Here is a 57,671-nt window from a genome sequence, read left to right as displayed (position 1 = left end):
CGAGTATCCTCAACAGTAGCCTGAATTACAGCCAGAGGCGTTCGCAATTCATGAGCGGCATCGGAGGTGAATTGTTGCATCTGGCGATAGGACTGATAAATTGGTCGCATCGCTAATCCAGATAACCACCAACTCGCTCCTCCCACTAGCAGCATGACCAAGGGTAAGCCTAAAAAGAGCAACAATCGCAAAGTGCTCAGATAAGCATCCCATTCTTTGAGCGATCGCCCAATTTGCATATAACCCCAAGGCAAACCGCTGTTTGTTCTTAGTAATAGAGAAATTTGATAAAAGCGATCGCCATTAGAAAGATGCAGAATTTGCCAAAACTCATTTGGTGCAAAGTTTTCTAATACATCCGGCTGCTCTCCAACCTTCCCTAATATTTCCCCAGATTGGCCTAAAAAGCGGAGATAATATCCCTCCTGCTGAAACACCCTAGCAGTATGTCGCGCCCCGTCATTGCCTGAAGAGTAACAGTTTTCATTCCACAGACACAAACCTGGCAAAATAGTTTTCAAGCTGGATGAAATCTGTCCCGGTTGTTGTAATTGTGGTTCGATAGTGTCATGCAGCGTTCCGGCTAAGGACTGTAGTTTTTGCTGAAGAATGTATCGCTGCGTGTGAAACACAACCTGATAGACTGCAACACCGCATATACCTAACAACAACCCAATGACGATCGCATACCAGCCCGCAAGTTGCCTGCGGGTGCGGTTAAATAGTTTGTTGGAGTGCATATTACTTGTTCAAGCGATACCCGAATCCATGAACCGTTTCAATCATCCCGTCACAGCCATAATCTGCCAGCTTGCGGCGCAACAGACGAATTCTAGCAGCAACTACATTGCTCATCGGGTCAGTATCGACATCCCAAAGCCGAGTCAAAAGTCGATCGCGCGTGAGGATTTGGTTCGGATGCTGCATGAAATATTCCAGTAACCGAAACTCATTAGCCGTCAGAGGAATCACCCTTAGCTGTCCTTCGTCATCGGTAGTACAGATGATGGATTTAGTATAGTCAAGCAGCAATCGCCCCGCCTCAAGTTGGGCAGGATTGAAATATGGCGACTGTTCTGGCGACAAACTCCGTCCCCGTCGCTGGAGAGCCCGCAACCGAGCTAACAACTCCGCTTTCACAAATGGTTTCATCAGATAGTCATCAGCCCCAGCATCCAGCCCAGCTACCATATCCTCCGTGCGATCTTTTGCCGTCAACATCAAAACGGGTAAAGGATTATTCTGCCGGCGCAAACGTTGGCACAGTTCCAGCCCAGAAGTTCCCGGTAGCAACCAGTCAAAAATCGCCACCGTGTACTCCGTCCATTGGTCTTCCAGATAGTTCCAAGCAGTTGTGCCATCTTGCACCCAATCCACCAGGTACTTTTCTCGGCTCAAGGTGCGTTGCACAATAGCACCCAAATCGGGTTCGTCTTCCGCCAGCAGAATTCTCATTTTATTGCAACCTCGTCCTCTTTCGTTGGTGTCTGCTCAATGCCATAGTTTCTCAACCCGGTTGCTTCCATAATCCGTTTAGGCATCAGAAACTTCCCAAATCGAGCATACAATGCAGGTAGAACCAGTAGGGTGAGAGCAGTTGAGGTAAAGAGTCCGCCTAGGACAACGATCGCCAAAGGCTGCAACAATTCCTTACCAGCCCCACCGCTTAAGACCAGGGGAACCATCCCCAATGCCGAGGTGAGTGCTGTCATCAGAATCGCCAGCAACCGTTCCATCGAGCCTTCCACAATGACTTTGGGAAGCGGCATTCCTTGCGCCATTTTGGTGTTGTAGTTGTCTACGAGCAGCAATCCATTGCGCGTCGCCACGCCAAACAGCGTCACAAAGCCCACCATTGACGGAACTGAGATAACGCCGCCCGTCAGCAGGACTGAGATAACACCCCCTACCAGTGCCAATGGTAAGTTAATCATCACCATCAGCATGGCAGGAACGGATTTCACAGTGAAGTACATCAATACTGCGATCGCCACCACCGCTAATATTCCGAAAATTAGGAAGTTTTGAGCAGCGCGTTGTTCCGACTCATATTGTCCGCCGTACTGAATATAGTAGTCTTGGGGCAGTTGCACTGATTGCTTAACCTTGGCGCGAATGTCATCGACGACCGAACCAACATCGCGTCCCTGTACGTTGGCTGACACTACAATTAAACGCGAGACATTTTCTCGGTTAATCGTGTTTGGTCCATTGCCAAACTCAACCTTTGCCACTTGCGAAAGCGGGATGATTTGACCTGTTGGGGCATTAACTTGGAGGTTGCGAATCGTGTTGAGATTGCGACGGGCTGATTCGTTGACCCAAACCAACACATCGACCAACTGTTGACCATCGGGCACTTGAGCAACCACGCGACCATTCAGGGCTGTTTCCGTGAAATCGGACAATTGGGCGATCGTCAATCCGTAGCGAGCGGCTGCATCTCGGTTAAATTGAATTTGTACTTGACGGATCGGTATTTGGGGCTCAAGCTGAAGGTCTACCAATCCCTTCACGTCTTTCATTGTCGTTTCGATTTGTTCTCCAATGCGGCGTAGTTCTTGTAAATCGTTGCCGAATACTTTAATGGCGATCGCACTCCTGACCCCCGACAACACTTCATCCATCCTGTGACTGATAAATCCACCGACATTGGTGGCAACTCCCGGAAACTGACCCAATGCCTCCCGCAAGGCTTCAATCGAGGCAGGACGGTTTTGCATCGCAGCTTCACTCAGTTCCACGTCCAAGTGTGCCAAGTTCACCGATGCGGCATCCGGGTCGCCCGGAGCACGCCCTGCCCGGAGTTGTACTGATTCAAATCGGGGGTCATCCTTAAGGGCGGTTTGAATCGCTAAGCCAACGCGATTGGTTGCTTCGAGTGAGGAACCCGGATAAAGGGCGATCGCATTCATTAGCGATCGTTCCTGGAACGTAGGCAGAAAATCCCGTCCTAACGTCGGCACAATCAACATTGCCGCCACCATTGAGGCTGTGGCCAATCCTAAAATTAAGGTAGAGCGACGCATCGCCATTCGCAGCAACGGATCGTAAAGTTGTTTAGACCACCGGGCTAGGAAGGGTTCTGTCGTCTGCATCCGGCTGTGGGGCAGCAGAATGGCACACAATGCAGGGGAGATTACTAGGGATTCCAGGCTGGAGATGATGACCACCACCAGATAGGCAATACCCATTGGGGTGAAGATCCGCCCCTCTACCCCAGAGAGTGTGAAAATCGGTGAAAAGACGATAATCCCAATTAACGTCGCTCCAATCAGCGACTCGCGCACCTCCTGAGAACCCTCAAAAATAATCTCTAGTGGTGGCTGGGGATTGGGCGAGAGGCGATTTTCCCGTAAGCGGCGATCGGTATTTTCGCAGTAGACGATCGCATCATCCACTGCTGTCCCGATCGCCACTACCAATCCGCCGAGGGTCATGGTGTTGAGTTCCAGCCCAATCCAGGAACACACTAACAGCGAGAACAGTAGCGTGAGAAAGAAATCCAGCAAACAGATGGTGAGGGTGCGCCAGTTCATCAGAAAGGGAATCAGAATGGCTGCGACAATCAAACTGCCTTCGATCAAGGCCGATCGCACATTACCAACCGAGGCATCAATGTAGGCATCTTGCCGGAAAGTGACATTCGCCTTCACATCCTTGGGTAAGCCCGGTTTAATTTCCTCCATCGCCTCGATGATGGCTTGCGTGACGGTGGGACTATCCACCAAAGGTTGCTTGTTGACCATCACGACCACAGCCCGTTTAGTATTCCAACTGGCATCGCCTCGCTGGAGTGCAGCCCCAATCTTCACCTCTGCCACATCCTGCAGTAGAATCGCTTTTCCTTCCTGCACCTTGACGACCGCTTTTTGCAAATCTTCGATGGTCTGAATTTGTCCCTGTCCCTGAATCACTAATTCGCGATCGGGGTCAATCAACAATCCACCTGCGGTTTTGGCATTTGCCTCGTTTGCCGCCTTGACGACTTCCTGAAGGGAAACCTTCAACGCTTGGAGTTTTTCAGGATTCGCAATCACCTGAAACTGCTGCAAATCTCCGCCGTAAACCAGCACTTGCGATACGCCTGGAACTGCTAACAAGCGATTGTTGACTTTGCCATCCACCAAACGTCGCACTTCCATGATCGATGTAGTGTCAGACGTGAACGCATATTGAATCACCGTTCCGATGGGGGGAGCTAGGGGCGATATCTGCGGGGTACCAACCCCTTCCGGTAGTCGGTCTTGCACGTCCTGCAATCGCTCTGCCACGAGTTGACGAGCTTGATAGGGGTCAGTACCCCACTTAAACACTACCCGCAATACAGAAATTCCTACGGCTGAGGAGGTACGAACGACTTCAACTCCTGGTGTTCCGTTGACCGCACTTTCTAGCGGTAACGTCACCAATGATTCCACCGCTTCCGGCGCAAGACCGGGGGCTTCTGTCTGTACTTCTACTTGAGGGGGCGCAAAATTCGGCAAGACATCGAGGGGCATTCGACTTACAGTATGTGTACTCCAGATGGTTAGGGCGATCGCCCCGAACACCACTAACCATCGTTGAGCAATAGACCATTTGGGGATGACGTTTAACATAAAAATGAAATTGGGATAGCAGGAGGCAAGCTTTTAGGAGACGGAGTAAAAAGATTTACTCCGTCGCGATCGACAGTTACCAAAAATCTTGGTTTTTGAATGTCTACTGATCCTTGCCTTTTAACCCAAAGACGGCGAATCCACCCACGAGTAAAACTCCTGCGCCTGCTACCCACATCAAAGGTGACGATCCTTGAGCAGGCTGCGCTTCTGCTTGCGATGTAGTGGGCAATGCTTGCGTTTCTGCTTGCGATGTAGCGGGTGATGCCTGCGTTTCTACTTGCGATGTAGCGGGTGATGCCTGCGTTTCTGGCTGCGGTTTACCTCGCAATGCCTCCGAGTACAAAAGCGTTGCCCCCTGGATCACAATCTGATTTCCCGGAACTAAATTGCCTTCTTTAATTTCCACCACATCTCCAGAGTCGCTACCAATCTGAACTGAGATTGGTTTGTAGGTTGTTCCTTCCTGGATGTAGACGAGCTTTTGCCCATTGGCATCAATCAAACTGGTGCTGGGAACTTTGACAATACCTCCATCGGTTGTAGCGGCAATTGCCTCTGTCTTAATTCCCAATGCGGTTGCTTTACTGGCATCGACCTCGATCGGCTGCATAATCTTCGCCGCATCCCCACCTGCAAACTCGCTGTTATGCCCAACGTGCGCCAGCACCGGAGCCGAAGCCGTGCACAACATTAATCCCAAAACAAAACTAGACCCGTAACGGACGATCGATAACAAACTTGAATTTAAATATTTCGATAGCATGGAAATTTCCTCCTCACATTTAGCGAACGAGTGTGATGAAAACAGCCACTCCTCTCAAGAGCAATCTATTCCTTACTTCAGAGTTGTGAACCTTCTCCCGCTAGGATGTCAGGGGGAAATAAAAATTTGATGAAAATTTGAGGCGAAGTCTAAAATTAGATACCTCTAAGCTGTTGCGGCCTTTAAATTGTATGTCAAAAAAAATCAAAGTCTTGTGGGGAGTAGGGTTGGGCGTCCCGCACGCCCTGAATATACAATTCAAATGCGCGACAGCTTATACCATTGCTCACTAACATGAGGTGAAAAGAGGGCATAGGAAGCGCCCACACCTCACTTCTTTGAGAAATGCTCTATTCCCCAAAGATTACAGCCACATTATTCCGAAATAAATCTAACAGCAACCGCCGCCGTTATAATGCCAAGTCGAATCAGTAATTAACACCTTATCCGGCATCAATCCCCCCAACTTCCCAGCAGTTTTATCGCAGACAGCCGCCGGAACTCCCCGCTGCAAAACGTGGCCTGCCCCGTCATCAAACAGCTCTTCAGACCCCGTATAAATCGCCGTCTTGCCAGTGAAAATGCAAGCTCCGTCATCCGGTACATCCACTTTGAAAGACACCGAATCCAGGCTTTCTAACAGCAAATCCGCATCCAATTGATAATTGTGTTTGTCCAGCAATCGGTAAGGACGGCGCGCCCGCACTTCGACTTGCCCAAAACCAACGTCTACAAGGTGTTGAACGTATTCTGCGTAGGTCAGAGCGCCCGACAAACACAAGGCCCGCAAGCGTTCGTCTTGCTTCAAATGCTGCGGAATTGGCCGAGTTGCGATCGGATCGCTCATCAACAATCTGCCACCCGGTTTTAACACTCGATAAGTCTCTTTTAATGCTTTAGCTAAATCCGCAGGTTCAAAAATATTAAACAAGCAATTTTGTGCGACAACATCTACAGAAGCATCCGGCACTGGCAACGCAAAAGCATCGCCTTCTATAATTTCTACAAAACTAGCATCAAACCAATCATTTTCGTGGGCGGCAATTTGTAAGTTTCGTGCAGCCGCATCTCGCATTGCTGGAACCGGATCGACGGCAATAACCGCTCCTTTGTGTCTAGAAAAATATGCAAATTGTAGTGCTTCCAAGCCGCCGCCGACGCCTACATAAAGCACGAAGGGATTGCCTACAAGTTCGGCGGCGTGAACGGTTGTGCCGCAGCCGTAATTCATTTCTTGCATTTGTTCGGGAATTTTTAATCCTGGCAATTGCAAGGGACTGCTTTGGACGCAGCAAAGTCCGATTTGGGGTGTTTCGGCAACATCGCTGTAGAATTTGGCTGCTGTTTCGAGGTAGGTCATTTTTTACTGTCCTTTAATTTTTAACCGCAGATGGAACACGGGCGGGACGCCGATGCCACGAAGCCCAGAAAGTTTTTGTTAGGTGGCAAATTCGACTTTTTGTTCGGATTTTGGCGGATTTTCTGGTTGGGAAACTGTTGTTTCGGGAGAGGCTAATTCGCTGGTTGGCTGGCTAGGAGTTTCAGCGGCCACTGGTGGCGTTGGCGGTACAAGATTGGGAGACTGTTCTGGTATCGCGGGAGCAACTACTTTTGGTACTGGAGCTTTTCCTGTTATTTCTGGCAGGGTTGGTGGCTCTGAAGGATTAACAGGTTGGGGTTCTTGACGCAGGAAGTTGCGGAACCGATTGTAGTATCCTTTATATTCCTGTTTTTTTGTTTGGGGAGATGCTGTTGGGATCGGTTCTATTATTTTAACGGGTGCAACAACTTTGGGGGTTTCTAACTGGGGAGTTGCTGTCGGTGTCGGTTCTATTACTGGAATTGGTTCTACAATTTTAGGGGTTTCTAACGGTGGAGTTGCTGTCGGTGTCGGTTCTATTACTGGAATTGGTTCTACAATTTTCGGCGCTTCGAGTTGGGGGGTTGCTGTCGGTGTCGGTTCTATTACTTGAATTGGTTCTACAATTTTCGGGGCTTCGAGTTGGGGGGTTGCTGTCGGTGTCGGTTCTATTACTTGAATGGGAGCAACTTCGGGAGCGACTGTTGGCTCTAAACTCGGTTGGGTAACAGGAGTTTCTGGAACCGCTGGTGAGGGTTGGACAACTGGTGTTTTTTCTAATGCAGGTGTCGGTGTCGGTTCGGGGGTTGGGGTTGGTGTGGGAGCGGGGGCTTGGTAGGTGCGATCGACTATAGCGCGAGTTTCTGCTGTTGTTAGTTCGCCCCGCACTAATTTTGAAAGAGGATCTTGACCGAGCGGTTGGAAATTTATCAGTCTGACTGTATTATTAAAGGCGTTTTTGACGATATTTCCCCGTTCGTCAATTAATTCTAGCTGTACCCAGTTTTTCCCTGGTTTGAATCCTTTAAGATATATAGGTTGCCACTGGTCGATCGCAAAGCTTTGACCGTTGACTGTGGCTCGAATTTTCCAATCGAGTATTTCATCTTGGGAATTTTCTTGCGCCACTTCGTGCGGGGGGGCATTTGTCAAGTAAAAGTCGAGCAGGATGGGCTCTGCCCCGTAGCTGCCTTGGGGACTGTTGTACGTTAATAGGGGCAATGTTCGATCGGGATTATTATCGTCTGTTTTGGTAAAAACGTGAAAGGTGGTTTGAGCCACGGCACCTTGGTTTTTAAAGCTTTCTTCCCAAGGGCGAGCGGCGAACACCTGCAGGGTATGGGTTCCGGGTTCTAAGTCGGAGAGCGTTAAAGGTTGCTTGATATCGTAAACTGCTGCATAAGGTTGGTTGTCTAATAAAACTTGCAGATGTGGGCCCAAACCCAAGTTTGCCTCTTTGAAAATGGGCAAGTCCTTAACTTGGAACTCAACAGACACATTTATATCTTGAAGCACTTCGTCAGGTTTTGGATTCAAAATACTAATTTGAGGCTGGTAGATTTCTAGAGCCTGACGCAGTTGTTGAATGGCTTCTGGGGGAGAAACCTCTGAGATTCTGTTTACTGGGGCGGTAGCTGAGCCGCTCTTGTTCCCTGATTTTGGCAATTCGGGATGACCCGCGCCACAACTTGCTAAACCCACAATTAATACTGCTACTGCGAACAATGCCAGCAGCCTGCCCGCAACCGTTCTGTGCCAATTGATCCCAATCACGCAACATACTCCTAGAAGCCTTCTCATAGGGAACTATAGCCCAAAAATGAATTTAGTATTGGGGAATTGTCGGCTTTGGAATTCCCAAGCCGCGTAGGAACCCGGATTGAGGCAGCAGCGGGCAACCCATGCTCTCCCACTCTTAATTGCTGCAGCCTTTTTCCAAAACATATATCTACAAATGAGTATTCCTAAATTACCTTATCTTTGAGTTTTGTAAAGTTAATGGCAGTACCCCTTGACTTTTTCGAGGGACTGTGGGATTTAAAGGCGTTATTACATCAAGAATTGAGCGTTTTTTAAGTATTGTTAACAAGCGATTAATACTCCTCTAGCAAGCTTATAATTCATAAAACTCCCTCAAAAGGAGCAGCCGGATCAAGTCTGAATCAAGGAGGCGATCGGCGACTCCAGATAGCGAGAAGAGTTAGCAGTACCCAGTCACATTGTTAGCGACACTGGGAAACTGGCTTCTTCACAGAAGCAAAATGCTTGGGGAGACGATGCAACTGCGTCTAGCTCTGCAAAGAGTAAAGTGCAGTGAAGTGTCGGCTTTTTCGAGAATCCCCCGCCTAATCAAGCGTGGGGAGTGTCCGGTACAGTGTTCAGTTCTCGTTCCTTGTCTTACCGAGAGGAGAGTCTTCATGACCATTAGTCCTCCAGAGCGAGAGGTAAAAGCTAGGGTAGTAGTCGATAAAAATCCGGTTCCAACTTCTTTCGAGAAGTGGTCAAAACCCGGTCATTTTGATCGCACTCTAGCTAAGGGGCCAAAAACCACCACTTGGATTTGGAACCTCCACGCTAACGCTCACGACTTTGACAGTCATACAAGTGACTTAGAAGACGTTTCGCGCAAAATCTTTAGCGCTCACTTCGGCCACTTGGCAGTAATCTTCGTATGGTTGAGTGGCGCATATTTCCACGGCGCTAAATTTTCCAATTACGAAGCTTGGCTGACAAATCCTACAGCCATCAAGCCCAGCGCTCAAGTGGTCTGGCCGATTTTTGGTCAAGAAATTTTAAATGCAGATGTAGGCGGCGGCTTTCACGGGATTCAGATCACCTCTGGTCTATTCCAATTGTGGCGCGCCAACGGCATCACTAACTCATACCAGCTATATTGCACTGCGATCGGCGCCCTGGTAATGGCAGCTTTGATGCTGTTTGCCGGTTGGTTCCACTATCACGTCCGCGCTCCGAAACTGGAATGGTTCCAGAACGTGGAATCGATGATGAACCACCACTTGGCAGTTTTGTTAGGCTGCGGGTGCTTGGGCTTCGCAGGACAACAAATTCACGTTGCTCTGCCGATCAATGCTTGCATGGACGCGATCGATGCAGGTTCACCGCTGACAGTCGGCGGCAAGCTGATCAAAACAGTTGCTGACATCCCTCTGCCGCACGAGTGGATTTTGACACCGGGCTTGATGGCTGACATCTACCCGAGTTTCGCTAAAGGTTTAACCCCCTTCTTCACCCTCAACTGGGGCGCATACACAGACTTCCTGACCTTCAAAGGCGGTCTGAACCCGACCACAGGCGGTTTGTGGCTGACTGATACAGCACACCACCACTTAGCTTTGGCAGTGCTGTTCATCGTTGCTGGTCATATGTACCGCACGAACTGGGGCATCGGCCACAGCATGAAAGAAATCCTAGAGAACCACAAAGGCCCCTTCACTGGTGAAGGTCACAAAGGTCTCTACGAAATCCTGACTAATTCTTGGCACGCGCAACTGTCGATTAACTTGGCACTGATGGGCTCTCTGAGCATCATCGTCGCCCAACACATGTACGCGATGCCTCCGTATCCGTACATCGCGACGGACTACCCGACTCAGTTGTCCATCTTCACCCACCACATGTGGATTGGCGGATTCCTGATTGTTGGAGCAGCCGCTCACGGAGCAATCTTCATGGTTCGGGATTACGATCCCGCTGGAAATGTCAACAACTTGTTGGATCGCGTGATCCGTCATAGAGATGCGATCATTTCCCACCTGAACTGGGTTTGTATATTCTTGGGCTTCCACAGCTTCGGTCTGTACGTTCACAACGACACGATGCGCGCTTTCGGTCGTCCTCAAGATTTGTTCTCGGATACCGGGATTCAGTTGCGTCCGATATTTGCCCAGTGGGTGCAAAACATCCACGCTTTGGCTCCGGGCACAACAGCGCCTAATGCTACGGAAATCGTTAGCCACGCTTTTGGCGGCGGTGCAGTAGTAGTCGCCGGCAAAGTAGCGATGATGCCGATCGAGTTGGGTACGGCGGATTTCATGATCCACCACATCCACGCTTTCACCATTCACGTTACAGTCCTGATTCTTTTGAAAGGCGTGTTGTTTGCACGCAGTTCTCGCTTGGTTCCTGACAAAGGCAACTTGGGCTTCCGGTTCCCTTGCGACGGCCCCGGCCGTGGCGGTACCTGCCAAGTTTCTGGTTGGGATCACGTGTTCCTAGGCTTGTTCTGGATGTACAACTGCATCTCGATCGTGATTTTCCACTTTAGCTGGAAAATGCAGTCGGACGTGTGGGGAACAGTATCGCCAGACGGCACAATTTCTCACATTACCGGTGGCAACTTCGCACAAAGTGCGATCACGATTAACGGCTGGCTGCGGGACTTCCTTTGGGCGCAAGCTTCTCAGGTGATTCAGTCCTACGGTTCGGCACTGTCGGCCTACGGTCTGATGTTCCTAGCTGGACACTTCGTATTCGCCTTCAGCTTGATGTTCCTGTTCAGCGGCCGCGGCTACTGGCAAGAACTGATTGAGTCGATTGTTTGGGCTCACAACAAGCTCAAGGTAGCTCCGTCGATTCAGCCTCGCGCTCTGAGCATTATTCAGGGTCGGGCTGTGGGTGTAGCTCACTACCTCCTAGGAGGAATTGTCACTACGTGGGCATTTTTCCTAGCGCGAATCATTTCGGTAGGGTAAACTACCCCTAGGTTTTGGATTCTCGATTTGGGAGGAATCTCAAATCGAGAATCCAAACTCCGAACCGAATCCCTTCAATTTTGTTCAGGATTCAGGATTAATCAAGGCTTATGGCAACGAAATTTCCAAAATTTAGCCAAGACCTTGCCCAAGACCCGACCACACGGCGGATCTGGTACGGGATTGCCACAGCACACGACTTTGAAAGCCACGATGGCATGACCGAAGAAAATCTTTACCAAAAGATTTTTGCTTCTCACTTCGGCCACCTAGCAATCATTTTCTTGTGGACTTCGGGCAGCCTGTTCCACGTAGCATGGCAAGGTAACTTTGAACAGTGGATTAAAGACCCTCTAAACGTCCGCCCGATCGCTCACGCGATTTGGGACCCGCAATTCGGCGCTCCTGCAGTAGAAGCTTTCACTCAAGGGGGCGCTTCTAACCCGGTGGATATCTCTTACTCCGGTGTCTACCATTGGTGGTTCACCCAAGGGATTCGGACAAACGCCGACCTGTATCAAGGAGCTATCTTCTTGCTACTACTGGCCGCTGTATTCCTGTTCGCAGGTTGGTTGCACCTCCAACCCAAGTACCGCCCCAGCTTGTCTTGGTTCAAAAATGCTGAATCTCGCCTCAACCACCACTTGGCTGGTTTGTTCGGTGTCAGCTCTTTGGCTTGGACTGGTCACATGGTTCACGTTGCTATCCCCGAATCTCGCGGACAGCACGTAGGTTGGGACAACTTCCTGTCTACCCCGCCTCACCCGGCTGGTTTGGCTCCGTTCTTCAGTGGTAACTGGGGCGTATACGCCGAGAATCCAGATGCAGCGAACCATGTCTTCGGTACTTCCGAAGGCGCTGGAACCGCAATTCTGACTTTCTTGGGTGGCTTCCACCCTCAAACAGAATCCCTGTGGCTGACAGACATTGCTCACCACCACTTGGCGATCGCAGTTCTGTTTATCGTTGCCGGTCATATGTACCGGACTAACTTCGGTATCGGTCACAGCATCAAAGAGATGTTGGATTCTAAGGCTGGTTTGGTCGGCGGCAAGAGTGAAGGACAGTTCAACTTGCCTCACCAAGGCTTGTATGAAACCTACAACAACTCGCTGCACTTCCAACTGGCATTTCACCTCGCTGCTTTGGGCGTAATTACCTCCTTGGTAGCACAGCATATGTACGCGATGCCTCCCTACGCTTTTATAGGTAAGGACTTCACGACTCAGGCTGCGCTTTACACCCACCACCAGTACATCGCTGGATTCATCATGGTCGGCGCTTTCGCCCACGGAGCTATCTTCTTGGTGCGGGACTACGATCCTGAAGCAAACAAAGGCAACGTGCTCGATCGCGTGTTGCAGCACAAAGAAGCGATTATCTCTCACTTGAGCTGGGTGTCGCTGTTCTTGGGCTTCCACACTCTCGGCTTGTACGTTCACAATGACGTTGTAGTCGCTTTCGGAACTCCTGAAAAGCAAATCTTGATTGAACCAGTGTTCGCACAGTTCATCCAAGCTGCTCACGGCAAAGCTCTCTACGGCATGGACGTGCTGTTGTCTAACCCCGACAGCATTGCTTCTACCGCTTGGCCCAACTACGGCAACGTATGGCTCCCAGGCTGGTTGGATGCGATTAACAGCGGTACTAATTCTCTGTTCTTGGCGATCGGACCTGGCGATTTCTTGGTTCACCACGCGATCGCACTAGGCTTGCACACCACCACCTTGATCTTGGTCAAGGGCGCTCTGGATGCACGCGGTTCTAAGCTGATGCCGGACAAAAAAGACTTCGGTTATGCTTTCCCTTGCGACGGCCCCGGCCGTGGCGGTACTTGCGACATCTCTGCTTGGGACGCCATGTACCTGTCTGTATTCTGGATGTTGAACACCCTAGCTTGGGTAACGTTCTACTGGCACTGGAAGCACCTGGGCATCTGGCAAGGTAACGTGGCTCAGTTCAATGAGTCTTCTACCTACCTGATGGGCTGGTTCCGCGATTACCTCTGGCTGTATTCTTCTCAGTTGATCAACGGTTACAACCCGTATGGTACTAACAACTTGTCAGTCTGGGCTTGGATGTTCTTATTCGGACACCTTGTTTGGGCAACTGGTTTCATGTTCCTGATCTCTTGGAGAGGTTACTGGCAAGAGTTGATCGAGACTTTGGTTTGGGCTCACGAGCGCACTCCTTTGGCTAACTTGGTTCGCTGGAAAGACAAGCCTGTTGCTTTGTCGATCGTCCAAGGTCGTTTGGTTGGCTTAGTTCACTTTACTGTGGGCAACGTCCTCACTTACGCGGCCTTTGTAATTGCCTCGACAGCCGGGAAATTCGGGTAACTCTGAACTCTGGTTTCTAGGTAATTAAATGAAATCCCCTGCCTTCTGGCGGGGGATTTTTTTTATATGTTGGTTGAGGATGCAGAGTGAAGAATATTTTTTTATAGCGAAGTTACACCAGGAAAAAATAGCCACTATTAACAAATCCTTACTCTCGCTTTTACACATTGCTGCTGCGGATTTCTCAATCACAGCCAACAGCTTTTTCTGCTATGCTGAATTTAGTAGCTCAAAGGATTGAGAAAGCACAAGTTGACGGCGATGCGAAGTCACGATCCGGGAAGCCAAAAGAGATTTTTACCTGCCATGAGTGAAACACCCAAACTCGCTGATCGTGAAGTAATCCAAAAGAGTATGAGAAATATTCTAGGTGTCTGTCAACGGCTTGAGGCTCTAAACTCTCAGTAGAGATGAACTAATGGCTATGGTAGAAGCTGATATTCGCAACAGTCCGATTAATGTTCATCGGCGAGAGAATGCGAAGCGATTGGCTGAGTCTGTTAAGCAGGAATAAAAGTTCAATTTTATGAAACCTGTTCTGAATAAAGGGCAACTGACAACCTGGAAAGACGATCGGGGGTTTGGCTTCATTAAACCGGATGATGGCAGTAAAGAAGTTTTCTTGCATATCAGTGCGCTGAAGGAAGCAAGTCGTCGCCCAAAAGTCGGAGATACGATTTTGTACGATCCAGTTGCTGAAACAGAGGGGAAAGTACGTGCCACTAGAGCATCAACTCAAGGTGTTGCACCTGGACATCAGCCAAAAAAGCAGAAACCACAGAAACGCGGTGTACTCAAAACAGTTTTTGGTATTGGGATTCTGGCTGTCATTGTGCTTTTTACAATCCAGTTGAGTCGTAGTCATTCTTTCTCTCCAATTACATCGATCGCAAAACCAGGATGTACTATCAAAGGCAACATCTCGATCGATACAGGCAATAAGGTTTATCACCTTCCAAGCATGGAAGATTACGAATCAACAGTTATCGATCCAGCTAGGGGTGAGAGATGGTTTTGCACAGAGTCAGAGGCGATCACAAATGGTTGGCGTAAAGCACCGAGGTAGCCACAGCATCTCAACAACCGCGCTGCACCAGAACCTATAGCCGAATGAAGAATCAATGCCAAAAGTTAAGAGAATAGGCGAGTTTAAAATCTGTTGTCTTACTTGATGATGAAATTAATGGCCATCTAGATAATCTGAATAAACCTCTTTCTCATGTTTGCTTCATTGTGAAATTCTTGCACAGTGATTAGCCGTAAAGCTGAACTGTTGACCTGGTTTTTCTCATCCCCTCAAATCTCGCCCTTCACCTGCATCTGATGCACCTTATCAGCCAACTCTTGCAGGCGCTTTTCGTCCAACTCGTCGATCGCCAGCATCCCGACATAGATAATTTCCTTCAGCGTTAGCCGGGTTGCTAGCGCCTTTTTCTGCACAAGTTCCTTAATTATGGGGCTAACCCCAATGGCGGTACTGGCTCTAGTCACAAAGGTAACGGGAGATTAACAACTTTGACTAAATCTTAGCACCTTAAAGCTGAGCTTTTATCTGCGATGCAAAATGCTTAAGCGCGTCTTTACAAGATGAAACACTAGGGTTTATAGTGGAAACGTGGAAAGGCCGATCGACCTTTTCCCCTCAAATCTCGCCATTGACCTGCATCTGATGCACCTTGTCAGCCAATTCTTGGCGGCTTTCCTTATCGAGTGCATCAATTGCCAGCATTCCCAAGTACACGACTTCCTTCTGAGTTAGTCGGGTCGCTTGGGCTTGTTTTTGAATGACTTCCTTAATCACGGAACTGACCGCGATCGCCGTATTAGTTTTTGCCACGAATAATAATCAACGATTAATAACTTTCCTTGATGTTACCATCCTCAATCCAATTAACTACAATAATGTTTGACTAACTACAGTTAATCATGCTATAGTGTAAAAAATACAAAAAAGCGATCGCCCCCGGTCTAGACAACTTAAGGGCGATCGACCTATTCCTCCAAAACCTCAACCAAATCCTCAATCATCACATCAAAAGTCCGAGCTAACTTCCGCAGGCAAGTAAAGTCAACCATTGCCATTTCAGGACGACGAGCATAGCTTCTGACAGTGCTATAAATTACCCCGGAACGATCGGATACTTCCTTAAGCGTCCAGCCCTTCTCCGCCGCTAGTTCCCTAATTTTTAGCCTGACTAAACCCATGCTTGACAGTTGATGCAATTGCGTCGTACAATTTTATATGTAAAGAGCGATCGCCCCCCGGCCTGGAAAACTAAAGGGCGATCGTCTGTAAAACCTAATCTGGACAGATTATTTCTTTCTATCAAAAAGTGCATTTGCCATATCCAGAAGTCTACTAACCATATCCAGAGGTGTACTAGCCATGATATCAGAAACTCCGGCAAAATCGCGAACGATCGCAGAATCGAGAATAATTCACAAATCGCCAATCCTGCATCCGCTGGCGAGATTCGTTACCGAAGAAACAGTTGCAATCCTGTTCAATATCTCAGCAGAGGAGATTTACCGCATAGAATGCTGTCGCTACATGGTTTACGTTCACGCTAAAGGAATCAGCCGCTTTGTTAGCTACGCCGATTTTCCTCCTATTTTACAAGTACAGCCGATCGCACTTCAAGATTTTGGCAGATGGTACAAACGCTGGAAAAGCAAGCAAGCACCAGCATTTTGGACGAAATTCTACACGTACAAGTTCAAAAAAGCTGTTTCAGTTGACAGCTTGCTAGAGTGGGGCCAATTGGTGGCTACTATTAAATCGGTCATTTCTGGGGCCGCGCTGCAACAGCTACGAGATGTCTATGCCCAAGAAAAAGATTTGATGGAGAAATTTTAAAGTGCGATCGCCCCGACGAGCAACTGCGAGAATGGACAAAGGAAAAATTAAAATAAATGGCTAAGTGAGAAAATGGAGGTAGAAAATGGACAATCACCATGCCTAGAAAAATTCGCGAGTTAAAAGCTCAGATTACCCGTGAGGGCTTTATTTATTTGCCAAAACGCGGAAAAGGCAGCCATGAGAGATGGCAGCATCCTTTGATTGGGAAGACATTAACAATTCCAGGCAAAGACGGAGATGATGTGCCACGCTATTTAGAGAAGCAGTTGGCAATATTGTTAGCCGAACTCGACGAGTTAAAGGAGGAAGATTCATGAATCGATACAGTATGATCGTCCAATGGTCTGACGAGGATCAACTTTTCCTCGTGACGATTCCAGAGTTTGCCGAGCGCGTGGTCATGCCCTGTACCCACGGCCAAACCCGCGAAGAAGCCATCCGACATGGCGAAGAAGTGCTCGAAATGTATCTAGAAGCTTGGCAGGAAGAAGGTGAACCCATCCCCGCACCTAGCATTCTTCAAATCGCCTAGAAAACCTCATCTTCGATTCCCAGCCACCATTCCCCCAGATTCATTAAATCTTTGTGAAGGTCAGTAAGTTCTGTCATATACTCTTCAGCAGAAATCTCCGAGCGCCTTTCTTGCAATTTTTTCAGCCGCAGTTGCACCAACAGCCAAGGTTTGGAAATCCCGTCCTTTGCTTCGATATATTTGGCTAGATCTTTGCTGTCCATAGTTATTGGGGAAGGGGCATAGGGTATCGGGCATCGGGCATTGGATATTGGACAATTTTACATTTTAGATTTTAGATCAATTGGTAATTTTAATCTAAAATCGGATGGGGCCTAGTAATCGGTAATCATTAAGCTGTCACGCATTTAAACCACTAACGAGGCTTGTAGGGTGCGTCAAGAGTGAACACTTACGCGAAGGATGCGGGAAACACTTCTGTACTGACGCACCCTACTATCGTCTTTTAAATGCCGAACAGCTTAGGAGTTTTTGCAATAACAAATTCCCGATGCCCGATGCCCCATTCCCAATGCGCGATGACTACCTATAATCCGAAGTCTGAATATTCTTGAGCTTCGCAGCATATTTCATACCGTATTCCGGGCGACAGAAGCGATCAAGCTGAGCCTCAAAGAATGCCCTATTTGCCTTCAAATGCTTCGGATTGGGGTCATCCAAAGGATACAAAAGAGCCGTCCGCAACGCTTGAAACACTGCCGAAGTAACGCAGTACATCGATCGCTGAAAGGTCACTCCAATTTGATTGAGAATATCATCTTCGCCGCGACAGCGCTGTTTGTAGAAATCCATCAAATAAGGCGGCAGGAAATGCAGCATATCTTGTGCTAGCAAAGTCGGCGGAATCCCCGCCGTACCTACCGGGAATTTGTCTGCATACAAAACTCCGTAGTGGAAGTCTTTTTGGTCGTCAGGAACTTCCTTAGCTTGAGCATTGTAAGATTTGGTTCCTCGGAACGGTGAAGTGCGATAAAATACAGCTTCCACGTAAGGTAACGCTGCTTCATAAAGCCAAGTGAAACCCTTAGATTTGGGGATGATTTCGTAGGTTTCGCCGTCGATTTGAACGTGGTGGTAAATCGGGCGTCCGGCGATCGCAAATATGCCATTTACTAGGAAATCCATCGCCTGCGGGACTGTCGTAATTTTCCCTTCGTCGTACAAGTCGGAAACCTCAAAAAACACCGGAGCCATGACTTCCCAGAATAAACCGAGATTGCTGTAATAAGACATTTGGCGGCACTGTTCTAAAAACATTTCGGGAAATGCTTTGTGAAGTGCCAGCATGAACGGGTCTTTTTTGAAGTAAGCTTTAATGGCCCGATCGGCATTAGCCTTATATTCGTCACTGTCCAAATAAGGATCGAATTGATTGGTAGGCACGTACAAGCCCCGGTGCCAAAGCATTGACCTCATGCACTCTTCGGCAAATTCCATGTTAATGCGATCGTGCCACAAATGGTGAAACAGCCGCGGGAGTTTACCAGTTTCACCCTTCTCCATGAACTCCAAGAGTTCCGGGTGAACGCTGCCAGTCCCGCGCCAAATCCGCAAATCTGCACCGTCACCTGCATAGTGATTTTGTAAATCTAAATACTCTTGGGGTAAAAAGTATTTAAAGAAAGGAAGCGGGTGTAAAAATACCCGTTCGGCGATGTAAAGCAAGTCCCGCCAGTAAAAGTCCATCGGCACCGCGTAAGCTTTCCAAATAGCGATGATTTGCATCAGATTTTCCGGCGTATCTGGAATCATCGCACCGCCAGCTTCTAGCCTGTGAATTACTTCGGCAAATTCGTGTTTGGAAGGAGGTAGTTTAGTTGCTGGTTTATTAGGGGTTTGTACCATTGTTTCTTCCTTTGATGGAGTGAATCTAAATATTTTGAATTATTGCAAAAAGCTGCGATTCTTTAACTGGTTTTCCGGCTCTGCTTGGGAACCGATATCCAGGCCGGCGAGCCGGAAAATTGGAGGCAGAGCCTCTGGATCTGCGTTTCCAGGCTCTGCCTGGAAACGAGTAGATGCTTAGTCTGCAGAGGCGGACTTCGTTTGTGTAGACGCGATTTCCATATCCGAGTGCTCTACGGGATAGCTAATAGCAACTTGGGTATTTCTGTCCGCCGGCAGAGTAGCCACGATCGCATTTGTAGTAGATTCGCTCCACTTGAGCAGCCAAGCAGGTTGAATTCCCAACACAAAAATGATGCCCGCCAAAACCAGCGCCGGCATATTTTCAGCAAACGTAACTGGAGGGTAGTAAGCCGTGGCATTGTCCAACTTCCCAAAACAGGTGCGGTTGAGCAGAATCACAAAGTAAACTGCTGTTAAACCCGATGCTAAAATGCAGAGTAAAGTTGGAATTGGAAAGATAGAGAAACTGCCTTGAAACACTAAAAATTCTGCAATAAAACCCACCAAACCCGGAATGCCGGCGCTTGCCATGCCGCCCAAAACTAACAGAGAACTGGCAGTGGGTAAACCCCGCATCGGGTTCATCAAACCGTTGAGTACGTCCAAATCCCGCGTGCCAACTTTGGTTTCGATGATGCCTACCAAATAAAATAGCAAAGCTAAAATTAAGCCGTGGCTTACCATTTGCCCGACTGCACCGATTAATGCCAACTTCGTACCCGCGGCGCAGGCAACGAGGATGTAGCCCATATGCCCGATCGAACTATAGGCTACCATGCGCTTGATGTCTTTTTGGGCGATCGCGCTCAAAGCACCGTACATCACGCTCACCGTCCCAATAATCGCTAAAACGGGAGCTATAATCGACCAAGTTTCGGGAAACATTTGCAAGCCGAACCGTACTAAACCGTAAGTTCCCAACTTCGCCAGAATCCCTCCCAGCAAAATTGCTGTTGCTGGCGAAGCTTCGACGTAAGCATCCGGTAGCCAAGTGTGCAGCGGCACCAAGGGAATTTTAATTCCCAACCCAATTAGCAAAATTGTTAGCAGGATTAACTGCACATTTCTCGGCAATTCTTGAGTGGTAATTGCACTGTAATCGAAATTTAAAGAACCGCTCAGCCAAGCCACACCCAAAAATGCTGCTAGCACTAAAAGTCCCGAAACTGCCGTGTAGATCAAAAACTTCATGGCAGCGTATTCCCGCTGCTTTCCGCCCCAAATCGCAATCAACAGGTAAAAAGGAATTAATTCTACTTCGTAAAACAGTACAAACAGCAGCAAATTTTGAGACATCAAAGCTCCGGCAATACCAGCATTGATTAGCAAAATCAAAGCGTAGTAAAGCTGGGGGCGCTCCATCTTTTCGCCAGTGCCGTAAATGACTAATAGCGTCAGCAAAGCACTTAAAACCAGCAGAGGCAAGGACAAGCCGTCAATGCCCAAGTTGTAGCTCAAACCTAATTGTGGAATCCAAGGTAAATATTCTTGAAATTGCAGTCCCGAATTTGCTGGATCGAATTGAGTCAACAGCCAGATATTCAAAATGAAAATAGCTGCCGCAAAAGCCGAGGCTATTGAACGCAGACGCATCCCATTGATATTTCCGGGCAGGAACCCGACTACCGCAGCGCCCAAGGCGGGCAACCAGAGCAAGGCACTAAGCATAATGTGTGAAGAGTGAAGAGTAATATCAATTCCGGTTGCACCGGAATAATTGTTGACGGTTGACGGTTGACAGTTAACTCGAATTTACTATTCCGATGCTAACTTATTTGATATTAACTCTCAATTTAGCACGCTTTTATGATTTGATAACTTGAGAGTTTAAATGTTACTTTTTCCTCAATTATCAATTCCAAATTGCCTCAAGACTCAACCAAAATATTGACGGCGCCCGTGTCTAAATCGTAATATCCACCCACAACTTTCAGTTTATTCTCCGCAATTAACTGAGAGATAACTGGAGAGGCTTTCAACTTGTTAGCTTGCAGCACAACATTGGCTTTTGAGGCATTTTCTAGCTTGTCGCCTGCTTGGCTTTTCGAGCTTTCTACAGCCGGCTTAATGGCGTCGAGCAAACTGCCAATTTGACCAGGAACTTGAGCCCCTTTGATGGTTGCGTCTACCGCACCGCACCTTTTATGCCCGATTACCACCAGCACTTTTGCTCCCAGTACCAGCGTGCCAAATTCCAGGCTGCCAATTTCTTCTGGGGTAGCAACATTTCCGGCCACGCGACAGACAAATAAATCTCCCAATCCCTGATCGAAAATAATCTCCGAAGGAAAGCGGGAATCTGCACAGCCGAGAATAGCAGCAAAGGGTTTTTGAGATTTGGCAACTTCGACGAGGCGGGGTAAGTCTTGGTTGGGACTTTGGCGTTTTCTTTCAACAAACCGCTTGTTCCCGTCCATTAACTTTTGCAGAGCTCCATCGGGAGTCAAGTCATTTTGAGCAATTGCTGGTTCGGGTGCAGCAAAATCAGCTCCTGCTCCTGCTGCGAGTATCCCTGTACCAATGGCACCTGCGACAAATTTGAGGGAATTGCGTCGGGAAAGATTGAATTCTCTGTGGTTTGAGTTCATTTGTGCTGCCTTCTTTGAACGAGTTGGAAATCTTTGTTCAAGACTTCATGTTTTTAAGATTTTAGATTAAAACTGTCACCTAAAATCTTAAATTTTATATCTATTTACCCGCCTACAATTAGCGACAAGCGAGCTAGCAGCGGCCAGCTTATGAGCAGTCCCAAAACCGCAACTCCGAACAGAATTGTCAAGGCGTAAAACTGAGTTTGACCGTTAACGTTGTATTTGAGGCTTTGCCCGCCGAAAACCGTTGCAAAACCGATTAAATTTACGAATCCGTCAACAATATTGCGATCGACCCAAGAGATAACTTGAGCAACTAGACCTACTGCAAATATCACTGTCACCCGGTAAAGTTTGGCGGTGTAAAAGTCGTAAGCAAAAAAGTCTTGCAGGGCTTGAGAACCGATTCGCACTGGTTTTTCCCATTTCTCGTTCAGGTAAACAAATGCTCCGGCACCGATGCCGATCGTCGTTGACAAAACTAGCAGTCCAGTGGCGGTATAATTCAAACTTGCCCCCGGCAATAAATGCCACGCCGCCAGCAAGTGCGGAACGTGCAAAGTAAAGCCCATTAAAACAGTCATCGGCAAGATAAAAGGCCAGTGAACTTCCGGCGACCGTTCGGTCATTTGCTTTGGTTGGCCGCCAAAAACTAAACCGAAGACGCGCACCAAGCCAAAAGCAGTGACGCCGTTGACAAACAGCACTATTCCTAACAAGAAAGGGTGAGTTTCCGAAAGCCCGGATGTGAAGTCTTCTAAAGCCCAGAAGCAGCCGAAGGGCGGCAGTCCTACTAATCCAGCGCTACCGACAATAAACGATATGGCCGATATTGGCCGCTTTCCCCACAAACCGCCGAGAGAGCGGACATCCTGAGTGATGCTGTTCCAAACCACCGAACCGATGCTCATCACCAGCAAACCCATTGCCAAGCTGTAGGCAAATATCAATGTCAGGGCTGTCTGGGCTTGTCCTGTGCCGACGGCGATAAATACTAAGCCCATGTAAGAGCTGACTATATAGGAAAGCGTGCGCTTGATGTCAATTTGGGCGATCGCAATTAATGAAGCACCAACCGCCGTCGCAGCACCTACAATAATAGTTGTCTTCAGTCCGATCGGCGACAAAGCAATCACTGGCTGCAACTTAATCAAAATCCAAGCACCAGTTTCCACAACTACGGTGTTCCGCAAAATTGTCGCCGGCAGCGGGCCTTCCATCGCCTCATCCAGCCACAGGTGCAAGGGAAACTGAGCGCACTTACCCATGGGCCCGGCAATCAAAGCTAAGCTCAACAGCGTCGCTACAGTAGGGTCAAGCTTTGCAGTCTGAGCCCAAACAGCCAACTCGTCAAAATTCCAAGTTCCAGCCAGCGGCAGAATTGCGACTACTCCCATCAGCAGGAATAAATCTCCCACCCGCTTGGTTAAGAAAGCGTCGCGGGCTCCTGTCACCACCAAAGACTGATTGAACCACAGCCCGACTAGCAGGTAAGTACCCAAAGTCAGAACTTCCAAAATCATGTAGCTGAAGAAGAGAGAATTGCACAGTACCAACCCGCACATCCCCGCTTCAAACAGCCCCATCAAGGAAAACAACCGAGCCCAGCCCCAGTCCATTTCCATGTAACCGAAAGCATAAATCTGCGCCAGCAAGTTCAGTCCGGTAATCAAAACTGTCGCCCCGACGGTGACAGCAGAGATTTCAACGGGAATGGTTAAGTCTAAACCTGCTACATTCAGCCAGGGAATGAACTGGTGTTGCGCTGGTTGGTTCCAGATAGCTGCGAGGGCGATGATGCCGTGTAGGAAAGCGAACAACGTTAATATGGCGTTCACATAACCGGATGGTCTTGGCCCCGTGCGACGGGTAACTGCCGGAAACCACAGTATCGACAGAACTCCACCGATGAGTGGATAGCAAGGTATAAACCAAACCGTCTGGAGTAAGATTTGAGCCATTGGCATTACCTGTAAAGGTTACAAAAATTTAAAATTCTGAGAATAATTACGATCGCGCTGACGACAGCACTGAAAAGCCAGAAGGCAGAATTAGAGGCTATTTTGGCGTCAGTATTCGAGTTACTCGTTGTTTTGAGACTAGGGGGAAAGAATAGACTTATTAATTTTATATTAAGTATTGCGTTAAATTATCATATTTCTGATTCAGCATATTTATCGGTACCGATAAACTCTACTTATACGTATATATAGGGGCGGATTGTGTACAAACGAATATTTGTCGATCGCAAGTGCGATCGAACAATGATTTATTGCTCTAAAATATTAAAGCCGATTAACACCGCTCAATGTCCCAAGCTGATTCTGGAAGTTTGGCTTGGCGCTGCCCCATTGCCCTTGCCCTAACATTCAAAAGACCGATCGGCGTATTGAATAAGTCTACCAGCTCCGAAGAGCCGATCGCACTTTTGGCAGCAGCAACCGGAAATTCCTTGAACAGCCATCTAGCCAGCCGATAAAAATATTCCTGTGTTGTCAATTCTCGCATCAAATCGACACCGTGGAGTTCGTGCAAATATTTATTAGATTCGCCGTACCGATACCATTGACTTTGCAACTGTTTTATTGTAGAACGGTGGCGGTGTCGGACGATCGCATTTTGAGCAAAATGTAATTGATAGGATGTTTCCCGCAAAATCCGCCAACACAAGTCAGCATCGCCGCCACTGGTGAGGTAAGGGCGAAATAATCCTATTTGTTGTAAAACTAGCCTCCGTACAGCTAAGTTGGCGGTTTGACCGTAGGGACAAAAAGAGTGAGCGAGAGTATGTTTTTGAGATAAAGTATTTTGGCGCTCGGCGTGTTGTTCTAAGATAGTTTTACCGGGCAATGCGAGTATTTCCCCAGCGCTAATTCCTATTTCTAAGTCAACGAATGGCTTAACTAAATTTTCCAGCCAGTCAGATTCCGGGCGACAGTCTGCATCGGTAAATGCAATGATTTCGCCTGTGGATGCGCGAATTCCTTGATTGCGGGCGGCGTAGGAACTTTGAATCTGATTTTCACTGAGGTGGCGAATGATTATTTGATTGAAATTGCTTCCTCCCCTGACCAAGGGGGGGACTGAGGGGGGGTTAGAGGCTGCTGTTTGCAGGATTGCTGAAGTGCGATCGCAACTGTTGTTGTCTACTAAAAGATATTCTACTCTGTGTGGCGGATAAGTTTGCGATCGCAGGCACTCAATTAAATCCGGCACATCCCCCTCGCCGTTGTAAACAGGCACAACCACCGAAACCTCCGGTAAAAACGTTTTAGTCATTCACAAACAACCGTAAACGATAGCATAACTAATATTGAGTAAGATTAAACGAACCGCGAAGGCGCTAAGGAAGATAAATAAGCAAATGTAGTTCTTCCTTTGTCCTAGAACCCTCTTCGCGGTTATTCAAATAATTAAAAAGTGTTACTAAGTTCCATTGCATTAACTGAGGATATCAATTCTCAAAATTATAACTTCCGAGCCTTAAACAGGCAAGATGCCTGTTCCACAACTGCATTCAGTTCTTGTGGAACAGGCATCTTGCCTGTTTCTTTGAAATAGTAGAAAATATCTCTTACATCCCCTGTGCAATCCGTCACGCAATCTCTTCTCAAATGTTGCTAGTTAACATCAGAATCATTAACACTAACGCCCCGTTAGTTAAATAAAAAATGCCAACAACCTGAGTTTCCAACCAGCCGCACAACTCTAGATGATGGTGCAGTGGAGCCATTCTTAACAGACGCTTGCCGATGCCATCAGGCCCTTTTGTAGCTTTGTAATAACCTACTTGAGCAATTACTGACAGCGTTTCTACAAAGAAAATCCCGCTGATAATTAATAATATCCAAAGGCTATTTGTTAATAAAGCTACCGCACCCAACGCACCGCCCAAAGCTAAAGCACCTGTATCGCCCATAAACACCTTGGCTGGATTGCGGTTGTGTGCTAAGAAACCGAAACAACTGCCGCTGATGCAAGCGCAAAAAATCATTAATTCTGGCGAAGTTGAGGCTACAGATGCACCTAGTCCCAAAAGTGCGATCGCGCCCAAACCGCCCATCAATCCGTCAACACCATCAGTAAGATTAGTAGCATTGCTTTCAGCAACTAGCACAAAACCCGCCAGCGGCCAGAACAGAAAACCTAATGGCAATACCCAACCGAAAGGCAAAGCAACATTCGTAGAAATTGCAGGTTGATGAAACATCAGCCACAGACAAAATAGAGCAGCAAAACTTATTTGCAAAGCCAATTTCATCCGAGGTGAAATACCTTTGTTTGACTTACGTCGCAGAATTTGCCAGTCATCAATCCAGCCAATGAAACCGTAAGCTAAAGTTAAAGCCGATACGGCAACAACATCTGAGTTAAACTTAGACCAAAGTAAAGCGACTGCTACCCCCGCAGGTATAAAAAAGATGCCTCCCATTGTCGGCGTTCCCGCTTTTTTCAAATGGGCTTGGGGGCCGTCTTCGCGAATTATTTGTCCTGCTTTTAGTTGCTGGAGTACGGGTACAACTGCATAGCCCAACCCCGACGCAACTAAAGCACAAACAACTAGCGGCATAAATAGCGATGCAGGTAAATTCAAAAATCTATCCGCTACTACATCTAAACCGATCGCTAAAATGCCGAGCCCCAAACCCAGCAGCAGGAATAAATTCTTGCCTGTAAGTTTGAAAGGCAGACTAAAAGGGATTTTCTCATCCAAAAAGTTATCCATAACACTCCTCACCACACACTATTTGAGAATAAGCAATTGACAATGGGGGAATAGGGTGCGATACAGGAGATTGAGAAATCTCTTAGTTTTTCTTCCCTGTTTCCGGTTGATTTCTTCACCCTTCTACCCGTTATTCTTCGCCTACACTCACATCCTCTTCTACTTCCTCTTCTAAATCATCGTAAGGACTGTCGTCAACTGCCATAAGTTCAGAAATTTCTTCTTCGTGCAGATAGTCGGGTTCTTGGACATCCCTTGCTAACAGGCGATTGTTAGATTCCAACCAGTCTAAAAGAGAAGATTGCTGTTTTAATGGAATTACATCCGCAGGTAAGTGGCGAGGAATTTGACGCAGAGATGGGTTGTACATGATTATCGGTTTTTAAAGACAAAGACGCGATCGAGTGAGGTAACGTTTTGCCGACGAACTACTAATTTGATCAAGCACTTGCAAATCGGGCATTTAGCAAGGCTAAAGCATTATACCACAGGCACTGTTTGGTTCCGGATCGGATAAGATGGGAGACCCTAAAGGCGATCGCCCCCAAGCATGGGCATGAGGATAACACTAAAATCCGCTCTTGCCAATCCTTCTTTAGCCGTAAGCATTGTAATCTGAGACGATCGTCTTTAAGATATCGCGGGACAGGCGGCGATCCTATTGTGCAAGCTTCCCTAACGGCAAGGGGTTGATTCACAACAGTCTCCTGGATTTTCATCAAAGCCTGAGCCCGAATGCCCTCTGGCTTTTTCAGTCAACTCTCAAGCAATAAATCTCAGAATGGATACAACGGCAGCGGTTTTATACAACAAAGAGGGCTACCACACCGGAGGCAAAAAACTTCTGGGGCGTCATTCAGCCGGAGAAGGGTTTCTCAAAAGCTTAGTCCAACACGGAACCGCTGACTCTCTCTACTGTTGCGCCGATAGCGAAACAACCTTTAAAGAGTTTTGTTCGCACATCCAACCTTGGCTGCAAAAACCTCGGAAAGTTCGTTGGATTCCGATGGAACGACCGGATTTGCTATCTCAACCGGGCACAATTTACCGACCCGATCCGGTTCTGTCGCAGATGGTTTGGGCGCGCAGATTTGTCGATCAGCGGGCCTACAGCGTTTGCGGCGTTACTCACACGATCGGTACACAATACATCATGGAGGCGATCGGCGATTTGATCACCGCACCCATGCAGCCTTGGGACGCCCTGATCTGCACCTCTGCCGCCGTGAAAACAGCAGTAGAAGGAGTTATGACGGAGTGGTCTGAATATTTAGCCCAGCGGAACGGCGGTAAACCGGAAATTTTAGTCAAATTGCCGGTTATTCCCCTCGGAGTGGATTGCAGCGCGTTTCCGCAGGGTATGGAAGCAGTTAATAGTCGTCGCCAACTGCGACAAGAACTCGGCATTTCTCCCGACGATATTGTTGTGTTATTTGTCGGTCGATTGATTTTTTCTGCAAAAGCTCATCCGGTACCCATGTACATCGCCCTAGAACGGGCCGCACAACAGACAAAAGCCAAAATCCACTTAATTCAAGCCGGTTGGATAGAAGATCCGAGAGAAGAACCCGACTTTAAAAATAGCGCGCCAATATTTTGTCCCTCGGTGAATGCTATTTTTTTAGATGGGAGACAGCCGGAAATCAGAAGAAATATTTGGTCGGCGGCAGACATTTTCATTTCGCTGTCCGACAACATTCAAGAATCCTTCGGACTGACACCAATAGAAGCCATGGCGAACGGACTGCCGGCCATAGTCTCCGATTGGAACGGATACAAAGAATCTGTACGCCACGAAATAGACGGATTCCGCATTCCCACACTCATCCCGCCCCCGGAATCTTGTTTAGATTTAGCCCTAAATTATCTCGACGGCAGCTTAAATTGGCCGACTTACATGGGTCACACTTCCCTCGCCACAGCAGTTGACATTGATGCTTGCACCCTGGCGTTGTGTCAATTAATTGAAAACCCCGAATTGAGAAAGCGGATGGGGGAAAATGCGAGACAAAGGGCGAGGGAAATTTATGATTGGAAAGTAGTAATTGCTGCTTACGAACAATTGTGGCGGGAATTAGCAGAAATTCGCTTTGTGGCACCGGAGTCAGCATCTTTAAAAGCTGGGAAGCCGCCTTATCCCCTAGGCGACGATCCGTTTCGCGTATTGGATAATTATGCGACTAGAAGTTTAAGCAATGAGATGATGCTGAGTCTGGGTGCGATCGCCACACCACAACTTTTAAAGCAGGTACAGACAATTAGGTTTACCAGTTTTGGTGAGGATAGGAGAATATCTGTTAACATTCAGATGGAGATATTGGATAAAATTAAGCAGGAAGGTGCGATCGGCGTGGGGGAACTTATCCGACGCTACGTTAAAAACGAGCAAGAATTAGCCTACTTGTATCGGACTCTGCTTTATTTGGTGAAATTTGATATCTTAGTTATTAGTTGTTAATACTCTGCGGACTCGGCGATTAAAATCGCTACTACACAAAATTTCCTCCCTCTCGCTTGAGACAGAAGAAAAGAGCGGTCTGACTTTTGCCTCACCTTCGATAATTAATCCGTGTATTCGTGTCAAAATCCGTGTCGTGCCTTCCTTCTTAAAAAATCATGCTTAGAAAATCTGCACTATTAGAGATAATTGCTGGTAAGAATCGAGGTTTGCTGGCTACGGCTAGCGACAAACAAGCGATTTTAAGTGCGATCGCCCAATTGGAAGATTACAACCCCACAACACGCCCTGTCGAAGCCGCAGAGCTTTTAAATGGTGATTGGCGGTTATTGTACACCACCAGCCGTGAACTGCTGAATCTTGACAGTTTTCCCTTGGTGAAATTGGGTCAAATTTATCAATCTATCCGCGTCAAAGAATCTAAAATTTACAACATTGGCGAACTTTACGGCTTGCCTTATTTGGAAGGAATTGTCAGTGTAGCGGCAAGATTTGAGCCAACTTCGGAACGGCGAGTGCAGGTGAAGTTTGAGCGGTCAATTTTGGGTTTAAGCAGGTTGATTGGCTATGAATATCCGGGGAAGTTTATCGATGAGATTGAGTCGGGGAAAAAGTTCGCTGCTGTAGATTTCGGGCTGGATACTCGCGAACAGCAGGGATGGCTAGATATCACTTATTTGGATAAAGATTTGCGGATTGGACGGGGGAATAAAGACAGTGTTTTTGTCTTGACAAAAGAGTGATTTTGTGATGTGTGATTAAGTGCGATCGCCCCTTAACTCATTCTCAATTTATCTTTCTTTCATCCGCGTTTATCCGCGTTCATCTGCGGTTAAAAATCAAAAATATATCACTTATGCCAACAATTCAACACTTACTAAAACCCTCAAATCCATAGCCGATAAAAGCTTCAGATAGGATAACCGTTAAAACTTAGCGTTAAGAATTGACAATTGACAATTCTTGTGATATGTACTTGAATTTTAGTGGAAAAGGCGTTAGTACATTCCCGCCAAGAAACTTACTAACGCCTTTTGTGTACTCCTTACGAATACAACACGATTATGCCACAAAACGTTTATCAACAGGGATTCACAGCGAATCCTGGGGCGATCGCGTACCAAAAACGCCTTTACCCTTGGGCGATCGCCAAACTCATGCCCAGTATGCAGCGGGCGATTGTGGGGCGATTTCGCAGTCGATCGGATACTGACGGACACTTGCTGTGTCATCGATCGCACTTGGGGAAGCAAAGGGCGATCGCACTTTGGGATTTGGGATGAGAGAGGCAGGCGATCGCAATTTACTAAAACAAACTTTTCTACGCTTTAGTTCCAGTATCACCAAGATAGATTTGCTTAGAACCCTTGGGAATGTAAATCCAGCGAAGGTCTTGCAGACGATTTATCAGATTGGATATTGTTACGCCAAGTTCATCTCGCATTGCATAAAGGTGTTTCCACTTTGTTAGATCGCGTCCTCTTCGTACTTCTTCTAGCTTAAAGCTGGGCATCAGCAAACAACCAGCAAAATACTGTGCTTGCCATTCTATCCCTTGCTGACTGCTAATACTGCGACATAAAAATGGCTCTACGGCGATCTCAACACCACGCTTTTGCTCTTCTTCTATACAAGAAACTGCATTTTGATCTATGTGAAGCTCCCAATGTCCAATTTCGTGAGCTATTGAAGATTCTTCAAACCCTTTAGGCAGTTCCAGACTCTTTTCGTTCATTATAATTTTACGTTCAGTAGGTAGAATCATGGCAGCAATCGCCCCTTTTTCATCAGGATCTATGTAGCCACAATCCATATCCAACCCTAAAGCTTCAGCAACATGACCAGCATCAATAGGCCATTTTAGAGGACGCTTGCGCTTTTGATTGACGCGCGTAATAACATCCATCGCACGAAGCTCAATTTCCTCTTTTGATAATTTTTGATACTGGTTGATTACTTTCAACTCTTCCTCTCCTCACCTTCTAATTGTGTGGTTTCGCGCAGTAATTGTTGTGCAAATTCTGGCTCATCCCGCATCCGGCGCAGCAACGCAGGCATTTGCCTGTACTTTTTGACCAGATCCTCAAAAACTTTGGCATCATCTGGTGTAATCCTACCTGCTAGGCGTTTGAGGTCATCTGTACGATCGGTCAAATCCAAATGACGCCCTAACGCCTCAATGACATCCTCGCTGGGAGGATACCCAGCGTGGTCGTTTTCCAGTTTGGATAGGTAGGTATAATCCACACCGATCAACTTTGCCAGTTCGCGCTGGCTATATTCCTTGTCCTTACGGGCTTGACGAATCAGCTTGCCAAACGTCTCGCTCACGGCTGTAGTCCCTTATCATGGAAAAATTGTAATCTATCTTGACTTTATCTTCAACAGGGTCTAAAGTATGTATGTTGGCTAAATTGGTCAACATGAACAACATAAACACTATAATAGATCGAGACAGACCTTTTTGGAGCCACAGCATGAAAAAACAACCCTTCAATCCCGACCAACTGTGCTTCTCTATCGGCAGACCCCTGCCAGTTTTGCTTGAGGAAGTTCAACGGACAAGTCGGAATCCAAATCTGAGGAAAGCCGCCAAACAAATGCTGGAAGGCTTGCGTACCTTTGAATTGGCGAACCAAACTGAGGTTTCCAAATCCGTCAAAGCAAAAACCGCCATCCACGAAATTTTAACCAAATGAACCAATAACAGCCCTCTAAAATAGAGGGCTAAACTCATGGACAAAATTTGGGCATTTGCCAGCTATAATCTTTGGTCACAGTTTGCTCCACCAGTAGGGCAAGAATACTTCCACTGCGATATGAAGCGAGGTTTTGCTAGGGCACGACAGCGAGAACCTGGAGTCGCAGCAGTTAAAGATTTAGACAACACACCTCAACGAATTGGAATACTTGCACAGCAAGGAGTTTATGAATTTCATCAAAACCCTAAACTATTCTCCCGCAAAGGTGCTGTAGAGCAAGTTGCAGAAATTCTGCAATTAAGCCAAGAGTCAACTCCTGTTCAGGAACGAGTAATTATCATCCTGAGCAATTACCAGCAGCACCCGATTCTTTTAGGCAAGAACATCATTAAACTGAACCGAGGTGATGAGGGATTTCCCCAACCAATTATTCTGAAGCAGGGGAATTATCAGTTTAATTTCTTTGCGGCGATAGACTGCATTTTTGCCGAACCCGATGGAACCATACATATTTTAGATTTCAAAACAGGTAAATCTGAATTCGATCGGCGACAGGCATACCTTTACTTGCTAGCAGCCAGTTATCTCTACCCGTCTCAGCCAGCTATCGCCTCATTTTATAATTTGGAAACAGGCAAGCAGTCTGACCCACTCAAGGCAACGGCTGATACCCTACAAGCTTTCAAAATAGAAATGTCGCTAATTGCTCAACGACATCAAAAAGATTTGAAGCGTTACCGCGACGATCCGGCTGAGTTCGACATAATTTTTCCACCTAATCCTGGTTCTAACTGTTCTTACTGTCCCTTTAACTCAATTTGTGAATTTTCTTCTGTAATATTAGAGGTTGCCGCATGACTGCTGCTGTTCAAATTACCCCACAAGTCTCTGCTTCACCAACATATTTGAGCGAGATTTTCCCGCTGAGTATTTCTCAACCGAATTTAATCTGCTTTCGACTGACTCCTGAAGTAGATCGCAAAATTGGCAACCGATTTAGCTGGCGTTTTTGCCAAAAGTTTACTAATCAAGAATTTCCTCATCAGCTAGTTGCGATCTGGGAAGACAAATATTTTTGGGTTTTAGGTGAACCTAATCAACCCATGCCCACCAAAGAAAAGTGGCGAGAGGCACTGGTAGAAATTGAAGAGGAGTTGAGAGAAGATATTGGCGATCGCTCCTACTCTATCCAATGGGTACGCGAACCGGAGGTAACAGCTCCTATCCTTGCTCAATTAGCTGTTAGAATTTTGAAAAGAAGTTCAGAGTTCTCATCATCTGATACTGTTTGGTCTGAAAATCATGTTGAAGTCAAGCGTGAAGCTAATTTTTGGGCAGAAACTATTGAAGTGCAAGATGGTGAATATCCAGCTTTAGTTTTCACACCTCACAGCTACTTCGTTTACCAAACTACATTGGATGAATTTTACGAAAATCATCCATATAGGAACAAACCGAAAGAACTTTTAATAGGTTTGAAAGTTAGAGATCTTGAAAAGAAGAGTTTTGCTACAATTACTGCTATTGTAGGCCCAATTGGAGAAGGAGGACGCAGACAAGACCTCATCGATAAAGCAACAGGTGCACAGAGCAAACTAAAACTTGAAGAAGCACCAGACGATCAAGTTGTTGTGGCAGTCCAGTTTAGCAAAAATCCAAAAGAGTATCAGTATCCAATGTCTGCTCTGCGTCCCTGTGTCACAGAGGAAACCGCCGATCGCTTTGATGTAAAATATGGAGACTTACTCAAAGAGACTAAAATTCCCTATCAAGAGCGACAAAAATGCTTAACTTCATACAAGCAAAAAGCAGAAAATGTTTTAAAGGCCTATGGACTCAATTTAGGAGCTAAGTGTATCAACAGCCGTGATTACCAGTCCTTATTCCTACCAATTCAGTTCAAGCTTGAAGAAACACTTCTTGAATTCGGTAATAAATTCATTGGTAAGAGAGGTGAAGTTTTGAAAGGACTCTCTAAAGGTGGTGTTTATCGCCGTCACGATGAATATAGTGATATATCAAGAGCGATTCGCATTTCAGTTTTAAAAGTGGGGAATTTTAAAGTCAGCTCCTATCTTTTAGAAGAAGTTCAGAAACGTCTCAAACAGTATAAATTTGAAAGCCTCAGTTTGATTAACAAGAATACCAAAAAGATTGATGAGAGTAGAATTAAGATAGTTTCGATAGACGGCTTGAGTAAGGCTGAGGCTAAAGTTAGATTAGAACAAGCTATTAATGAACTAATGGAGATTCCCACAGATATTGTTTTGACTTTTTTACCTCAGAGCGATCGCAATACCGACAATAGCGAAGACGGCAGTTTTTATGCGTTTATTTCTTCGCAGTTACTCCGACACGGAAAAGCAAGCCAAGTGATTTATGAAGACACAGTACAAGATACTAAAAATCACGGAAATATTCTCAATCAAGTCATTCCAGGAATTTTAGCAAAGCTGGGAAACTTGCCATTTATTCTAGCTGAACCTTTAGAGATTGCTGATTATTTCATCGGTTTGGATATTTCCAGAACTCCCAAAAAGAAGGGAAGCGGAAGCTTGAATGTTTGTGCAAGTGTGCGTCTTTACGATCGGCAAGGAAAATTTATTCGCTATAGGCTGGAAGATGCTTTAACACAGGGTGAAGAAATTGATAAACGAACACTAGAGAGGTTTCTTCCGGCTGCTGACCTAACTAGAAAAACTGTACTAATTTACCGCGATGGACATTTTTGTGGTAACGAAGTCAAGTATTTACGCGAACGAGCAAAAGCAATTAGCTCTAATTTTATTTTGGTGGAATGTATCAAGTCTCAAGTTCCCCGACTTTACAACTTTGCTCAGTTAGCTTTAAAAGCACCCACAAAAGGTCTAGCACTTCGACTATCTGCATATGAAGTGATTTTGGTGACCACAGAAGTAAAGAATGAGAAGATGGGTCTGCCTTATCCCTTACGTTTGAAGGTTATTCCTGATGAAGGACAGGAAGTATCAATTGAAAGTTTAGTAGAAACAACACTTAAACTTACTTTATTGCATCATGGAGCACTTAAAGAGCCACGTTTACCCGTTCCCTTATATGGTTCTGACCGCATCGCTTATCGGCGGTTACAAGGTATTTCTCCAGGTGCATTGGATGGGGATAAACAATTTTGGCTGTAAGCCAGATAGCCATTCCACCAACCACTCTAACAAAACCCTACCAAAAACCAACTACATCACACCCGAAAATGCTCCGACTCTCCCAAACCCAACTCAAAATCCTCGAAGAATGCCCCCGCAAATTCCAACATAGCTACCTCGAACTACTCGCCACCACCGCCTCCCCAGAACACAAAAAAAAACTCACATGGGGAAGCCACTTTCACCTATTAATGCAGCAGCGAGAACTCGGACTTCCCATTGAATTCATCATCCAACAAGACCCCGAACTGGGACGCTGTGTGGCAGCATTTATCAACACCGCACCGGAACTTTTCGCCCATTCAGAAAATAGCGAGCGAGTTTTCCGCCAAGCCGAACACCCCCGCACCCTAATTTTCCAAGACTACCTATTCACCGTTATCTATGACTTGCTAATAGCAGAACCAAACGCCGCCCAAATTCTCGACTGGAAAACCTATCCCCGCCCTCAAAAATCAAAATGGATAGCCGAAAGTTGGCAAACTCGCCTCTATTTATACGTCTTAGTAGAAACCAGCGACTATTCCCCCGAACAAGTTTCCATGACATACTGGTTCGTACAATTGCAAGGAGAAGAACCGCCGCAAAAACTCACATTTTATTACAACCAAACAGAACACGATCGCACAAAACAAGATTTAACCCACCTATTGCAGCAGCTAACCGACTGGCGACAGCGCTATACCGAAGCCGGGGAATTCTTACCTCAAGTAGAAATTAGTTCCAATTTGTGCGATTCCTGTCAATTCGCCACTCGCTGCAACCGCACACAAAACACAAAAACTCCCTCACCAGATATTCTCGCAGAAACTCCCACAGATTGGCTACCAAATCTTGCTATAATCGATGAAATATTTATTTAATTCAAATCTTGTACTATGCAACTATTAGTCGCCCGGTGGGGGCGGGTTTATAGATATTGTGAATGTGAATGAAAGATTCTTGGTGAACCCGCCCCTACAGAAATTAATGAAATAACTTATGACAGAACTACTTCAAAATTTGCCAACTCAACCCCTATCCCAACCCCCAGCTTGGCTGATCCAAGCTGTCAGAAACCATGCACCAGAACTCCCCGGAAACTATGCCGCTGCACTTCTTTGGTACAGAGGAATTCACAACCCCGAACAAATACCCGGTTTCTTAAATCCCCAACTTTATCAACCCGCAAGTCCCTTTGAGTTCGGGCTAGAAATGAATTGGGCGATAGAAAGAATCCAGCAAGCACGAAACAACGGCGAAAAAGTCGCAATTTGGGGAGATTTCGACGCCGACGGTATTACATCAACCTCGGTACTTTGGGACGGACTGGGAGAATTTTTTACTCAAAACGCCCAACTAATTTATTACATTCCCAACCGCTTAACCGAATCTCATGGACTCAATATCGCGGGAATAGATGCCTTAGCCAAATCTGGAATTAGCTTAATTATTACCTGCGATACAGGAAGTACAAATATCGCCGAAATCGAATACGCCACCAGCTTAAACATCGATACAATTATCACCGATCATCATACATTACCGGACGATCGCCCGCCAGCTACAGCCATTATCAATCCCCGCTACTTCCCCCCAAACCACCAACTATTTAACCTCTCAGGAGTTGGAGTAGCCTACAAATTAGTTGAAGCATTATATCACACATTACCGGATATTCCGCAGCGCCCGATCGCAGATTTATTAGAATTAGTAGCGATCGGCTTAATTGCCGATTTAGTCCAACTTACAGGAGACAGCCGCTATCTAGCACAAATCGGCATCCAACAACTGCAAAAACAAATCGCAAATCCCACCCGCCCAGGAGTTGCAAAATTGCTCGAACTGTGCAAAAGATCGGGCGATCGCCCAACCGACATTTCCTTCGGCCTCGGCCCCCGAATCAACGCCGTCAGCCGCATTCAAGGTGACGCCAGCTTCTGCGTAGAACTCCTCACCAGCCACGACAAAAAACGCTGCGAAGAATTAGCAAATTTAACCGAAATTGCCAACTCCCGGCGCAAATCTTTACAAAAAGATGTTGCGAAAGATGCCGCCGCCAAATTAGCCAAACTCGACCTTTCAACTACTAGCGTCATCGTCCTCAGTGACCCCCAATGGCCCGTAGGTGTATTAGGATTAGTAGCGGGACAAATCGCCCAAGAGTACGGCCGCCCCGTGATTTTATTCAGCACAGAAGGAAGCGAAGAAATTAATGAAAATTCCACGGAAATGCAATTTGCCTCCTTATTAGATTCAGAATCACCAACACTTTCCCCATCCAAAATTGCCAGGGGTTCCGCCCGTTCCGCCAATCAAATAGACCTTTACCAATTAGTCAAAGGTCAAGCGCATTTATTGCACAGATTTGGCGGTCATCCTTTCGCTGCCGGATTGAGTCTCCCCGTTGAAAATATCCCCCTATTTACCGATGCGGTAAATCAGCAACTGCGACAACAATACAGCACAGATAGTTTAACAGCCGCCCCCGTTCAAGCTGACCTAAAAATTACTGTCTCCGAATTAGGCAAAGACTTATTTCAAGAACTAAAATTGCTCGAACCTTGCGGCATGGGCAACCCCGCACCCAAATTGCTGATTGAAAACTGCTGGTTTGACAATCTGTGGAATCAAAAAATCAAGGATTTGAAAGGGCAAAAAGTAGAATATCTTAAAACAGAATTTACAATTAGGGATGAATCTACCGATATGGGATTTCCCGGCATTTGGTGGGGACACAATCAAAACGAAGTTCCCCAAAGCCGCTGCGATGTCACCGTTGAACTCGATTTTAATACTTACAAATCGCGGTATGAAGTGCGCCTCGTAGCAGTGCGGGAACGCACGGAAGACAACCAAATAAATTCCCAGACTCAAATAGATTGGATTGTAGACTGGCGCAATAGAAATAACGAGGAAGAGTTGTTAGGCGCTAGCACAAACTTAGAATTTCAAATGCCGATCGACAATCTAGTTTACAATTCCGAAAAGGTCGATCGCGAAAACTCGATCGTCCTCCAAGAATGCCCCGCAAGCTGGGACGAACTGCGGATCTGGTTTCGGCAAGCACAGCACACTCAGAAAAAACTTGCGATCGCCTATACTTTACCCCCACTCGCACCCCCACAGCAAATCTGCCAACAGCTAATCGGCATCGCCAAATACCTCAGCCGCACCAACAAACCCGTCACCAGACAGCAACTCCGCCAAAAACTCGGCATCAGCGACACATCCCTGCAACTAGGATTCAAAACCCTAACATATCTCGGTTTCAAAATCAATTATCGCGATCGAGCTTTCCACATCACCAGACAACCCGAAACCGCACAGCGTCAAGACGCGCCCGATCAAATCCCCAAACCCTTATTAGATAGCCAATCCCTTCAATTCTCAGTGCCAAATTCCCCGATTGCTGCCCGTTGTGCAGCGCAATTCTTAGCAGCCGTCTCCGAAGAACAATTCCGGCGGAAATATTTCTGTGAAGTACCCCTTTCGACCATTGTGTCGATCGCGCGAGAAACCGTTTTCCAAGAAGATTCTATAGCAATTCCCTTCTAACTGAGATATTGCACCATTGTTAAGAACGGAATCTCCGGCCCGTTCCACTCATAAGATAACTTTGCTTATGGGTCACACACGCTGTTACCACTGGTGGGGCTGGCTTTTGGTCCCCTGAAGCGAGAGAAATTTTTGTGGGTCTGGCTTAAGAGGTCTATTCCTGACACGGCGGCCACATCTCAGTTCTAAGAAATATCTTAGTTCTGAATTCATCCCGATAAAATAAGGCATAGGGCAATGCGAGTTATCCGTTGCGAGTCAGGCCCAAAACTCATAACTCCTAACTCACAGCCCAAAACCCAAAACTCCCCACCGCCAAACTCGCTCGCCCATCTCCCATTTAAAACCCCTATGCTTCTGTGTCCCCGCTGCCAATTTGAAAATCCCAATCCAAACAAGTTTTGTCAACAGTGCGGAAATTCCCTAATTTACAAACCTTGCCACGAATGCGGTGCCCAAGTCGCTTTTAGCGCCAAAGAATGTCAGAATTGTGGCGTCGCAACAGGTCAAGTGTGGCGGGCCATTATCTGCGGTCGATCGAATTTTCCAGCAGTCGAACCACACGAGTCAACCCTACCCCCAGCCGAATTTCCCCAAACACCAGACATAGTTCCAGAAACCGCATCGCGCCAAAACTCTCCTGAAGCAATCACAGACGCCATTAAAACAGAAATTACCACCCCAGCCGAACCCCAAACAGCAGTCGAACCAACTTCTCCACAGACCGAAGTCGCCGAATTCAGCAGCGCAGAAATAGACGCTGTGGTAGCCGTGGGGGCGATCGCACCAGCATCCTTTCAAACAAAAGAAAAAATCTCTACTACAGCACCAGAGCGCGAAATCACCCCATCTGAGCAGAATTTTACAACCGCACCACAGCCTAAACAAATCCAGGAAGCAACCGAGAACCCCCACAGCCCAAACATAGCTGACACCTCCCCTCCATCTCCAGAAGTCCCCATCCCCAATTCACAATATTTAATCCCTTCCCAGCCAGCCGGAGCTTATTTAGACACTCAGCAGCGCTACCAACTCCTAGAAACCGTGCCGCCGAGAAAACGCTCAGACACAGTAGAAGTAACAGTATTGGACTGTCAGCCGCTAGAAATGTCACCCCTCAAAGCCATGCTAGCAGCCAACTCTGCCAGCGTCGCCAGACGAACATCCCCCTATACCGCAGCAATCAAAGGCGGAGAAAATTCAACCAATCCCGCCTTAGCAGAGCTTTGCCAAGGCATAGCTGAACCTTATCTGGCACTCCGGTGGCAATTCTCTCAAAACCTGCCAGTCATTCACGATAGCTGGTCAGACAACGAACAGGCAGTCCTGCTGCTAGAAGACTGTTCCCAATGGCCGCTGCTGGTAGAACGGTGGAGTCAACCGGAAACTTCCACCCAGCAAATTTTATACTGGCTGCACGAAATGACAGAACTCTGGGCTGCCCTAGAACCCTGGCGCTGTCGGCAAAGCTTGTTGGAACTGACAAATTTGCGAGTCAACCCCGACTCTTCCTTTTCCTTAGCTTCTTTGCGGCTGCAATACCTCTATCCCGAACCCGCCGGATCAAACCTGCAACTGGTAGATTTAGGGCAATTGTGGCAGGTGATATTTAGCCAGTCCGATCATCATCGCACTCAGTTTGGGGGCTTGCTCGAACTGCTGCAACAAATGTACAGAGGCGAGATTAACACAATAGAAGAATTGCGATCGCGCCTAGAAACAGTTCCCCTCGAACTCCAACCCGCACCTTCACCAAGCTCAACCCCGACACGCAGGCATTACCGCAGCCCCGACGAGTCGCCCCCCGAGGTGGGCGAGGTCTTAACCCAGCCCATGCCACTCCAGATTTACAGCTTAGAAGACGCAGGTCTCACCGATGTTGGCCGCACGCGCGACCACAACGAAGACTTCTTCAGCATCTGGACTCAGCTCAACAAACTCGAAAGCTCCTTCGGTCGGATTTTTCAAACCAAAGGGCTTTACATTCTCTGCGACGGCATGGGCGGACACGACAGCGGAGAAGTAGCCAGTCAACTAGCGGCTGAAACTCTCAGAGAATTCTTTCAAACCCGTTGGGAAAATCAACTACCTCCGGCAGACACCATCCGCGAGGGAGTGCTGCTAGCCAACAAAGCCATCTTTGAAATCAATCAAAAGGACGGACGCTCCGGCAGCGCCCGCATGGGCACAACTCTAGTCGCAGTCTTAGTTCAAGACACCCACTTCGCCGTTGCCCACGTCGGCGACAGCCGCCTCTACCGACTGAGAAAGGGACAAACCCTAGAAAAAATCACCTCAGACCACGAAGTCGGGCAGCGCGAAATTAAGCGCGGAGTTGACCCGGAAACTGCTTATGCTCGTCCCGACGCCTATCAACTAACTCAAGCCCTCGGCCCGCGAGACAGTAATTTTCTCAAGCCTGACGTGCAGTTTTTAGACTTGTGCGAAGATACCTTATTAATTTTGGCTTCCGACGGTCTGACAGATAATGATTTGTTGGAAAGTCACTGGCAGAACACTCTCGAACCCCTGTTCAATCCCCAAGCTGATCTCGACCAGGGAGTTACCCAGTTGATTGAACTGGGTAACAAACGCAACGGTCACGACAATATCACGGCAATTATCATTCGGGCGCAGGTAGGCGCATTTCGATTTTAGAATTTGGATGCTGCCAACTTTTTCAACGGTGGCGCCTTCCCCCTGTGACGGCCTGGGTTAAACCTGCAATTCTTGCAGAGAAAAAAAACAGCTTCTGCCGTTTCCGGGCAAGGCTTTACTGCTCGCTCTGTTCTTAGGTATCCGGTGTTAAAACAGCTTCGGTTTGAGTGATAAAAAACTGATTACAGACCCATACTATTGCAGACAAGCTGTAGAGTACCAACCATTTATCCGTAGCTTTAATTTTGAGACTCTGTTCAGGGAATCTACCGGAAAAAGTTGCTTGAGAGTAAGTGGATTCATCATATTTGAAAGAGCTTTCACTTACAAAAATAGTTGGTCTAATGAAAAAAAATCAACTAAAATGAAGTGAGTCTGCAGGCTGGCTAATGCGAAATCTGTTTTATACTCGATCGCTATCGGGGCAACGTGGGAAGTGTCAGCTCTACATATATATGTGGGGCTGACATCACCATCTGCTGCTACATCAAATTTACGTAAAAGTTTAGCGATTGTTTACCTAGTTTTTGTTGTTGCAATTTTTCAATTGATAGACTGTGTTTTAAGGAGCGATCGAGCCTTCAGAAAATTTCTGGATAATTGTTCGCAAAAAACTATTTATAACTTAATTGTTTATGAAATCTTTAATCATAATCAGGATATTATAAAGTTTTCGTGAAACTAACCTGTGAAGCTCATAAGTAATTTTTAATTTCTAATTTTTCAAAGCCCTACGCCCCAAATTTGTAAATTCCCGCCAACTCTCACTGCCAAATCAGGGAGTTCAACCACATCAATCGAAAATGCTGCTGACTCTTTTAGATCCAGAAAAACAGACCCCCCTGCAACAGTGGAGTTTCGAGAGCGAATCCATTATTCGCATCGGCCGCTCTCCTGAAAATCACGTTGTGATCCCCAATGCTCTAGTGTCGAGGCAGCATCTGGAATTGCAAAGAGTTAATAGCGTCACGTCGAGTCAGTGGTATTTAGTCAATTCCGGGACAAATGGGACTTTGGTTAACGGTATTCTGATGTCTCAGGGTTGGATATCCGATGGTGCCCTGATCCAGTTGGCGCGGGGCGGCCCAATTCTGCATTTCCAAGCTATTACTATTGAAGTCGGCGGCAAGATTGAGGCCAACTCCACCGTCAATCTCGTGGCACCGAGGTGTACCCACGCGGGAAACCCGCCGGGGAATTTATTCTGCATCCACTGCGGCGAACCGATTAAAGTCGATCGCACGGTGCGCCACTACCAAGTGCTGCGAACTTTGGGCCAAGGCGGTATGGGGACAACGACTTTAGCCTGGGATCGAGATAAAGCCAAAGCTCAACAACCCGGAAGTTCCCCCGCAGCTTCTCTGGTAGTTCTCAAGGAAATGAATGCTGACATGGCTCAAATAGTCAAAGCTCAAGAACTGTTTGAACGTGAAGCTAAAACTCTCAAGGCCCTCCACCATCCGGGAATTCCTCAGTTTTTTGACTTTTTTGTGGAAGGGGGGAAAAAATACTTGGTGATGGAAATGCTCCACGGCGAGGATTTAGAAAAACGCATCTACAACCGCGGGCCTGTTGCTCCCCAACAAGCAATAGAGTGGATGATCCAAACCTGTGAGGTTTTGGACTACATTCACTCTCAAAAACCCCCGATCGTCCACCGGGATATTAAACCTGCTAATTTGCTGGTGCGCCACCGCGACAATTGCATTACAGTGCTGGATTTTGGAGCCGTTAAAGAAATCGGCACTCCACCAGGGACTCGCATCGGCGTTGAAGGTTACACCGCACCAGAACAAGACCGGGGACAGCCTCTACCTCAGTCGGATTTATATGCTATTGGGCCTACTTTGATTTTTTTGCTGACGGCCCAAAGCCCTCAAAACTTTTACGGGAAAATAGCTGGAGGTTACGGCTTTAAGCTCGAAAATATTCCGACGATCGCCCCCAAGCTGCGGGACACCATTTTGCGAACCACGGCAGCTAAGCCTGGGGATCGCTTTCAAACTGCTCAACAATTAGCTCGAGCTTTAGCCGGTTCCCTGTAACAAAAGTCAGAAGTCAAAACTCAAAAGCCAAAAGTCAGAATTTATTAGGAAGAGGGCAAAGGGAAGAGGGAAGAGGGAAGAATTTAGCAACGGAAATTTATGAAAGAAAATTTACCCCATCGCCTCGAATTTTCTCTCCGACACCCCAGTCCTCCGTCTCCTCTGTTATTCTTCGTCCCAAGCTTCTACAGCTATCAACTCGCTCACGGGGTCTTGCATAGAAAAATCAAACTCTAGCAATTGCTGTTTCCAGTACGGCCATTCGTCGCCGTAAAGCAGAGCAATTTTCCAAATACTGTCTGTGGGCTTGATAATGTCAGACGTGACGAGAGAATGCACCTGACGCTGGAACTTAACCATCGGCTGTATCACCTTCTGGCTCATAATACCTCTTGAATTGTTTAAATCTTGTGTAATTACCACTTCCCAGCGCACACTCTTTATCGCAGTTTCGCCAAGAACAGTTTAGCCAAGATACGTGTAGATTTTAGTCGGGAAGCTACATATTCAACTTGTATCTCAACACTGTTCGTTTTGACAAGGCCCTATAAGCAAGACTGAATAGTCAAGACCGACTTCAAAGAATTAATCATCTGTGAAATGTCGCACTGTATGCTGTCGATCGGCAGTGGAAGGTTTGCCGCCTCAATTGTTTCCACATAGTAGCATATGCAAGGGCTGCGCTCGGCTTGTTCTGGAAAAGGCTGAGTTTGCGTAGGAGAAACTGCAACTACTGCGCTTTCGCTGCTACAGCGTAATTTCCGCTTTCCTGCGGGTAAACCACACCTGTTTCACCTTCGACGCTGGGTTCGCTGTGAGAGTGGGATGTGAACTACATAAACTGATTATAGCTCTACTCACCGCAAAAGCGATCAAAAATTGTTGGATACTGTTGATCGCCACCCCTAAATGTCGATCGAACATTCAAAGGCGACAGCAGACCGGGCGTACAAGCAAGTTCCAAACCCATCGTCCGTCCTGATTGAGTCAATCTCAAATCTCAAATCTCAAATCTCAAATCTAAAATTGTATGACTTGGACAAGGCGACACATTCTCACTCTGGCTGATTTTACCTCGGACGAATACGATACGGTGCTGCAAACTGCAGCCAGTTTTCGGGATGTGCTCGGCCGCCGCACGAAGAAAGTGCCGGCCCTGCAGGGTCAAGTGGTCGCGAATTTGTTTTTTGAACCTTCTACCCGGACTCGCAATAGTTTTGAGTTGGCGGCGAAGCGGCTGTCAGCGGATACGCTGAATTTTACCCCTGGAAGTTCTTCTCTAACGAAGGGGGAGACTATTCTGGATACGGCTAAGACTTATCTGGCGATGGGAACGGATTTGATGGTAATCCGGCACGAACAAGCTGGAGTTCCGAGCACGATTGCTTCGGAAATGGATCGCTTGGGTTCGAGAGTCAGCGTTCTCAATGCTGGAGACGGCCAGCACGAACACCCATCGCAAGGTTTGCTAGACTTATTTACTATTTGTGCTCTGTTAGATACCGAACGTCCGCGGCTGGAACTTTTAGCGGGTAAAAAAATTGCTGTGGTGGGGGATATCTTACATTCGCGGGTGGCTAGGTCTAATATTTGGAGTCTAACGGCTTCTGGGGCAGAGGTTCATTTGGCCGGGCCGCCAACTTTGCTACCGCTGTTGTTTGCTGAGTGTGGCGATGGTAGGGAAGGCAAATTATTTTTGCATTGGCAGCTTGAACCGGCTTTGGCCGATGCTGATTTTGTGATGACTTTGCGGCTGCAAAAGGAACGGATGAGCGACCATTTGCTGCCGAGTTTACGAGAGTACCATTCTTTGTACGGGATTACGCGCGATCGGCTGAAACTTTGCAAGCCGGATGTGAAGGTGTTGCACCCTGGTCCAGTTAACCGCGGCGTGGAAATTAGTTCGGATTTGATGGACGATGCCCAGTTTAGCCTGATTTCTCAGCAAGTTACCAGCGGCGTGGCGGTGCGGATGGCCTTACTTTATCTAATCGGCGGCGGTAAAGTTTAGGCTGTTAGTTGTTAGTCATGAATTTCGGATATTCGATTATTTTCAGGATCGATCGCCTCTTTAAAATAATCGTTACCCAGTATGGCCGGGTAACGATTAAAACTCTTTCTAGAAATGTAAAGTGCTCTAGTTAAGAGTTAGGAGATCCAGGACGCAGACACCCAGCCACCGCCTTTGAGTTGGGCCCAGCCGTTTTTGTAACGACCGGTCAATTTGACGTGATCGCCATAATATAACTTGCCGATTACATGAGAACAGCTATCGGGGCGGTTGCGGATATTCAGTCGGCCGCCATTCGTAACAACTTTGGCGTAGTTGTGATGGCCGTGATGGGCGCGATGGCCACAGTGTTTGCGGTAGCAACCTGCGGCCTGGGCTTCGCCACCGACACTCAGAACAGATAGAGCTACTGCCATACCTGCAACGCCTATCCATGCAGAATTAGGAATTTTCAAGCCCAGTTGGTCTAACGACTTGACTTGGAGTTCGGACTCTGGAGATTCATAAGCAACAAAAGAGTGGCTCAAGGCTAGTGCTTCCATAGTTTCCTCGTGATTGTTGTTAACCTTTCTTGGTGCAGACTCAGGTCAAAACCTCAATTAACAGCCCAAATTATTAACTTATGTTTCATAAAAGCCACAAAAGGGCGTTAAGGTCTTGCTTTTGCCGAGTATTGGCTAATGTTCCTGAACCCTGCACAGGTATATCATGTCATTTATGTAGCTTTCCGGAACAAAAAAATAAATAAAGTTTACATCTGCTGCTAAAAATTTTGCCGACGCGGATCAGAACTCCGGGCAGAATTAAACTTAACTGTGTCATTAAAAAGGGAACGAAGTTATCGATTGGGGTTGGGAATTGCTTGTACTGAGTTGCGAATGACACTACTTATTTTGGTACTTATTTATTGAATTGCTACAGCAAGATGGGCAGTTAATTCGATCGAACAAGCATCCGGCTCGTCTTCAAGCACAATCTTAATTTGCTTCGGGTCAGTCATAGTGTAGCCGATCGCACTCGTGCAGAAGTTCGGGGCGATGGCGCCGGGCCCTGGGCCGTGCTACAAGATGGGTCTCAAGATTAGTCGCCCTATGTCCCCGACAAGAATGCAAGACAAATCCATCGCGACTTGATTTGTGTCAAGATCAATTAACTTCTCCAGCACCACTTCTTTCGCAATGAACTCCTTCGCTACACTTTCGATCGGCACAATTCCTCAACGCCATGCATCAGACAGCTTCGCCATTACCTTAGCGCCGTTGTCTGTAGAGGAAATATACGCTTTGGCAGATGACCCCGCGAACGGAGCCGTGGTAATGATGAGCGGTACAGTCCGCAACCAAACTGACGGTCAAGCTGTAGTTTCCCTAGAATATCAAGCCTACGAACCGATGGCAGTGCGAGTATTCCAGCAAATTGCTACTGAAATCCGCCGCCAGTGGGCCGAGGTCAATCGGGTCGCCATTCACCACCGTGTCGGACACTTGCAGGTGGGCGAAATCAGCGTACTGGTGGCTGTTGGCTGTCCCCACCGGGACTCAGCCTTTGCAGCTTGCCAGTACGCCATAGATACGCTCAAACACAATGTACCGATTTGGAAAAAGGAACATTGGGCTGACGGTTCTAGCAGTTGGGTTAGTATTGGAGCGTGCGAGGTTGTCGGGCATTAGTCAAGGGATTTAAGATTTGAGATTTGAGATTTGAGATTGCAGAGGGGAACTTGTTACGATCCCCTAACGTCAAAAAGTGTGGAATGTTCGATGAGCCAATTCCACCGATGAGCGACTTTATTTCCGTGTCCTGGTCTGCGGTTGTGGCGACCGTTCAAAGAGTGCAATTGCCAGCCGAAAAACTCTCTAATTATGACTTGGTGTTGCGGTGTCAGGAAGGAAATCGACCTGAGACCACGGCCTTTTCAGAACTGTTGAAGCGGTATCAGTCCCACGTAGACAGGGTTCTCTATCACTTGGCCCCTGACTGGCAAGACCGAGCAGACTTGGCTCAGGAAGTGTGGATTCGGGTCTACCGCAATATTAACCGTTTGCAAGAGCCTGTTAAATTTCGGGGCTGGCTGAGCCGCATCGCCACTAATTTGTTTTACGATGAGTTGCGGAAGCGCAAACGGGTGCGAACTCCGCTGTCGCTGGACGTACCCCGTACTCTGGAAGATGGCGAGGTTGATTGGGAAATTCCGGCAGACAGTCCGGGGCCTGATGAAGATTTGACGACTAGAGAATTTTACGACCAGTTGCGGGTGGCGATCGCAGATTTGCCGGAAGTATTCCGCACGACCATTGTTTTAAGAGAAATAGAAGGTTTAGCCTATGAGGAAATAGCCGAAATGACCGGAGTTTCTCTGGGAACTGTCAAGTCGAGAATTGCTAGAGCTCGCCAAAGATTGCAGTTGGAATTGCAAAAATATCTCGATGGTAATTAGCAAGAGTAATTTCAGAGGCGGGTTAAGAAGATTTGGTGAGGTTTGCTGTGACATCAAAACTTCTATTTTAAAATATAAATAAGCAGTAAATCATTCTAATAGCGAGTGCGTGATTCCCCAATTAGAGCAAGTCGGAAATTATGAATGGTAACTTTGAATCCGATAAAAATCAGAATCTGCAGGGTGTGGGGGATTCACTCGCTGAAACTCAAGTTAACAACAATTATGCCCAGGGCAATGTAACTACTATGATGCGCGATCGCTTTGAATTGCTAAGTGCCTACCTCGACGGTGAAGTGACGGCGACAGAACGCCGGCAAGTTGAGGAGTGGCTGACAAATGACCCCACTACGAAGCGTTTGTACTCGCGACTGCTGATGATGCAGCAGAGCTTTCAGGCAATGCCTGTGCCTGCTGCACAACAATCGGCCGAGGAGTTGGCGACGAAGGTTTTGCAGCGGGTGGAACGCAAGCCGAAACAAACTTGGATTTTGGGTGGAGGTGCGATCGCAGCTTTGTTGATTGCGGTGGTGTCTGGTGTCGGTGGCGGCCGCCAATTGTTTGCTCCTCAGTTTGCTCGATCGCCCGTTCCTGCTGAATCTGACGGTTTGATTATGGCTTTAAACGAGCCTCTGGTGGAGATGGTTAATCCCAACGATTTGATGCTTGGGGTGAATGCACCGATCATGGATATTCCCAAAGTTGGTGTAGCAACCCCTCAAAAGTCATTGCCAAAGGCGCAGTAGAATTTCTGTTTTGATCAATAACGCAAGTTGCTAAGCTCCCTAAAAAAGGGGGCTTTTGCCGTTTTTCCCAGTTTTTCAAGGTGGACAGATCCTTTGACACTTTCCTGGCTTTGAATGACGAATTGTGGGGCGATCGCATCTTAATATCGGAGTAGGTAGCGAGTGGAATTAGAGCGGGCGATCGCACTTGTTACCGTTTTTTTGGATATTTGCGATCGGCAACAGCAATGTCTCCTCAATTTCCTGCCGCACAACAGGAGATACATTACAACCGCTATTGAGGCAATATACCAGCAATTTATTAGCATCGTAATACTTCCTCAGCAAGGACTTCTGCTGTTTGCTAAATTGCCAATCGTGACCTATATTGCGATAGGAAATTATGATTTGTCTTAATTCCCTAGTCCAAACTTGTCCGTTAGCTTGCCACCATTCCCTAAATATTTCCTTGTCACCATCAGGGTGAGGGAGTTGTTTCTTAAGTTTTTGCAGTGCTTGCATCAGTTCAGGTTCAACAAGAGGGACAAGAAGAATGTCGTGGGCAAGACTAAGGGCTGGGTCAATAGCACCGTCGAGTACAGGCAAAATGGCAAGGTCAAGAACAAGGTCAAGGGTAAATTCAACAGCAGGGTCAAAGGTATGTTTAACGGCAAGGTAAAGGGCTGGGTCAAGGAAACGTTCAGGGTGACGATTAAGAGCAAGCTTAAGGCATGGAAGAAGGGAAAAGTAAAAGAATCTTACTGCCGCAGGTTTGTACGGAAAATCAACAGAAAGGGATTTTTGGTTGACCCACAGTAGGAATTGCTGTAACTGCTCATCCTTAGCGATCAGCCCATCAACTTGCTGTTTGATTAACAGCAACAAGTCATCAGCTTTTTGCAACATCCCAACTGCTAACAACAAAACTTCTCGCCAACGCTTCTCTGTCAGGTGACTGACCAGTTTTCCCAAAGCTTGTGGAGCGGAATTATGAACTATTTCTGTAGCAGTCAAATACTCTTGAAATGTTAGATGAGAAAACGAATAAATCCCTCTTGCCCTCTCCACTAATAATCCATGTTGTGCCTCGATCGCCTTCAGGACAACCTCACTATCCATTTCTAACTGAACGCGGTCAGTTGTGGCATCGGGTAAGTTAGCCAGATAGTCGGCAATCAATTGCTGAACAGTATTTTTTTCAAAAAAATAATCGCCATGCTCAAAAGTAATAGCTGCCACAAAAGCAAGTAAATGTTGTTTGCGGGAAAAATTCAAATCTCGATAAACTTCATCCCGTTGAATGCCTCTGGTTTCATCCCATTTTCTGAGCATAATTTCCATTCCTTCCTCATACAACTTGGCTCGGTTGGATGGAAAATCAGCTTTGGCTTGGAATACTAAACAAGTCAGATTAAGCAAAATTGGCGTTACTGCCAGTTCTCTGATTTGCTGATTTTTTTGCAGTTTCAGCTTCTCTACAAATTGAGATGCTAAAGCTTTCCCTGCCTCCATATTCTGGGAAAAAGCGACAAACCAATTGCTCGCAAAGGCAGCGGTTTGATCGCAAGTAAAATCCGCTACCTCAACACAGGTAAAGGCTTCGTCGTGAAATCGGTACTTAGCAGCGGCAATTCGACAGGTAATAATAAACTGATTGTTGTAATACTTTTGGACAAACTGACGAATCTGTCTGACGACTGCATCGCTATCAGATTCTGGCACTTCGTCTAAGCCGTCCAATAAAATCAAACCTCTGCCTTGACTGAGTATGAATTCTGTTTGCGAGCGCCCTTCTACTCCGCAACTGGCAAATTCGTCGCTGATATATTCTAATAAGTCAAGATTAGGGATTTCAGCAAAGGTTTTCAGAGGGATAAAAATCGGTATTTTGTTGGCTTCAAATTTTGCGCGATCGCACTGAATGGCGATGTGTTTCAAAAAAGTTGTTTTACCGGAACCAGGTTTGCCGAGTACCATCAATTTAGAGTGAGATTTCACCGCATCCAATCCTGGCACTCGTTTCTGGCATACTTTACCTAATCCCAAGCGGTTAAAGTTATCCGCATCTGGGTTGAAGTCTCTGAGTAAATCGCGAATTTCTCCCGGCTGCCAACTGGTAATTTCCTCCAAAATGTTGACTTCAACGTACAGGTTGCTGACATCAACAGGCTGTGCAATATCCAACAGTTGCATTTTGCTGTAAAGCTGTTGGATTTTGGTGTGGCATTTTTGCCGTATTTCTTGCACTAAGGAATCAATGTCTAAATTCCGTGGCTGCGGATTTTCTGGTGGAGGACGATCGACAATTTCTTCCCAATTCAACTGCAAAACGGTGCAGAAAGCCTTGAAAGCATTGGCTTTAATAGGTTCTTGTCCTCGTAAAAAACGCCTCCAAGTTGGCAGCGACAGGCCATCGGCATAGGGCCCGGCTTCTGTCCAAGTTCGATCGGGTTCTAATGTTTGACTAGCTTCTACTAACCATTTGGGGTCTTCTATAGTCGAGCCCCTTTCTCTTCTAGCTTGCCTAATTTTTACTAATCCCTCCTCAGAGGCTTTGAGGGTCGTCATTATATAATTTACTTCTCTAATTGTCAATGTCTGTTTTCGCTCAGTTTAGCGATCGCAAACTGAGTTTGTCAAGACCCCAGCAACAAAGAGAAAATGATCCTGACAACAACTGCACGACCTACGGCAAAAGTCAGGCATAAATCATGCAAAATTTATTGTTCAGAATGCCACTCTTTTTTGTAGGCGAACAACACCCATTAAATGATGACAAAGGAGGGAAACATGAGAAATAATGCAGAGGAAATACCGTCAGGTGGGATAGGTATAAAACTAATTAGCAAAATTGCAGATGAGCTAAGTTATACCCGCACTTCTGAGGGGCGAAACTGTCTGTTAATTGTGAAATATTTTCAGCTTGATCTAATGCCAACCCAACCTACCACTCAGCTTGGTTATTTTAAACAGGCAATTCATGTTTTGAATGCCTTTAATTTGCCGTTTCACAAACAACGAATTGGTTCATTCCATAGAAGTTGTCACCAGCAAATTAAAACAATTAACCTTCAACTAAATACTGACCTCAAGAGTGTTGCTCAAGTTTTATGGTGGGTCGAGCAGTTTTTTTTAGACTATCTACGCATTCCCGAAGCAGTTTTGCAGCAGTGCAAACTTGCTACGATCGAAGGGTTTACGAATGCTGTTCGCCACGCCCACAAAAATCTGCCCTTAGAAACTCCGATCAACCTTGAAATAACCGTATTTAACGAACGCCTAGAAGTCAACATTTGGGATATGGGAGAGCCTTTTGACCTCCAAGCCAAGTTGATTGAAGAATTGCCAATTATTTGGAACGACCTGGGCTTTACTCTTGACTAAGGCACTTCTGAAAGTGCCAGCTTTCCATTGACAACAGAAAGGAGCTTTTTGGTGATGATTACTGATAATACTGCCAAGATTTTAGTTGTGGATGATGACCCATCCATCCGCAATTTAATTCATCGCTTTTTAAATCATAAATATCAAGTATATTCGGCCGTAGATGGCGAGACTGCTTTAGCATTGTTTGAGAAAGTAAAGCCACTGCTAGTAGTTCTTGATTGGAATTTGCCGGATACTACAGGCTATCATCTCTGCCAGGAAATGCAGCGCCGTACTAATGCTTTTGTGATCATATTAAGCAGCCGCACAGACGAAGCTGATAAACTTAAAGTCCTTTCTGCAGGCGCTGATGACTATATCTGCAAACCATTTGCTCTGGCCGAGTTGGCAATTCGTATAGAAGTTGTGTTGAGACGCATGAGGTCTGTCACTTGATCGCGTATTGTATTCGATCAATTCGCGATCGATTCAGCGCGTCGGGAAGCAACACTCAACGATCGCATTATAAAGTTAACAGGCTTGGAATTTAAGATATTGTATTTTTTGGCAAGTCATTCCGGTCAATCTTGGAGTCGCCAACAGCTAATCGAAAACATCTGGGGGTGGAACTGCCACGACACAGGAGAAAAGCAACTTGTTAGCGTAAATATCGGTCATATTCGCAAGAAAATGATTCAAGTTGATGCTACTGGATCGCAGTTTATTAAAACTATTCGGGGTTACGGTTACAGGTTCGAGCCGCCTTCGCCCACTGCAATGGCACTTTCCTAAGCTCATCGGCATTAACCACTTTATTTGGTGAAAAACCTATTTTCCCACCTGCCGTCGGGCAGCCAGATGCCTCCTAGGGAACGAACGCGATCGGGTAACATGAAGTAAGCCCAAGCCGTGCCTAAAGGTTTGAGGTGTCGATCGAAGATTTCGATTTCCTGCCGCTGATATTCGTTTTGTGTCGGTTCCCGCAGCGGATGATAGTCTTCCAATCGGTCTAAATCGTCCAAAATAGCCGAGTTTGCGAAACAGAGGAGAAAACCGCAGACTTTGCCATCTCCGGCCATCATCGCAGGATAGCCGATCGGCAGCGCAAAAAGTTGACCGCGGGCGATCGCGGGGCAAGCATCCACAACTTTTCCTTCGCAGTAGCGGAGGTAGTTGGACTCCCCCGGTTTGAGTGTGCCGTAGACAAAGACTTTCATCGGGTAGGGCTTAACCGCTAGTTTTTGCTAACATAGATGGCTAAGCTAATAGTTTAAGTCTCGCGGGCGATCGCGACTGCAATCTTGATAAATTTCGTTGTTTACCCTTTCTTATAATTCATGACTCTAGCAGTTAGTTTTATTGATTTTGGACTTCGGCCTTTGTACTTGAGCTCTTTTTTGCCGTCCCTGCCCCTGGACAGCTTGTTTTCGACTCAAGGGATTATGGTGATGCTGCTGGCTGCCTATGCGGGGGCGATGTGGATGTTTCTCACCAGTGCTCCGAAGGTACACACGGTGATGGTATCGGATCTCGGACAAGCGAGGGAGTTCTATGAAGGTATGCTAAACTTGCCAGTAGCAGAAGTGCCGCTGCACTACTACTACAATTACGAGCAAACTTTGGGCACAAGTGGTATCGATCCGCTGTATTTGTCGCCGAATGTCGGGAGGGCAACGACCTCTCAAACGCTGGGGAGTCCCGAGGGTTTGTGGTATCAGTTGATGAAAAATACCCAACTGCACATCATTAGCGGGGCCGGTGCAGGGGAAAAAAATCGCCAGCGTCACGTTTGTTTCGATCGCGATTGTTTGGATCAGCTATTGATGAGGGTACAAACTCGCGGCATTAGTTATAAAATTCGCCGGGAAAAGCCTCTGAATTTTTTGGTCAAAGATTACGATGGTCGCGTCATTGAAATGTCTGAGGTTAGTAATTAAGCTGACAGGCAAAAAATTTTAGATATAGAAATCCGGTTTCTCCCAGAAAGCGGGTTTCTAAAGCTACTAGTTTGCCAGTCATTGTTGCTATGACTTCTTCGTCTCCGTTACAACTTAACTAAATCTTTAATTTCTCCCAAACATTGTTTAAAACCGAGAACTTGATTCAAGAGGTAAAGCAGATGGGACAGACAAAATTAGTCGATCAGTTTAATCAAGATGGATATGTTAAGCTCCGGGGCTTTTTTTCAGAAGCCGAGATGAGAATACTGATCGAGGATATTAAAGAAGCCGATCCGAAGCACATTGACAATAATCTGAATAAAGGAAGCTTAACTTTTCACAGTCAGCTATTCCAATACAGTGAAAAGATCCAAAACTTCATCTCTCAACCCCGACTTGTGGAACTGCTTGCACAATTCATTGGTTCAAATTTCTGGGTGCGGTGGGATCAGGCAGTAGCCAAAGGACCAGGAGCAGAAACCTTTCCTTGGCATCAGGACAATGGCTATAGCAACCTTAAGGATAATCACTATCAACTGTGGATTGCACTTACGCGAATGACCCCCGAAAATGGTGGGCTGTGGTTACAACCGGGCAGTCACAAAAAACGGCTGCCGCACAAAGTTGAAGGTAACTATGCTGTGTATGATGGAACTCCTGACAGTCCACTCTTCATTGAAGCAGAAGCGGGGGATATTGTTTTGTTTTCCTCGCTGACACTTCACAGTACCACACCTAATGTTTCCCAGGAAACCCGCTGGGCTTACGTGATTGAGTACATGTCCCTCAATCACGTCGATCCTTCTATCAAACCACCCTATTTTGTGGTTGCCCGTAACGGTAAATCCCAGCCAGAGTTTGTTAATCTTCATACAGGTTTCCTGAACCCCTGGAATCATTTGAAATACGTTGGTTATCGCTGGAATCTCAAGCAAATGTGGCCAAGCAGGCTGAAACTACTTCTAAAGAGAGCAGAGTTGGTAGGAAAGAAGTAATACCAATTCTTACTGTACCCTCACTAGGTGAAGCCCGAACGTACTTCGTAAGTCATTCGTACTTCACCTAGAACCCTAGAAGCATTAGGTTGATTTAACCGGATTTGATATCACTTAGTTATTACTTCAACGCCCGATCGCTCTAATTCTATATCTGTCAAAGAGACTGCTTTCCGGCTGAAAATTTGGAAGTAGAGAGAAACAAAAAACTCTTTGACTGGAAAAACGATAAAAGTCAAGGGATTAATTGTCACGATGATATTCCGGGCATCGGCTTTAGCTTGTTTGACAACTTGCTGCGCTACCCAGTCGGGAGACATGATGCCGATCGGGTTTAAGTTGCTTTTAAATGGCCCTAAAATCAGTTTGCGAACGATGCAGGGCGCGTCCAGCCGCCGCAGGGTGACTAAATCTCCCAGGGCGCGCTTGCTGAGTTCGTACAGGGGACTGACAGCGGGAATTACTTCTGCTTCGGAAGTGTTGATCCAGACTTCTTTGCAAGCGATGTTTTCGTTAGTGCGGACTGTTAAGAAAAACAGTTCCATCAGCCGCCACGCGGAAAAAGTGTTAATTTCATAGGAGTTTGCGATCGCCTCTCCTGTTCTTTCTCCGTGTACATTAATCCCGTGATTGATTACGAGAATATCGATTTTTTCTAACAATTCTGCTAAATCTGCCTCTTGACCTATTTGCCAAGTTACGGTTTTTACAGGTAAATTTTCGCCGTCTACATCCAAAGTAATTGTTTGATTTCCCGATGAGAGGGCGATCACTTTTGCACCAGCTTTGTGCAGGTGTTTGAGTAGCAAACGCCCTAAAGTTCCCGATGCACCGGTGACGGCTACAGTTTTGCCTTTGAGAGAAAGTGCTGTACCCATAAGTTTATCTATTAAGGTGAAAGTACCGCAATAGTAAGCATTTTGATTGTCGAAGTGATGCCGCCAGTGATAAGGCTTATTAACTAACCACTTGCCCGGGGGAGTCAGAAAGTCTCCCGGTTGGTGGGTGATGTCGGTTAATTCGTCTGCGCCTTTGATGCCGCACCCGCGGGCGATCGCGCTCAACAAAAAGCCTAAAGTATAAATACAACCGGCTGCTGCACCCCAGTGGTATTGCGGCAGCCGAAAATAAGCTACAACCCACAGCAACAAGCCCAAAACCATCATCGCCGCACCTTCGGGTACGTCGTGACGCCAGTGTGCTTGCTTGTAAATTGTCTCGCTGACGGGGGTCAAATTCGGGCGGAAAACGCGGTGATGCCAAGTGTGCAGCTTTTGCAGGGGTGCCCAATAATGGGACACGACGTGATAAAAGTCTCGTATTATTTCTGCCCAGCAGACAGAAGCTATTGCCACAGCGCCGACTATCAAGTAATTTACCATGCTCGCATTAGTTTGAAATTTGAGATATTAGAGATTGTCTGTTTTGAAAGATAACTCAAAATGGCTTTTATTGCTAGTCTGGAAGTTGACTCAGGCGTTTTAAAATCTGCAAAACGCGGTACAATTCATTGCCGGGATTGGAAATAACAAATTCAGCCGATCGCGCATACTGGGGAGTTTCGCCTCTAACTAACTTGACAAAATTGAAGTTAGCACCTGTAGAAATCATGCCAAAAGTAGGAGTTTCAGGATTGGGATCTGCCAGCATATATGTCAGGAGTTGTGCGAGTGCTTCGTCTGTTGAAAACGAAAGTTGTTTGGATTCTATTACTGTCACCCACAAGTTTGCTTTCATAATTAGGATATCTATTCTGCCTTCGATGATTCTGCCTTCGTCTTCCTCTTGAATGGCGATCGACTTTTCGGCTTTGACTTGAAAAGGAGACTCATACAGACCGGCAATAAACAAAATAGGGCTGATGATTGTTAGCTTGACTGCATTTTCCAATACAGGCGGGGTGTCTACCAAGTTGAAGTATATGTCTTGGACGCGATCGAGCAATTGTTTTTCTGAGTCTGTTACTTCGGGTAAGTTTTCTTGCCATTCTCGGAAAAATTCGCTGTTGCGAACTCGCTGCAAGCCGAAGTTATCGATGAGATAGCGGAGGTTGATATCTCTTGCTTGAAGTTTTTGCATAATGATTAATAACGGCTGTTAGGGTTGTTAATAAGTTTAGCCGAATTGAGATTGTTAACCGCAGATGAAGGCAAATGAACGCAGATGAAATTCCGAGTAAGTTAATTTTGGTGAGATGTCTGTTTATGGGGATTTGCGATCGGCAGTTTGCTGTTTTTGGGCTGCTTGCATTTCCAGCAATTGCGGCACGGTTACAAAACGATATCCCTGCTGTTTGAGTTTGGGAATAATTGCAGATAGTGCCTTGACTGTTTGCTGGCGATTGCCGCCGCCGTCGTGCAACAATACGATCGCCCCCGATGTCGCTTGGGATAGCACGGTAAGGGCGATCGCAGCGGCCGGAGGTTGCAGAAAGTCTTTAGGATCGATCGACCACATCACCACTACATAATTTTTCTTTTTAGCGTAATTTGCCAAACCGTTATTTAAGCGACCGCCGGGAGGGCGAAACAAGAAACTTTTTGCCCCAGTCGATCGATAAATATGAACCCCAGTATTATCTATTTCATCTGATGCTGTTTTTTCCGTAACATTGTGAGAATAGTGATGCCAAGTATGGTTGCCGATCGCATTTCCCGCTTGCACAACTCTTTTCGCAATTTCTGGATACTCCCGCAAATCTGCACCCAAACAGAAAAATGTACCCACAACTTGATATTTCTGCAAAACTGCTAATATTTTCAAAGTTTCAGGCGACGGGCCATCGTCAAATGTCAGGGCGATAACTTTTGAGTTGTTAATACTGGCTTTATAAACAATTTGGCTGCGAAATTGCGCGGGCGGTGCGAAGACTAAAGGTTGTTCGGGAGGTTTGGGAGAGGGAGTTGCGGGGGGAGAATGTGGTGTTTTTTGTTTGGGAGGTTTCAGCAGGTTTGGTGGGGGATTTTCAACGGGTGCGATTTGTTGGGCGAGCGAATTTGAGTTTGCAGTTTGTCGCGTTTCAGAAATAAGGGAAATTAGGGCGATCGATCCGATTAAAAACAATATTTTTAGCGCCCATTGACTGGCCAATTTGGTACTCATTTGCCACAGCATTTATTTCTGATAATATAACTCTGGCTTACAGCTAAGCTGTTGTGCCTTTAAATAGGGTATAATAAAAAATTAGTTTAGTCAATTTATACAAAAATGCCAGCTAAAAACC

General features: G+C 46.6%; 52 protein-coding genes (1 of these 52 running past the window's edge). 25 read left to right on the top strand and 27 right to left on the bottom strand.

The annotated features are described in order from the left end of the window. The 6 genes from rppB to QUA90_RS12155 form a co-directional block, all read right to left on the bottom strand. Window positions 1–740, bottom strand: the 5' portion of a protein-coding gene (gene rppB / locus QUA90_RS12180) for a two-component system sensor histidine kinase RppB (protein ID WP_333445688.1). The gene continues 592 nt to the left of window position 1, outside the view; the window shows 740 of its 1,332 coding nt (coding positions 1–740); its start codon is at window positions 738–740; its stop codon lies beyond the left edge, outside the window. Window position 741: 1 nt separating this feature from the next. Continuing rightward, window positions 742–1,455: a two-component system response regulator RppA gene (rppA, locus tag QUA90_RS12175; RefSeq protein WP_333322601.1), complete on the bottom strand. Its 714-nt coding sequence runs from the start codon at window positions 1,453–1,455 to the stop codon at window positions 742–744. Further along, complete coding sequence (locus QUA90_RS12170; protein WP_333445686.1) at window positions 1,452–4,601, bottom strand: efflux RND transporter permease subunit; 3,150 nt, start codon at window positions 4,599–4,601, stop codon at window positions 1,452–1,454. Before QUA90_RS12170 ends, rppA begins: the two co-directional genes overlap by 4 nt. A 103-nt stretch (window positions 4,602–4,704) precedes the next feature. Then, a complete protein-coding gene (locus QUA90_RS12165; protein WP_333445684.1) occupies window positions 4,705–5,367 on the bottom strand; it encodes a hypothetical protein in 663 nt (220 codons plus the stop codon). Window positions 5,368–5,758: 391 nt separating this feature from the next. Beyond that, window positions 5,759–6,727: an arsenosugar biosynthesis arsenite methyltransferase ArsM gene (gene arsM / locus QUA90_RS12160; RefSeq protein WP_333322594.1), complete on the bottom strand. Its 969-nt coding sequence runs from the start codon at window positions 6,725–6,727 to the stop codon at window positions 5,759–5,761. A 78-nt stretch (window positions 6,728–6,805) separates the two neighbouring features. Further along, window positions 6,806–8,500 carry a hypothetical protein gene (locus QUA90_RS12155; RefSeq protein ID WP_333445682.1) on the bottom strand — a complete coding sequence of 565 codons (1,695 nt, stop codon included), beginning with the start codon at window positions 8,498–8,500 and terminating at the stop codon, window positions 6,806–6,808. Window positions 8,501–9,144: 644 nt separating this feature from the next. Here QUA90_RS12155 and psaA point away from each other — a divergent pair. From psaA to QUA90_RS12140, 3 genes are all read left to right on the top strand, one after another. After that, a complete protein-coding gene (gene psaA / locus QUA90_RS12150) occupies window positions 9,145–11,439 on the top strand; it encodes a photosystem I core protein PsaA (protein WP_333322590.1) in 2,295 nt (764 codons plus the stop codon). A gap of 110 nt (window positions 11,440–11,549) precedes the next feature. After that, the gene (psaB, locus tag QUA90_RS12145; protein ID WP_333057331.1) at window positions 11,550–13,778 is read left to right on the top strand and encodes a photosystem I core protein PsaB; all 2,229 of its coding nucleotides are present in this window, start codon (window positions 11,550–11,552) and stop codon (window positions 13,776–13,778) included. Window positions 13,779–14,304: 526 nt separating this feature from the next. Continuing rightward, entirely contained in the window at window positions 14,305–14,844 is a 540-nt protein-coding gene (locus tag QUA90_RS12140) for a cold shock domain-containing protein (protein WP_333445680.1), read from the top strand. 230 nt (window positions 14,845–15,074) lie between these two features. On the opposite strand, the gene QUA90_RS12135 is transcribed toward QUA90_RS12140, so the two are convergent. The 3 genes from QUA90_RS12135 to QUA90_RS12125 all read right to left on the bottom strand — a co-directional run bounded on the left by QUA90_RS12135 (window position 15,075) and on the right by QUA90_RS12125 (window position 15,983). Continuing rightward, window positions 15,075–15,269: a hypothetical protein gene (locus QUA90_RS12135; protein ID WP_333055355.1), complete on the bottom strand. Its 195-nt coding sequence runs from the start codon at window positions 15,267–15,269 to the stop codon at window positions 15,075–15,077. A 151-nt stretch (window positions 15,270–15,420) separates the two neighbouring features. Beyond that, on the bottom strand, window positions 15,421–15,615 hold the full coding sequence (locus QUA90_RS12130; RefSeq protein ID WP_236506337.1) for a hypothetical protein: 195 nt from the start codon (window positions 15,613–15,615) through the stop codon (window positions 15,421–15,423). A 155-nt stretch (window positions 15,616–15,770) separates the two neighbouring features. Further along, window positions 15,771–15,983: a helix-turn-helix domain-containing protein gene (locus QUA90_RS12125; protein ID WP_006631307.1), complete on the bottom strand. Its 213-nt coding sequence runs from the start codon at window positions 15,981–15,983 to the stop codon at window positions 15,771–15,773. Window positions 15,984–16,164: 181 nt separating this feature from the next. Here QUA90_RS12125 and QUA90_RS12120 point away from each other — a divergent pair, with 181 nt between their 5' ends. From QUA90_RS12120 to QUA90_RS12110, 3 genes are all read left to right on the top strand, one after another. Beyond that, window positions 16,165–16,635, top strand: coding sequence for a hypothetical protein (locus tag QUA90_RS12120; RefSeq protein WP_333445678.1), 471 nt, complete (start codon window positions 16,165–16,167; stop codon window positions 16,633–16,635). 98 nt (window positions 16,636–16,733) lie between these two features. Further along, window positions 16,734–16,955: a type II toxin-antitoxin system HicA family toxin gene (locus tag QUA90_RS12115; RefSeq protein ID WP_333078501.1), complete on the top strand. Its 222-nt coding sequence runs from the start codon at window positions 16,734–16,736 to the stop codon at window positions 16,953–16,955. Beyond that, entirely contained in the window at window positions 16,952–17,170 is a 219-nt protein-coding gene (locus QUA90_RS12110) for a type II toxin-antitoxin system HicB family antitoxin (protein WP_333078499.1), read from the top strand. The genes QUA90_RS12115 and QUA90_RS12110 overlap by 4 nt, the downstream gene beginning before the upstream one ends. Here QUA90_RS12110 and QUA90_RS12105 read toward each other — a convergent pair. The 8 genes from QUA90_RS12105 to QUA90_RS12070 all read right to left on the bottom strand — a co-directional run bounded on the left by QUA90_RS12105 (window position 17,167) and on the right by QUA90_RS12070 (window position 26,765). Continuing rightward, window positions 17,167–17,373 carry a hypothetical protein gene (locus QUA90_RS12105; protein WP_172190588.1) on the bottom strand — a complete coding sequence of 69 codons (207 nt, stop codon included), beginning with the start codon at window positions 17,371–17,373 and terminating at the stop codon, window positions 17,167–17,169. The genes QUA90_RS12110 and QUA90_RS12105 overlap by 4 nt on opposite strands. A gap of 319 nt (window positions 17,374–17,692) precedes the next feature. Continuing rightward, the gene (locus QUA90_RS12100; RefSeq protein ID WP_333327492.1) at window positions 17,693–19,015 is read right to left on the bottom strand and encodes a CO2 hydration protein; all 1,323 of its coding nucleotides are present in this window, start codon (window positions 19,013–19,015) and stop codon (window positions 17,693–17,695) included. Between the two features lie 177 nt (window positions 19,016–19,192). After that, window positions 19,193–20,746 (bottom strand): NADH-quinone oxidoreductase subunit M, encoded by a 1,554-nt coding sequence (locus tag QUA90_RS12095; protein ID WP_333327489.1) that lies wholly within the window; start codon window positions 20,744–20,746, stop codon window positions 19,193–19,195. Between the two features lie 200 nt (window positions 20,747–20,946). Further along, window positions 20,947–21,666 carry a carbonic anhydrase gene (locus QUA90_RS12090; RefSeq protein ID WP_333327486.1) on the bottom strand — a complete coding sequence of 240 codons (720 nt, stop codon included), beginning with the start codon at window positions 21,664–21,666 and terminating at the stop codon, window positions 20,947–20,949. A 104-nt stretch (window positions 21,667–21,770) separates the two neighbouring features. After that, window positions 21,771–23,630: an NAD(P)H-quinone oxidoreductase subunit F gene (locus QUA90_RS12085; protein WP_333445676.1), complete on the bottom strand. Its 1,860-nt coding sequence runs from the start codon at window positions 23,628–23,630 to the stop codon at window positions 21,771–21,773. Window positions 23,631–23,964: 334 nt separating this feature from the next. Then, the gene (locus tag QUA90_RS12080) at window positions 23,965–24,948 is read right to left on the bottom strand and encodes a glycosyltransferase (protein ID WP_333327480.1); all 984 of its coding nucleotides are present in this window, start codon (window positions 24,946–24,948) and stop codon (window positions 23,965–23,967) included. Window positions 24,949–25,279: 331 nt separating this feature from the next. Beyond that, window positions 25,280–26,395 carry a phospho-N-acetylmuramoyl-pentapeptide-transferase gene (mraY, locus tag QUA90_RS12075; protein ID WP_333327478.1) on the bottom strand — a complete coding sequence of 372 codons (1,116 nt, stop codon included), beginning with the start codon at window positions 26,393–26,395 and terminating at the stop codon, window positions 25,280–25,282. A 130-nt stretch (window positions 26,396–26,525) separates the two neighbouring features. Next, the gene (locus QUA90_RS12070) at window positions 26,526–26,765 is read right to left on the bottom strand and encodes a DUF3134 domain-containing protein (RefSeq protein WP_006631296.1); all 240 of its coding nucleotides are present in this window, start codon (window positions 26,763–26,765) and stop codon (window positions 26,526–26,528) included. Window positions 26,766–27,176: 411 nt separating this feature from the next. Here QUA90_RS12070 and QUA90_RS12065 point away from each other — a divergent pair, with 411 nt between their 5' ends. From QUA90_RS12065 to QUA90_RS12055, 3 genes are all read left to right on the top strand, one after another. Continuing rightward, window positions 27,177–28,853 carry a glycosyltransferase family 4 protein gene (locus QUA90_RS12065; protein WP_333445674.1) on the top strand — a complete coding sequence of 559 codons (1,677 nt, stop codon included), beginning with the start codon at window positions 27,177–27,179 and terminating at the stop codon, window positions 28,851–28,853. A 158-nt stretch (window positions 28,854–29,011) separates the two neighbouring features. Further along, the gene (locus QUA90_RS12060) at window positions 29,012–29,596 is read left to right on the top strand and encodes a PAP/fibrillin family protein (protein ID WP_333445673.1); all 585 of its coding nucleotides are present in this window, start codon (window positions 29,012–29,014) and stop codon (window positions 29,594–29,596) included. Between the two features lie 321 nt (window positions 29,597–29,917). Further along, window positions 29,918–30,136, top strand: coding sequence for a hypothetical protein (locus QUA90_RS12055; RefSeq protein ID WP_333445671.1), 219 nt, complete (start codon window positions 29,918–29,920; stop codon window positions 30,134–30,136). A gap of 38 nt (window positions 30,137–30,174) precedes the next feature. On the opposite strand, the gene QUA90_RS12050 is transcribed toward QUA90_RS12055, so the two are convergent. Both QUA90_RS12050 and QUA90_RS12045 read right to left on the bottom strand, forming a co-directional pair. After that, the gene (locus QUA90_RS12050) at window positions 30,175–30,816 is read right to left on the bottom strand and encodes an ImmA/IrrE family metallo-endopeptidase (protein WP_333445669.1); all 642 of its coding nucleotides are present in this window, start codon (window positions 30,814–30,816) and stop codon (window positions 30,175–30,177) included. After that, window positions 30,813–31,184 carry a helix-turn-helix transcriptional regulator gene (locus tag QUA90_RS12045; protein ID WP_333445667.1) on the bottom strand — a complete coding sequence of 124 codons (372 nt, stop codon included), beginning with the start codon at window positions 31,182–31,184 and terminating at the stop codon, window positions 30,813–30,815. Before QUA90_RS12045 ends, QUA90_RS12050 begins: the two co-directional genes overlap by 4 nt. Window positions 31,185–31,330: 146 nt before the next feature. Between QUA90_RS12045 and QUA90_RS12040 the strand changes: the two genes are divergently transcribed. The 7 genes from QUA90_RS12040 (at window position 31,331) to QUA90_RS12010 (ending at window position 42,974) form a co-directional block, all read left to right on the top strand. Further along, a complete protein-coding gene (locus QUA90_RS12040) occupies window positions 31,331–31,552 on the top strand; it encodes a hypothetical protein (RefSeq protein WP_333037034.1) in 222 nt (73 codons plus the stop codon). Window positions 31,553–31,588: 36 nt separating this feature from the next. Further along, a complete protein-coding gene (locus tag QUA90_RS12035; RefSeq protein WP_333445665.1) occupies window positions 31,589–32,413 on the top strand; it encodes a PD-(D/E)XK nuclease family protein in 825 nt (274 codons plus the stop codon). Next, the gene (locus QUA90_RS12030) at window positions 32,410–34,713 is read left to right on the top strand and encodes a Piwi domain-containing protein (protein WP_333445663.1); all 2,304 of its coding nucleotides are present in this window, start codon (window positions 32,410–32,412) and stop codon (window positions 34,711–34,713) included. The genes QUA90_RS12035 and QUA90_RS12030 overlap by 4 nt, the downstream gene beginning before the upstream one ends. Next, window positions 34,704–35,597 carry a PD-(D/E)XK nuclease family protein gene (locus QUA90_RS12025; protein WP_445300106.1) on the top strand — a complete coding sequence of 298 codons (894 nt, stop codon included), beginning with the start codon at window positions 34,704–34,706 and terminating at the stop codon, window positions 35,595–35,597. The genes QUA90_RS12030 and QUA90_RS12025 overlap by 10 nt, the downstream gene beginning before the upstream one ends. 118 nt (window positions 35,598–35,715) lie before the next feature. Next, a complete protein-coding gene (locus QUA90_RS12020; protein ID WP_333445660.1) occupies window positions 35,716–38,271 on the top strand; it encodes a DHH family phosphoesterase in 2,556 nt (851 codons plus the stop codon). Window positions 38,272–38,622: 351 nt separating this feature from the next. After that, entirely contained in the window at window positions 38,623–40,929 is a 2,307-nt protein-coding gene (locus QUA90_RS12015; protein WP_333445659.1) for a serine/threonine phosphatase, read from the top strand. A gap of 803 nt (window positions 40,930–41,732) precedes the next feature. Beyond that, entirely contained in the window at window positions 41,733–42,974 is a 1,242-nt protein-coding gene (locus QUA90_RS12010) for a protein kinase domain-containing protein (RefSeq protein ID WP_333327450.1), read from the top strand. A gap of 165 nt (window positions 42,975–43,139) precedes the next feature. Here the strand turns inward: QUA90_RS12010 and QUA90_RS12005 are convergent, their stop codons facing one another. Both QUA90_RS12005 and QUA90_RS12000 read right to left on the bottom strand, forming a co-directional pair. After that, window positions 43,140–43,358 carry a DUF4327 family protein gene (locus QUA90_RS12005; protein WP_193973492.1) on the bottom strand — a complete coding sequence of 73 codons (219 nt, stop codon included), beginning with the start codon at window positions 43,356–43,358 and terminating at the stop codon, window positions 43,140–43,142. Between the two features lie 469 nt (window positions 43,359–43,827). Further along, window positions 43,828–43,965: a hypothetical protein gene (locus QUA90_RS12000; RefSeq protein ID WP_333327447.1), complete on the bottom strand. Its 138-nt coding sequence runs from the start codon at window positions 43,963–43,965 to the stop codon at window positions 43,828–43,830. Window positions 43,966–44,004: 39 nt separating this feature from the next. Between QUA90_RS12000 and QUA90_RS11995 the strand changes: the two genes are divergently transcribed. After that, entirely contained in the window at window positions 44,005–44,985 is a 981-nt protein-coding gene (locus QUA90_RS11995; RefSeq protein ID WP_333214740.1) for an aspartate carbamoyltransferase catalytic subunit, read from the top strand. Window positions 44,986–45,122: 137 nt separating this feature from the next. Here the strand turns inward: QUA90_RS11995 and QUA90_RS11990 are convergent, their stop codons facing one another. After that, window positions 45,123–45,527, bottom strand: a complete 405-nt coding sequence (locus QUA90_RS11990; protein ID WP_333445656.1) for an SH3 domain-containing protein — start codon at window positions 45,525–45,527, stop codon at window positions 45,123–45,125. A gap of 636 nt (window positions 45,528–46,163) precedes the next feature. Here QUA90_RS11990 and QUA90_RS11985 point away from each other — a divergent pair. The 3 genes from QUA90_RS11985 to QUA90_RS11975 all read left to right on the top strand — a co-directional run bounded on the left by QUA90_RS11985 (window position 46,164) and on the right by QUA90_RS11975 (window position 48,168). Continuing rightward, on the top strand, window positions 46,164–46,655 hold the full coding sequence (locus tag QUA90_RS11985) for a molybdenum cofactor biosynthesis protein MoaE (RefSeq protein WP_333445654.1): 492 nt from the start codon (window positions 46,164–46,166) through the stop codon (window positions 46,653–46,655). A gap of 107 nt (window positions 46,656–46,762) precedes the next feature. Further along, window positions 46,763–47,422, top strand: coding sequence for a sigma-70 family RNA polymerase sigma factor (locus QUA90_RS11980; protein WP_041622468.1), 660 nt, complete (start codon window positions 46,763–46,765; stop codon window positions 47,420–47,422). 140 nt (window positions 47,423–47,562) lie between these two features. After that, complete coding sequence (locus QUA90_RS11975) at window positions 47,563–48,168, top strand: zf-HC2 domain-containing protein (RefSeq protein WP_333445652.1); 606 nt, start codon at window positions 47,563–47,565, stop codon at window positions 48,166–48,168. A 168-nt stretch (window positions 48,169–48,336) separates the two neighbouring features. Here the strand turns inward: QUA90_RS11975 and QUA90_RS11970 are convergent, their stop codons facing one another. Beyond that, window positions 48,337–50,715, bottom strand: a complete 2,379-nt coding sequence (locus QUA90_RS11970) for an NACHT domain-containing NTPase (RefSeq protein ID WP_333445650.1) — start codon at window positions 50,713–50,715, stop codon at window positions 48,337–48,339. A gap of 363 nt (window positions 50,716–51,078) precedes the next feature. Here QUA90_RS11970 and QUA90_RS11965 point away from each other — a divergent pair, with 363 nt between their 5' ends. The 3 genes from QUA90_RS11965 to QUA90_RS11955 are packed head-to-tail and all read left to right on the top strand — an operon-like array spanning window position 51,079 to window position 52,305. Further along, window positions 51,079–51,531, top strand: a complete 453-nt coding sequence (locus tag QUA90_RS11965) for an ATP-binding protein (protein ID WP_333445648.1) — start codon at window positions 51,079–51,081, stop codon at window positions 51,529–51,531. Between the two features lie 54 nt (window positions 51,532–51,585). After that, the gene (locus QUA90_RS11960) at window positions 51,586–51,969 is read left to right on the top strand and encodes a response regulator transcription factor (protein ID WP_333327431.1); all 384 of its coding nucleotides are present in this window, start codon (window positions 51,586–51,588) and stop codon (window positions 51,967–51,969) included. Between the two features lie 6 nt (window positions 51,970–51,975). Beyond that, window positions 51,976–52,305, top strand: a complete 330-nt coding sequence (locus QUA90_RS11955) for a response regulator transcription factor (protein WP_333389349.1) — start codon at window positions 51,976–51,978, stop codon at window positions 52,303–52,305. Between the two features lie 20 nt (window positions 52,306–52,325). Here QUA90_RS11955 and QUA90_RS11950 read toward each other — a convergent pair whose 3' ends face one another. After that, a complete protein-coding gene (locus QUA90_RS11950; protein ID WP_333327428.1) occupies window positions 52,326–52,730 on the bottom strand; it encodes a gamma-glutamylcyclotransferase in 405 nt (134 codons plus the stop codon). Between the two features lie 120 nt (window positions 52,731–52,850). Between QUA90_RS11950 and QUA90_RS11945 the strand changes: the two genes are divergently transcribed. Next, entirely contained in the window at window positions 52,851–53,450 is a 600-nt protein-coding gene (locus QUA90_RS11945; protein ID WP_333327426.1) for a glyoxalase-like domain protein, read from the top strand. Window positions 53,451–53,632: 182 nt separating this feature from the next. Then, a complete protein-coding gene (locus QUA90_RS11940; RefSeq protein WP_333445646.1) occupies window positions 53,633–54,448 on the top strand; it encodes a phytanoyl-CoA dioxygenase family protein in 816 nt (271 codons plus the stop codon). A 110-nt stretch (window positions 54,449–54,558) separates the two neighbouring features. On the opposite strand, the gene QUA90_RS11935 is transcribed toward QUA90_RS11940, so the two are convergent. The 3 genes from QUA90_RS11935 to QUA90_RS11925 all read right to left on the bottom strand — a co-directional run bounded on the left by QUA90_RS11935 (window position 54,559) and on the right by QUA90_RS11925 (window position 57,550). Further along, window positions 54,559–55,830: a bifunctional sterol desaturase/short chain dehydrogenase gene (locus QUA90_RS11935; protein ID WP_333445645.1), complete on the bottom strand. Its 1,272-nt coding sequence runs from the start codon at window positions 55,828–55,830 to the stop codon at window positions 54,559–54,561. A gap of 73 nt (window positions 55,831–55,903) precedes the next feature. Beyond that, window positions 55,904–56,527 (bottom strand): restriction endonuclease subunit R, encoded by a 624-nt coding sequence (locus QUA90_RS11930; protein ID WP_333445643.1) that lies wholly within the window; start codon window positions 56,525–56,527, stop codon window positions 55,904–55,906. 123 nt (window positions 56,528–56,650) lie between these two features. Beyond that, a complete protein-coding gene (locus QUA90_RS11925) occupies window positions 56,651–57,550 on the bottom strand; it encodes a polysaccharide deacetylase family protein (RefSeq protein WP_333445642.1) in 900 nt (299 codons plus the stop codon). Window positions 57,551–57,671 lie beyond the last annotated feature (121 nt).

Origin of the sequence: Microcoleus sp. D3_18_C4, assembly GCF_036702355.1 — a bacterium.
In the GTDB taxonomy this organism is placed as follows: domain Bacteria; phylum Cyanobacteriota; class Cyanobacteriia; order Cyanobacteriales; family Microcoleaceae; genus Microcoleus.
This window is presented reverse-complemented; position numbering and strand designations above follow the sequence as displayed.

What these genes read in the sequence shown, in the direction of transcription:
- rppA (WP_333322601.1), bottom strand. Translation starts at nt 1,455, where the DNA reads ATGAGAATTCTGCTGGCGGAAGACGAACCCGATTTGGGTGCTATTGTG.
- QUA90_RS12170 (WP_333445686.1), bottom strand. Translation starts at nt 4,601, where the DNA reads ATGTTAAACGTCATCCCCAAATGGTCTATTGCTCAACGATGGTTAGTG.
- QUA90_RS12165 (WP_333445684.1), bottom strand. Translation starts at nt 5,367, where the DNA reads ATGCTATCGAAATATTTAAATTCAAGTTTGTTATCGATCGTCCGTTAC.
- arsM (WP_333322594.1), bottom strand. Translation starts at nt 6,727, where the DNA reads ATGACCTACCTCGAAACAGCAGCCAAATTCTACAGCGATGTTGCCGAA.
- psaA (WP_333322590.1), top strand. Translation starts at nt 9,145, where the DNA reads ATGACCATTAGTCCTCCAGAGCGAGAGGTAAAAGCTAGGGTAGTAGTC.
- psaB (WP_333057331.1), top strand. Translation starts at nt 11,550, where the DNA reads ATGGCAACGAAATTTCCAAAATTTAGCCAAGACCTTGCCCAAGACCCG.
- QUA90_RS12140 (WP_333445680.1), top strand. Translation starts at nt 14,305, where the DNA reads ATGAAACCTGTTCTGAATAAAGGGCAACTGACAACCTGGAAAGACGAT.
- QUA90_RS12125 (WP_006631307.1), bottom strand. Translation starts at nt 15,983, where the DNA reads ATGGGTTTAGTCAGGCTAAAAATTAGGGAACTAGCGGCGGAGAAGGGC.
- QUA90_RS12120 (WP_333445678.1), top strand. Translation starts at nt 16,165, where the DNA reads ATGATATCAGAAACTCCGGCAAAATCGCGAACGATCGCAGAATCGAGA.
- QUA90_RS12115 (WP_333078501.1), top strand. Translation starts at nt 16,734, where the DNA reads ATGCCTAGAAAAATTCGCGAGTTAAAAGCTCAGATTACCCGTGAGGGC.
- QUA90_RS12110 (WP_333078499.1), top strand. Translation starts at nt 16,952, where the DNA reads ATGAATCGATACAGTATGATCGTCCAATGGTCTGACGAGGATCAACTT.
- QUA90_RS12105 (WP_172190588.1), bottom strand. Translation starts at nt 17,373, where the DNA reads ATGGACAGCAAAGATCTAGCCAAATATATCGAAGCAAAGGACGGGATT.
- QUA90_RS12100 (WP_333327492.1), bottom strand. Translation starts at nt 19,015, where the DNA reads ATGGTACAAACCCCTAATAAACCAGCAACTAAACTACCTCCTTCCAAA.
- QUA90_RS12095 (WP_333327489.1), bottom strand. Translation starts at nt 20,746, where the DNA reads ATGCTTAGTGCCTTGCTCTGGTTGCCCGCCTTGGGCGCTGCGGTAGTC.
- QUA90_RS12090 (WP_333327486.1), bottom strand. Translation starts at nt 21,666, where the DNA reads ATGAACTCAAACCACAGAGAATTCAATCTTTCCCGACGCAATTCCCTC.
- QUA90_RS12085 (WP_333445676.1), bottom strand. Translation starts at nt 23,630, where the DNA reads ATGGCTCAAATCTTACTCCAGACGGTTTGGTTTATACCTTGCTATCCA.
- QUA90_RS12080 (WP_333327480.1), bottom strand. Translation starts at nt 24,948, where the DNA reads ATGACTAAAACGTTTTTACCGGAGGTTTCGGTGGTTGTGCCTGTTTAC.
- mraY (WP_333327478.1), bottom strand. Translation starts at nt 26,395, where the DNA reads ATGGATAACTTTTTGGATGAGAAAATCCCTTTTAGTCTGCCTTTCAAA.
- QUA90_RS12070 (WP_006631296.1), bottom strand. Translation starts at nt 26,765, where the DNA reads ATGTACAACCCATCTCTGCGTCAAATTCCTCGCCACTTACCTGCGGAT.
- QUA90_RS12065 (WP_333445674.1), top strand. Translation starts at nt 27,177, where the DNA reads ATGGATACAACGGCAGCGGTTTTATACAACAAAGAGGGCTACCACACC.
- QUA90_RS12060 (WP_333445673.1), top strand. Translation starts at nt 29,012, where the DNA reads ATGCTTAGAAAATCTGCACTATTAGAGATAATTGCTGGTAAGAATCGA.
- QUA90_RS12055 (WP_333445671.1), top strand. Translation starts at nt 29,918, where the DNA reads ATGCCACAAAACGTTTATCAACAGGGATTCACAGCGAATCCTGGGGCG.
- QUA90_RS12040 (WP_333037034.1), top strand. Translation starts at nt 31,331, where the DNA reads ATGAAAAAACAACCCTTCAATCCCGACCAACTGTGCTTCTCTATCGGC.
- QUA90_RS12035 (WP_333445665.1), top strand. Translation starts at nt 31,589, where the DNA reads ATGGACAAAATTTGGGCATTTGCCAGCTATAATCTTTGGTCACAGTTT.
- QUA90_RS12030 (WP_333445663.1), top strand. Translation starts at nt 32,410, where the DNA reads ATGACTGCTGCTGTTCAAATTACCCCACAAGTCTCTGCTTCACCAACA.
- QUA90_RS12020 (WP_333445660.1), top strand. Translation starts at nt 35,716, where the DNA reads ATGACAGAACTACTTCAAAATTTGCCAACTCAACCCCTATCCCAACCC.
- QUA90_RS12015 (WP_333445659.1), top strand. Translation starts at nt 38,623, where the DNA reads ATGCTTCTGTGTCCCCGCTGCCAATTTGAAAATCCCAATCCAAACAAG.
- QUA90_RS12010 (WP_333327450.1), top strand. Translation starts at nt 41,733, where the DNA reads ATGCTGCTGACTCTTTTAGATCCAGAAAAACAGACCCCCCTGCAACAG.
- QUA90_RS12005 (WP_193973492.1), bottom strand. Translation starts at nt 43,358, where the DNA reads ATGAGCCAGAAGGTGATACAGCCGATGGTTAAGTTCCAGCGTCAGGTG.
- QUA90_RS11995 (WP_333214740.1), top strand. Translation starts at nt 44,005, where the DNA reads ATGACTTGGACAAGGCGACACATTCTCACTCTGGCTGATTTTACCTCG.
- QUA90_RS11990 (WP_333445656.1), bottom strand. Translation starts at nt 45,527, where the DNA reads ATGGAAGCACTAGCCTTGAGCCACTCTTTTGTTGCTTATGAATCTCCA.
- QUA90_RS11985 (WP_333445654.1), top strand. Translation starts at nt 46,164, where the DNA reads ATGAACTCCTTCGCTACACTTTCGATCGGCACAATTCCTCAACGCCAT.
- QUA90_RS11980 (WP_041622468.1), top strand. Translation starts at nt 46,763, where the DNA reads ATGAGCGACTTTATTTCCGTGTCCTGGTCTGCGGTTGTGGCGACCGTT.
- QUA90_RS11975 (WP_333445652.1), top strand. Translation starts at nt 47,563, where the DNA reads ATGAATGGTAACTTTGAATCCGATAAAAATCAGAATCTGCAGGGTGTG.
- QUA90_RS11970 (WP_333445650.1), bottom strand. Translation starts at nt 50,715, where the DNA reads ATGACGACCCTCAAAGCCTCTGAGGAGGGATTAGTAAAAATTAGGCAA.
- QUA90_RS11965 (WP_333445648.1), top strand. Translation starts at nt 51,079, where the DNA reads ATGCCAACCCAACCTACCACTCAGCTTGGTTATTTTAAACAGGCAATT.
- QUA90_RS11960 (WP_333327431.1), top strand. Translation starts at nt 51,586, where the DNA reads ATGATTACTGATAATACTGCCAAGATTTTAGTTGTGGATGATGACCCA.
- QUA90_RS11950 (WP_333327428.1), bottom strand. Translation starts at nt 52,730, where the DNA reads ATGAAAGTCTTTGTCTACGGCACACTCAAACCGGGGGAGTCCAACTAC.
- QUA90_RS11945 (WP_333327426.1), top strand. Translation starts at nt 52,851, where the DNA reads ATGACTCTAGCAGTTAGTTTTATTGATTTTGGACTTCGGCCTTTGTAC.
- QUA90_RS11940 (WP_333445646.1), top strand. Translation starts at nt 53,633, where the DNA reads ATGGGACAGACAAAATTAGTCGATCAGTTTAATCAAGATGGATATGTT.
- QUA90_RS11935 (WP_333445645.1), bottom strand. Translation starts at nt 55,830, where the DNA reads ATGGTAAATTACTTGATAGTCGGCGCTGTGGCAATAGCTTCTGTCTGC.
- QUA90_RS11930 (WP_333445643.1), bottom strand. Translation starts at nt 56,527, where the DNA reads ATGCAAAAACTTCAAGCAAGAGATATCAACCTCCGCTATCTCATCGAT.
- QUA90_RS11925 (WP_333445642.1), bottom strand. Translation starts at nt 57,550, where the DNA reads ATGAGTACCAAATTGGCCAGTCAATGGGCGCTAAAAATATTGTTTTTA.